The following is a 56648-nucleotide window of genomic DNA, read 5'->3' as shown; positions in this document are numbered from 1 at the left end:
TCGCCCTATGAATTACCTTCCTCCCGCGTTGGGGGCCCCGCCTCGCGTCCGTGGGGCCGCCGCGTCCGCGACGAAGTCGCCAGCGGCGGTCGCTCGGACGCGAGCCATGAGGGGGCCGCGAACACGCCGCGACGAAGTCGCGGCAAAATGATCCAGTGCGCATCTTCTTGGCCGGTGCGACCGGCGTTATCGGAGTCCGCTTGATCCCGCTGCTGATCGAGGCGGGGCACGAGGTCGCGGGGATGACCCGGTCGCCGGGCAAGGCCGATCCGTTGCGGGCGCTGGGGGCCGAGCCGGTGGTGTGCGATGTGTACGACGCCGACGCGCTGAGCGCCGCCGTGGTCGGGTTCGGGCCCGATCTGGTGATGCACCAGCTCACCGACCTGCCCGACGATGCGGCGCTGCTGCCGGAGCGGGCCGAGGCGAACGCGCGCATTCGTACCGAGGGCACCCGCAACTTGATCGCCGCCGCGCGGACGGCCGGCGCGAAACGGTTTCTCGCGCAGAGCATCGCGTGGGAGCCGCCGGCGGGCCGGGGAGCGGTGATCCAGGAGCACGAGGCGGCCGTCCTGGACTACGACGGCGTGGTGGTGAAGTACGGCCAGTTCTACGGGCCGGGCACCTACTACGAGACCGAACTGCCCGCGCACCCGCGCGTGCACGTCGACGACGCAGCGGAGCGGACCATTCCGTTGCTGGACGCCTCGAGCGGCGTGGTGATCGTCGCCGACGCGTCCTGACGCCGGTCAGGAGGCGCAGGGCCCGGTGTCGACCGGGCGGTCGGAGCGCCAGCCGTGGTCGAGCCGGTCGATGATCTCCGGCAGGCTCGTGGCGAACCCGACGTTGCTGTTGTTCTCGTCGACGCCGAACACGATGCCGAGCACGCGGCCGTCGCGGTCGACCAGCGGCCCGCCGGAATTGCCGTGCTGGATCGAGCCGTCCAAGGTGTAGATCTCGCGTTCGGACACACCGGTGCGGTAGATGTCGCGCACCTGGCGGTCGGCCCGGCCGCGCACGCGCGTGGCGGACGCGCTGTAGGACCCGCCCCTGGGGTAGCCGAGCGCGATCGCGTCGTCGCCGGGATCGGCGGGTTCGGGCGCCACGGTGAGGGCGGGCGCGGTGAGACCGGGGACGGCGAGCACCGCGATGTCCATGGTCGGATCGAACTGCACGACGGTCGCGGTGAGCGATCCCGTGGCGGCGTCGACGGAGACTTTGCTGGAACCGGCGACGACGTGCGCGTTGGTCAGCACCCGTTCCGGCGCGATGACGAAGCCCGAGCCGGACTGGCGTACGCCGCAGGTCGGCGCGAGGTCCTGCACCCGAAGCACGCTCTGCCGCAGTGCCGCGGGTACCGGGCCCTCGGTGATGCCCGGATCGGGTGGCGCGAGCGGGCGGCCGAGTCCGGCGTCCACGATCGGTCCGGTGAGCACCTCCGACAGGCCGGACAGCCAGAACGGCGCGACGTCGTCGACGGTCCGCACGGTCGTCGAATCACGCACCAGCGCGGCGGCTTCCAGCGGTGCGGCGAACAGCCACACCACGAGCGGAACCGCGAGCGCGTGGGTGAGGCATCCGAACGCGGCGTCGATGCGCTGGGTGAGAGGATCGGACACCGACGCACGCGCGGCTCGCCCGGCCCGGTGCCCGGCGACCGCGCCGAAGGCGACCAGCCCGAGGACCACCGTCAGCGCGAGCAGGAGCCGCACCGCGCCGGGGGCGAGCCGACCCAGCGCCGTGGCCGAAAGCGCCGCGCCGAGAATCGCCCCCGCGAGCGCGCCCGCGAAACCGGGCAGTCCCACGATCGCGCCGCGGCGCCAACCGAGCACCGCGGCCACCGCGGCGGTGCCGAGCACGGCGAGATCCAGCCAGTTCGGCAAGGTCAACGCCACACTCCCGTCGCTGCTGATGGACAACGGCGACGGATTCGTCGTCGGCCGCCCCGTCGCCGTCCGGCTGTGTCACGGCCGACGAGTCGGCAACGGTCGAGCCGCTAATCTAATCAGCGATTCGAGCTGCGGCAACCATGTCACGCTAGGCCGTGGGCTGGGTGGCCAGCGCCCGCCGGGCATACGCGCGCACGTCGGCGTCGGTGTCGTCGATCGCGGCGCGCAGCGCGTCGTGCGCCGCGGGCAGGTCCGGCCACGCCGACAACGACAGCACCGCCGCCTTGCGGACGTCGAGATGTGGATCGCCCAGTGCCGCGGCCAGGATCGGCACCGCGAGGTCGGGGTCGGCGCCCGCGAGCCCGCGCGCCGCGCCGACCCGGATCTGCCAGGCCGAGTGGCGCAGGGCGGTTGCCAGCGCGGTGATGTCGGTGGGCTCGGCGCCCAGTTGTGCGAACGCGGTCAGCGCCGCGGCGCGGACCAGCGGGTCCTGGTCGTCGGCGAGGCGACGGATCACCTCGGCTCCGCCGTCGCCGATGGCGGCCAGGCCTTGGGCGACCGCGATCCGCACTTCCCGGTTGCCGTCGGCGGCCAGCGTGGCGACGCCGTCGCGATCGTTCAGCGAGACCAGCGCGCGGACCGCCTCGATGCGCACGCGATGGTCCTCGTCCGCCAGCGCGGCGCGGTAGTGCGCGGGCTCGCCCGCACGCAGGGCGCGCAACAGGTCGATCACCGTGGACCGCACGACGGGATCGGAGGAACCGAGCCGGTCGGAAAGCCCCGCCGCCGAGGGCAGGACCTCGACGAGCTCGCGCAGGCTGGCGGCGGCGGCGCGCCGCACCGATGCCGCCGCGTCGTCGAGCGCGTCACCCAAGGCGGTCGCGAAGCCTTCCGGCGTGTGCTCGGTCAGCACCGAGATCGCCGCGGCCCGCACGCCCGCGTCGGGATCCGTCAGATAGGTGGACAGTTGCGCCACGGTGGGTTCGTCGAGTGCGAGCAGCGCGACGATGCGGGGTGACGGGGGAGAGGCAGGCTGCGACGGCGTACCGGAAGCGGTGCGATCGCGATCAGCGTCGCCGCCGGTGTGCGGCGCACGGCCGACGACTTGGTGCGGCTGGTGCACCGGTACGGCCTCGGCATCGGCCGAGGGCAGGTCGTCGAGTCCTGGCACCGGAACCAGGTACGGCGCCACCGGCCGCTTCAGGAACGCCATGGTTCCGTCGGGGTTCTTGCGCAGGTTGAGGTGGTATCGCCATCCGACATCGTCGCGTTCGGGTAGGTCGGCGCGCTCGTGGTAGAGGCCCCAACGGGATTCGGTCCTGGTCAGTGAGCTGCGGGCGGCCATCTCGGCGCAGTCGCGGATGAACGACACCTCCACCGCGCGCATCAGCTCGTGCGGGGTGCGCGCGCCGATGCCGTCGACCTCCGCGCGCATCCGGTCGAAGGTCTCCACCGCGATGGCCAGCTTGGTCGCCGTCTTGGGCGGCGCGACATAGTCGTTGACGAAGCGCCGCAGCTTGTATTCGACCTGCGGTTGCGGCGGCCCGTCCGGCTGGCGCAGCGGCCGGTAGATCAGCTCGTGGGCGGCGGCCAGCTGGTCCTCGGGCAGTTCGGCGGGCGCGGCGACCTGGTCCAGGGTGGACGCGGCGTGCGCGCCGGCCAGATCGCCGAAGACGAATGCGCCGATCATGTAGTTGTGCGGCACGCACGCCAGATCGCCCGCCGCGTACAAGCCGGGCACCGTGGTGCGCGCGTGCTCGTCGACCCACACGCCGGAGGCGGAATGCCCACTGCACAACCCGATTTCGGAGATGTGCATCTCGATGTCGTGGGTGCGGTAGTCGTGGCCGCGGTTGGCGTGGAAGGTGCCGCGGGTGGGGCGCTCGGTGGTGTGCAGGATGCCTTCGAGCGTGCTCAGCGTCTCGTCGGGCAGGTGCGACACCTTGAGGTAGATGGGGCCGCGCGCGGACTCGATCTCCCGCTTGACCTCCGCCATCATCTGGCCCGACCAGTAGTCGGAGTCGACGAAGCGTTCTCCTTCGGCGTTGACCTGGTAGCCGCCGAACGGATTGGCGACGTAGGCGCAGGCCGGACCGTTGTAATCCTTGATCAGCGGGTTGATCTGGAAGCATTCGATGCCGCTGAGTTCGGCTCCGGCGTGGTAGGCCATCGAGTAGCCGTCGCCCGCGTTCGTCGGGTTCTCGTAGGTGCCGTACAGGTATCCGCTGGCGGGCAACCCGAGCCTGCCGCACGGCCCGGTGGCCAGGATGACGGCCTTAGCGGCGACGGCCACGAATTCGCCGGTGCGGGTGTGCAGGGCGGCGGCGCCGACGGCGCGTCCGTTGTCGGTGAGCACGCGCACCGGCATGAGCCGGTTTTCGATGCGGATCTTCTCGCGCATCTTGCGCTGGCGCAGCACCCGGTACAGCGCCTTCTTGACGTCCTTGCCCTCCGGCATCGGCAGCACGTACGAGCCCGACCGGTGCACCCGGCGCACCGCGTACTCGCCGTACTCGTCCTTCTCGAACTTCACGCCGTAGCGTTCCAGCCGCTGCACCATGGCGAAGCCGCGCGTGGCGGTCTGGTAGACGGTGCGCTGATTCACGATCCCGTCGTTGGCGCGGGTGATCTCGGCGACGTAGTCTTCCGGTTCGGCCTTGCCCGGGATGACGGCGTTGTTCACGCCGTCCATACCCATGGCAAGCGCACCGGAGTGGCGCACGTGCGCCTTCTCCAGCAGCAGCACGTTCGCGCCCTGCTCGGCGGCGGTGAGCGCGGCCATCGTGCCCGCCGTGCCGCCGCCGATGACGAGCACGTCGCAGTCCAGCCGAATCCGTTCCGACAGCGGCGGTATGTTCACAGTTTCTCCAGGATCTCGGCCTTCGTCGCGGCCCGGTCGATCGCTTCGCGCGGACTCGGCACCGGCACCAGCGCCCGCAACGTGCCGCCGCCGAGCACGGTGATGCGGTCGCCGAGCAGCAGGGCCTCGTCGAGGTCGTGGGTGACGAAGACGATGGTGGTCGGATGGGCGCGCCAGGTCTGGATCAGCAGGCGCTGCATGGTTTCTCTGGTCTGGGTGTCCAGGGCGCCGAACGGCTCGTCCATCAGCACGGCGCGCGGCGCGGCGGCCAGGCTGCGCGCGAGCTGGACGCGCTGGCGCATGCCGCCCGACAGGTCGCGCGGCAGATAGTCGGCGTAGCCGGTGAGCCCGACCTCGTCCACCCAGTGCAGTGCGGTGGAGCGCCGCTGGGCCCGGGGTGTGCCGCGCAGGCGCAGCGCGAGTTCGATGTTCTGCCGCACGGTGCGCCACGGCAGCAGCGCGTCGTCCTGGAACACCAGGGCGCGGTCGGCCGCCGGTCCGGTGACGTGGTCGCCGTCGGCCAGGATCACTCCGCCCTCGGGGGCGCGCAGTCCGGCGATCGCTCGCAGCAACGTGGACTTGCCGCATCCTGATTTACCCACTACGACGAGGATTTCGCCCGGCGCGATCGCCAGGTCCAATCCGTCGAGCACGGGTTCGCCGCTATAGGCGATGCGAACACCGCTGAGGCTCAACGCCATTCCGGTCGACGCCGGCGCGTCGATCACTGTGGTCATGCTTCGACCTCCCTGGGCAGCCAGCGGGTGATGCGGCGGCCGGCCAGTTCGACCAGCCCCGATGTCGCGAAACCGAGGACGCCGATGGTGATCATGCCGACGAACACCGCCGGGTAGTCCACGATGGTGTAGGCCTGCCAGGTGCGGTAGCCGACACCGAGACGTCCGGAGATCATCTCCGCGGAGATGAGGCAGATCCACGCCACGCCGACGCCGACGGACAGGCCGCTGAAGACGCCCGGCAGGATGCCGGGGAACACGACGCGGGTGAGCACGTCCAGCCGGGACGCGCCCAGCGTGCGGATCGCGTCCTCCCAGATCGTCGGCAGCGCCCGCACCGCGTGCCTGGTGCTGACCAGCACCGGGAACAGCGACGCGGTGAAGGTGATGAACACGATGCCCGATTCGTCGCTGGGGAACAGCAGGATCGCGACCGGCACCAAGGCGATGGCCGGGATCGGGCGAACCAGTTCGGCCAGCGGGCCGAAGGTGTCGGCGAGCAGCCGCGACCGGCCCAGTCCGATACCCGCGATCACGCCGATGACCGCGGCCAGCCCGAAGCCGGTGACGATCCGGATCAGCGACTGCGCGATGTCCAGGTAGTACTGGTCGGAGCGCAACTGCGTGCCGAATTCGGCGACGATCTCGGTGACCGTCGGCAGGGTGTCGAACCGCAGGCCCGCCGCCCGCACGTTGTTGACCGTGAGCAGCTGCCACAGTCCGACCGCGGCGGCGACCGAGCCCACCCGCAGCAGGCGCGAGCGCCAGGCCGACCGCGACGCGGGGGCGGCGTCCGATCCGGCCGCGGCGGGTTCGGCCGCGGCCCGCACCGCCGGTGCGGCGAGTTCGCTGGTCATCCGCGTACTTCCGTGACGGCCTGGTCGTAGCCGACCGGCGTGGCGGACGGGTGCGCCTGCCGGTAGCGCTGCGCGGCTGCGGCGGTGGTGAAGGGCAGGTAGGCAGCGCCGTCGCGCAGCCAGATCGACTTGTCGGCGAACCAGCGGGTGCCGAGTTCGGTATCGGGGACGTACGCGGCGCGGATCGTCCGGCCCTGCGCTTTCGCGGCCTGGACCGCGCGCAGCAGGCAGGTCGGGTCGGCGGCAGGTTGCGGCGTCGCCGCGCCGTCCACCCACAGTTCGCCGGCCGACGCGGGGTTTTCCGCCGCTTTGCCGCAGACCGGATCGGTGCCGGTCACCCGGGTCGGGTTGGCGGTGGCGGCCAGGTCGCGGTCGTAGTCGCCGCGTCCGGTCTGCGCGTACGCCTTGCGCAGCGGCCCGTCGTCGACGAACCGATCGATGTCGAGGTCGGCGAAGTCGCCGATCGACTTCAGGTAGGCCACATCGCCTTTGAGCGCGTCGATCAGGCTCGGCTTCAGCGTGGTGTCGAAACTCGTTCCGCCGGGACCGTTGTAGAGATACACCACTTCCTGCGGCAGCCCGGACCCGTCGGCGACGATCTTCGCGGCCTCGAACGGCTTCTGCTGCAAAAACTGTGTGGCATCCAGTTGCGCGGCCAGGAACGCCTGCAGGACCTCGGGGTGATCGGCGGCGTACGCGCGCCGCGCCACCACGCCGTGGAAGGTCGGCACGCCGAGTTCGGCGCCGTCGTAGAGCAGCTTGGCCTTGTTCTGGAAGACCACCAGACCGGGCCACGCGACGAACTGCGACAGCGCGCCCACCTGGCGGGATTCCAGCGCGGTCGCCCCGACCTGCGGTTGCTGGTTGAGCACCTCCACCCCCTTGGCCGGATCGATGCCCGCCCGCGACAGCGCCTGCACCAGGGTGCCGTGCCCGGCCGAGCCGACGCTGGCCGAGATCTTCTGCCCGGCCAGGTCGGCGATGCCGGTGGCGGCAGAGTCGTTCGGCACGACGACCATGTTCAGCGCGCCCTTGGGGTTGTATCCGGTGACCGACACTAGTTCGGTGCGCGCGCGCTCGTTGACCTGGGTGCGGGAGCCGTTGATCAGCAGCGGGTAGTCACCCATGGAGCCGATGTCGATCTTCTCGGCCACCATCTGCGCGGTGATCGGCGCGCCGGTGTCGTAGTCCTGCCACTCGACCTGGTACTTCGCCCCGCCGCTGTCGGTGATCTTCTGTAGCCGCTGCTCCAGGTAGCCCTGCGCGCGCAGCAAGGTGCCCGCGGTGACGGTGTTGATGGTCTTGGACTGGTAGCCGACGACCACCTTGACGGTGCCCGCGGGCGTGTCGCCGGACTGCTCCAGCGAGCACCCGGTCAGCGCGAGCGCGGCGGCGAGCAGGACGGGGGCGAGTTTCACTTTCATCGGTCTTCCAGATCAGCGGAGCAGGTAGGGCATGTTGACGGTGACGGCGCCGGTGGGGCAGCGGGCCGCGCAGGGACCGCAGTACCAGCACTCGTCCACGTGCATGAAGGCCTTGCCGTTCTCGGGGTTGATGGCCAGCGAGTCGAGGGGGCAGATCTCGACGCACAGCGTGCATCCCTGGATGCACAGCGACTCGTCGATGGTGACGGGGATGTCGGCGCGCTGGTTGACGAGTGCCATCTAGAGGACCTTCCATTCGGGGGTGCTGCGGGTCAGGCTGCCGCGCATGGTGATGCGGTCGCCGCGCATGCGGATGTACTCCAGGTCGACCGGGCGGCCGTCGTCGAGCCGGGTCAGTCGTTCCAGCATCAGCAGCGGCGCGCCGCCGGGGACGTCGAGGGTGGATGCGGTGTGCGGGTCGGCGGGCACCGCCTCCAGGGCCAGGTCGGCCGAGCCGAGCGAGTGGCCGCTGATGCGTTCCAGCAGCACGAAGACGTCGGTGTGCTCGAGGTCGTGGCCGAGGATTTCGGTGCCGATGTCCGGCACGAGGTAGGTGAGGTCGAGACTCAGCGGCAGGTCCGCCAGGTAGCGCAGGCGCTCCAGGTAGACCACGCGCTCGCCCGGCGCGAGACCGAGCCTGCGGGCGACGGCGGGCGGTGCGGCGACGTGCATCGCCGCGCGCACCTCGTTGCGCACGGTGCCGTGGCCCTTGAAGGTCTCCTGCAACCCGAGCAGCGCGTCGAGCCCGTGGTCGTACTTGCGGGTGGCCACCCGGGTGCCCACTTTGGGCGCCCGGTCGATCAGGCCCTCGTCCTTCAACAGCGCCAGCGCGTCGCGGACGGTGTTGCGGGAGGCGCCGTACTCGGCGGCGAGTTCCTGTTCGCTCGGCAGGGTGTTCTCGAACGCGCCAGCGTGCAACTGGTGACGCAAGATGTCGGCCACCCGCCGCGCCTGATCGGCGCGCAACTGCCGCACCGGCGTGGGTTCCGCTGCCACCGCCTCCGCCTTTCTGTCGCTGACCTGCACGAATAGCGACGATAGTGCGGTCGGGGCCGCGCGAGTTCCCGCGTCATCGCCAGGAGAAATCAAGGGATGTTATTGCGCCGGGTGCCCCGCGTCCCGACCTGGCGATATGTCCGGCGCTCCGGCCATTACGCCACGTCGGGTGCCATCGGCCGAATTCCGATCACAGCGATTCGAAAGTGGGGTCGCGCGGGCTGGGACGCGCGTATCTACGGTCGTGGGCCGTACGTATTGAGGAACAGCACCGGTCCGGCCCCGAACACGCCCGCGTGTTCGAGAGCTCGCAACGCGGCGAGCGCTTTGGCGGTGTAGACCGTCTCCAGGCGCAGTCCGGCCTGTTCGGCGCGCTGGGCGGCATCCAGCGCGGCGGGCGTGGGGTGGCCGTAGCCGGGGCCGAGCCACTCGGTGGTCATCGTGACGTTCTCCGGGCGCAGTCCGGTCGGCGCGAAGCGTGCTCCGCGGGCGCGGAGAAGGCGCTCGGTCCGCCCGGCGAGCCGGACTATGTGCTTCGCGTCGAGGGGCAGCGTGTCGTTGACGACGACTCCGACGACGCGCGTGCGCAGTCCGGCCAACCGAAGACCGAGGGCGAGGCCCGCGGCGGTGCCGCCTGATCCGACGGCGGTGACGACGTGGCCCGGCTCGGGCAGCTCACCCGCGGCGATCTGGGCCGCGAGTTCGCATGCCGTCTCGACGTAGCCCAAGGCGCCGATCGGCGACGACCCGCCCGCGGGCAGGAAGTACGGACGCCCGCCGCTCCGCATCCGGCGCAGATACAACCACGGCGCCGCGAGGATTGTGCGGGCTTTGCTGTGGGTGAAATGCAGAGTGGCGCCGGATTTCTCCAGCCGCCGCAGTTGCGCGCGCACATGGTCGTCGACCGGCTGGTCCACCAAGGCGAGTTCGGTGTCGATGCCCTGGGCGCGGCCGTACAGGGCGGTGGCGAGCCCCCAATTGGTTCCGGTGCCGCCTACCGTCAGGATGGTGCGCGCCCCGCGCCGCCGTGCCTCCGGCAGCAGCCATTCCAGCTTGCGGACCTTGTTGCCACCCCAGCCGCCGTCGCCGTAGCCGCTTTCGTCCTTGCACCACAGCTGGGCCGCGGTGCCGAGGTCGCAGCGGCGGACGGGCGTCGGAGCGGTGCCGAGGCGCACGAACGGCAAGGTGTCGGCCAGCTGCGGGAAACGCTCGTGCAGCAGCGGCCCGCTCATGGCGTGATCGCGTCGGGGATGCCCAACAGCGCCGCCTGCACCTCGTGCAGCCGGTCGACGTCGCCGCGAATGCCCGCGACGTTGTCGTTGTACAGGAACGCCTCGCCGAGCCGGACCAGCGCGTAGGCCAGCAGCGCCGGTTCCAGCGGCGGATCGTATCCGTCCTCTTCGGCGGCGCGCGCGATCAGCTCCCGGACGGTGCCGACGACCAGCGGCTGGACCGGCCCGTCGCTCGCGGTGAGGATGCGCAGGCCCGACAGCGGCTCGTTCTCGAAGTAGCGCCGGAACGGTTCGTTGTCGGTCATCCAGCGGTTGACCCGGTACAGCACGTCCAGGATGCGCCGGGCTCCGGTGGAGCGTCGGCGGGCGTCGGCGCGGGTGAGCAGTGCTTCGAACTCCCCGGCCAGCACGGCACCGAGCACTCCGTCGCGGGAGCCGAACCAGCGGTAGACCGAGGCGCGGCTGAGTCCGAGCTGTCCGGCGATCGCCTGGATGTCCACGCGTTCTCCGGCCAGAAACGCCCGGCGGGCGTGCTCGATGACCTGTTCCCTGGTCGCGGAGGCCGGGCGGCCGGGAGGTCGGGTGGTCCGCTGACTGGAATCGATCACCGCGGAATGGTACATCTTCTAGAACATGTATCGAAACGCGGCGTCGTCAGAACCAGGCGTCGCGCATCTGCAAGGTGGTGGTGTCCAGGCTGGCGAGCAGATCCAACGCCGGTGCGGTCTTGGGCAATTCGAAACGATAGAAGAACCGGGCCGCGTGCCGCTTGCCATCATAGAAATCACCGGGCCGATCCGCGGCGGCGAGGAACTGTTCCAGCCAGATCCAGGCCAGCACGGTGTGCCCGAACGCTTCCAGATACACCGAGCTGTTGGCCAGCGCTGCTTCGATGTCGCCGGAGGCGAACAGCCCCGCGGTCACCTCGATCAGCCGCCGCCACACCGGGTCCAGCCGAGTGGCGAGTTCGGCCGCCTCGCCGCCCGCGGCGCGCGCGGCCGCGATGGTCGCGTCCACCCGGGATCCGAGGGCGAGCAGGCTGGCGCCGCCCTGCTGGGTCACCTTGCGTCCCAGCAGGTCCAGGCCCTGGATGCCGTGCGTGCCCTCGTGGATCGGGTTGAGCCGGTTGTCCCGGTAGTGCTGCTCGACGTTGTACTCGCGGGTGTATCCGTAGCCGCCGAGCACCTGGATGGCGAGGCTGTTGGCCTCCAGGCACCACTGCGAGGGCCAGCTCTTGGCGATCGGGGTCAGGATGTCCAGCAGCAGGGTGATCGCGCGGCGGTCGTCGTCGGATTCCGCGGTGCGCTGCTCGTCGACCAGCCGCGCGCAGTAGAGCACCAGCGCCAGCGCGCCTTCGGCGTAGGACTTCTGGGCCAGCAGCATCCGTTTGACGTCGGCGTGCTCGATGATCGGGCGCTGCGGCGCGGACGGGTCGGCGGGGAGCTTGGCCCGGCCCTGGGTGCGCGTGCGGGCGTAGTCGAGCGACTCCAGATATCCGGTGTAGCCGAGGGCGGTGGCGACCAAGCCGACGCCGATGCGCGCCTCGTTCATCATGTGGAACATATAGGTCAGTCCGCGATGCGGCTCGCCGACCAGGTAGCCGACCGCGCCGGGCGCGCCGCCCGGCGTCCAGCGGCCCTCGCCGAAATTCAGCACGGTGTTGACCGTGCCGCGGAAACCCATCTTGTGGTTGAGCCCGGCCAGCGCGACGTCGTTGCGCTCCCCGATCGCGCCGTCGTCGCCGACCAGGAACCGGGGCACCACGAACAGCGAGATGCCCTTGGTGCCCGCGGGGCCGCCCGGGATCTTGGCCAGCACCAGATGCACGATGTTCTCGCCGAGTTCGTGATCGCCGCCGGAGATCCACATTTTGGTGCCGAACAGGCGATACGTGCCGTCGTCCTGCGGCTCGGCCCGGGTGACGATGTCGGCGAGCGAGGAACCGGCCTGCGGCTCCGACAGGCACATGGTGCCGAAGAAGCGGCCCGCGAGCATGGGCTTGACGAACTTCTCGACGTGTTCGGGGCCGTGGGCGATGAGGAGATTGGCGTTGGCCACGGTGAGGAACGGGTAGCCCGCGGTGCCCGGGTTGGCCGCCTGGAACCAGGCGTAGCTCGCCTGCGCCACGGTCGCGGGCAGCTGGGCGCCGCCGAGTTCGTAATCCATCGCGGCCGAGGGCAATCCGGCCTTGGCGAAGGCGGCGAGCGCCTGGCCGACTTCCGGGATGATGGTCACGCGCTCGCCGTCGAAGGTGGGTTCGTTGGCGTCGTTGAGCTTGTTGTGCGGCGCGAAGTACTTGGTGGCCAGCTGCTCGCTCAGCTCGAGCACGGCGTCGAAGGTCTCCCGCGAGTGCTCGGCGTACCGCTCGCGTTTGGTGAGCGCCTCCACGTCCAGCCACTCGTAGAGCAGGAACTCGAGATCGCGCCGGGACAGCAAGGTCGACCGCATCAGCCAGTCCTTTCGAGACATGTTCGACGTACTGTATCTTACGGGCCGGTCGCCGGGCACGGGACCGGTAGTCCGCGCCGAATGCGTATCCGTGCCCAACGCTGTACCGGCTGGCGGCGACGTGCTCCCGGGCACGCCCGCCGGGTCGTTCGGCCCCGCTTCCACTTCGCCCGTCGCCCGTCGCCTGTCGCCTGTCGCCCGTCGCCCGTCGCCTGTCGCTGCCGGTCGCCGTCGCCGCTCGCTGCCGGTCGCCGACGGTCGCGGGTCGCCCGCCGCTCGCTGTCCGCCGCCCAGCCCGCTCCGCCGCTCGCCATGCGCGGCTTGCCGCCCACCGCTCGCCCACCGCTCGCCGTGCGCACCCGGCCGCCCGTCCCCCGGCTGGCTTACCGCCCAACTCCCGCCGCCCGGCTGCTTACCGCCCAAGGTCCGTCGTCCGCTGTCCGACGCTCGGCCGTCCGCCATGCGCAGCCCGCCATGCGCCGCTTGCCGCCTGACGTCCGCTGTCCGACGCTCGGCCGTCCGCCATGCGCAGCCCGCCATGCGCCGCTTGCCGCCTAACGTTCGCTGTCCGACGCTCGGCCGTCCGCCATGCGCAGCCCGCCATGCGCCGCTTGCCGCCTAACGTCCGCTGTCCGAAGCCCGGCCGCTCGCCCTCCCCGCTCGCCGCCCGCTCATCGCCAACCGCCGCTCGCCGTCCGCTCATCGCCAACCGCCGCTCGCCGTCCGCTCATTGCCAACCGCCGCTCGCCGTCCGGCCGCGCTCGCCGCTCAGTGGCGTCGGCTCATGCGCGGAGGCAGGCAGTTGCCGCAGAGGAGGTGCCTCCGCGATCGCTTCAGGCGGGCCCACACAGTTCGCCGGGGATCGCGGTGGTCGTCATTCGGAGACGAGCAATCCGCGTTCTCGCGCGATCGCGGCCGCCTCGGTTCTGCTGGACGCCCCGAGCTTGGTGAGGATCCGCGAGACGTGCACACCCGCGGTGTTGGCGCTGATGAACAACTCGGCCGCGATCTGCCGGTTGCTCGCGCCCGTGGCCACCAGGCGTAGGACGTCGAGTTCACGCGGGGTCAGGCCCGAGGTACTCGCCGACCGGGCCGGGGCGGACGGGTTCCCGGCTTCGGCGAGGTCGATCCCGGCGCGGTCGGCCAGCTGTCTGGCTTGCTCGGCGAGGGGCGCCGCCGCCAACTCGTCCGCCAGCCCGAGGGCCGACCGCAGTGCGCCGCGTGCCGCCGCGCGATCACCCACGGCCAATTCCGCGCGGCCGGATTCGAGCAGGCCGCGCGCCAGCTCGTACGGCCGACTCAGGGCTCGCCAGGAGGAAGCCGCCGCGGCCCAGTCGGCGGGACGGCCGCTGCGCACCGCGTGGCAGGAAGCCCGGTACGCGGCGTCTACCGCGGTGGTCACCGGCAGCCTCGCGACAGCGGAGACGAGAACCATTGGCGCGCAACGTGTTCGGGCGATGGCCTCGGCCAGTGCCCACGCCTCGTGCGGGTGCGCGACCAGATCGTCCGCGGTCAGCGTCGCGGCGCCGATCTCGGCGGCGCGCTGCGGATTGCCCGCCGCGTGCGCTATCTCGGTCTGCACGGTGTGCAGCTGGATCTGATACTGCCTGGCCCAGCGCCGATTCCCGAGCAAGGGTTGCGCGGTCGCCGCGCTCGCCGCCGCGGCCTGGTCGTCCCCACGCGCGAGCATGATCCGCGCGTGACACAGCAGCAGCGCGGCGGTGCTCAACGGGGGCAACTGCTCGGTGAGCGATTCGTCGATCAGATCCAGCGCCTCGTTCCAGCGCCCCAGCGCTGTGAGCGCCTGCGCCCACTTGACCAGCAGGATCGGCGCGGCCTCGGCGAATCGGTAACTCTCGTGCGCGGCGCGCAACCCCTGCTGGATCGCCGTGATGGCCGCCTCGTCGGCGCCTGCCGAGACCAGCAGCGCCGTCTCCCACAGCACGACGGTCAGTAAGGTGCCCGGATCTCCCGCGGCCTCAGCGGCGGCATGCGCCCGCTCGAAATGGGTCATGGCGACGTCGGGACGGTTCGCGGTGGCCAGCCCGAGATAGGCGTGGGCACGCGCGGCAAGCGCGGCGGCGCTCCGGTCCTCGCGAAGGTCGTTCGTATGCCGCCGGTGCCTCGTCGCGGACGCGGCGTCGGCACCGGCCGTGTCTTCTGCTGCGACGCCCCCGGCCGGGTGCGTTGCGACCGCGCCCGGCGTGCGGAGCGCGATTGCCGACACCGACGAGGTGCCGCCGGCGGTCGGGCCACCACGTAACCGTTCGGCCACTTCGACAGCGGCCCGCGCAGCGTTCTCGGCCACGGCGGCGCCGCTGAACACCCGCACCGCGGCGAGTTCGGCGAGGATTTCACCGCGCAGCAGGGTCGGCTGGTCCGAAGGAAGATATGCCAGCGCCGCGAGCAGATCGTCTTCGCCGCCGCCGCTGCTCTGATTGCGCAGTCCGGCGCGGTAGTAGTGCAGGCACGCGGCACGCTCCGGGTCGGCCCCCGCATCGATGGTGGCCAGCGCCTCGTCGGCCGCTGCGATGCCGCGCTCGATGACGCCGCCGCGATGACACGCGGCCACGACCGCTGCCAAGACGTCGAGCCGATCGGCGTCCACCCGTCGCGCCGCTTCCGGTACGCGATCCCACAAATCGAGCACCCGGTCCAGGTGGCGCACCTGATCGCGGTGCGCGCTCACCCTTTCCGCCTCCGCCGCGGCGTCCCACGCGGCTTCGAATGCCAGCAGCAGGTCTCCGGCGGCATACGCGTGGTAGGCCAGTTCGGCGGCCGGGCATCGGTCCGCGCCCGGCTTCCTTCGCCGGGTAGCCAGGGCTTGGGAAAGTCTGCTGTGCAGTGCTTTTCGCTCCGCCGGTAGGAGGTCTCCGTAGACGGCGTCGCGGATGAGAACGTGCCGGAACTGGTAGCCCGTGTCGGTGGAAACCAGGAGCCGCTGGTCGACCAGCTGACGCAGTGCTGTGGCGAGCGCGCCCTCAGGGAGGTCGGAGGCGGCCGTCAGCAGGGTGTGCCGGACCGGCGACCCGGCCACCGCCGCGAGCCGCAGCACCGACGCGGTCTGATCGGGCAGGTCGGACAGGTGATCGAGCAACAGCTCCGACAGCTCGGCGGGCGTGTCCTCCGGTGCGGGATCGAGTGCCTCGACGTACAGCGGGATTCCCCTGCTGCGCTCGAAGATCCGCCCGATGGTCCCTGGCTCGGGCTCCCTGCCGCGCAGCGCGGCCAATTGCCTGCCGACCTCGTGCCTGGTCAGCGGTGCTGGATGCAGCAAGCGGACACTCGGGTCTCGGCGCAGGCTCGCGATCAGCTTGCGCAACGGCTCGGAATCGGCAGGCCGGTGGGTGCCGACCAAGAACAGATCGCCTTCGGCGATGTTGGCCACCAGGAAGGCGAGCAATTCCAGGCTGGCATCGTCGGCCCAGTGCAGATCTTCCAGCACCACCACCAGCGGCTTGGTCATCGAGAACTGTTCCAGCACGGTCAGGATCTCACCGAACAACCGGATCCTGTCGGTGTCGGCCTCCGCCGCGCCCGACCGCGCCGCCAGTTCCGGAAGCCAGCGCGCCAGCGCCGGTCGCATCGGAAGCAGCGTCGCGAGCGCCTCCACGCCCTGGTCACGCAGCAGTGTGCGGATGACCGCGACGAACGGCGTGAACGGCACCCCTTTCGCGCCGAATTCCGGGCACCTTCCGTATGCCACTACCGTACGAGCCCCGAGCCGCGTCCGGAACTCCGCGACCAACCGCGACTTGCCGATACCCGCCTCACCCCCGACCAGAACGGTATGCACCGCCGGGTCCCGATAGGCATCCTGCAACGCCGCGAGCTCAGCGGCCCGCCCCACAAACGCGCCGCACACCGGAAGGCTGACCACGGCGCGATCATGCCCGCACCGCGCGCTCGACGCCAGTTCGCGAGTGGCACACCATCGAGAGGTCTTCTCGGCCGATGCCGCAGTGGTGTGCCACTCGCGAACTCGGGACCGGGGGCGGCCTCGGCGCGACCAGCGCGCCGCCGGGTTCGTGGCCGATAGTGGTACGGCCCGGGTTCGGCGTTACTCGTCGGTGGGCTGGGCGAGTGCGGAAATAGTGACTTCTCGTGATTCGGCGGCCACCTCGTTACGCGAAGTATCAATGGCATGACGAACACCGAGATCCGCCCCTTCCGCATCGACATTCCGCAGGCCGACCTGGACGAGCTTCGGCTGCGGCTGGCGCGTACCCGCTGGATCGACGAACTGCCCGACGCCGGCTGGGAGCGCGGTGTGCCGACGGGGTACCTGAAGGAGCTGGCCGGGTACTGGGCCGAGAAATTCGACTGGCGTGCGGCCGAGGCGGAGCTGAACGCCTACCCGCAGTTCACCACCACCATCGACGGCCAGAACGTGCACTTCCTGCACGTGCGTTCACCCCGGGAGGACGCCACCCCGTTGTTGTTGCTGCACGGCTGGCCCAGTTCGGTGGCCGACTTCCGCGACGTGATCGGTCCGCTCACCGACCCGGACTCGGACGCGCCCGCATTCCACTTGGTCATCCCGTCGCTGCCCGGTCACGGCTTCTCCGGCCCGCTCACCGAGCGAGGCTGGAACGACGGCCGGATCGCGGCGGCGCTCGCCGAACTCATGGCTCGCCTCGGCTACGACCGCTACGGCGTGCAGGGCGGCGACCACGGCGCGTTCATCGCTCCGGCCCTGGCGCGGATCGACACCGACCACCTCCTCGGCGTACACGTCAACGCGCTGGTCACCTTCCCGACCGGCGACCCCGCCGACATGGCCGCCCTCACCGACGCGGAAAAGGCGCGACTCGCCGCGATGAAGAAATTCCAGGACGACGGCTCGGCCTACATGAACCTGCAAGGTTCTCGCCCAGACACCATCGCCCAGTTGCTCGCCGACTCCCCGGCCGGGCTGCTCGGCTGGATCGCGGAGAAATACCGCGAGTGGACCGACAGCGCCCACGACCTGCCCGAACAAGCCGTCGGTATCGACCGCCTGCTCACCACCGTGAGCATCTACTGGTTGACCGACACCGCCCGCAGCGTCGCCAACCTGTACTACGAACGCTTCCACGACGCCACCATGTTCGCCCCGAAACCGAAGGGCACCGTGCCCACCGGCGTCGCGGTCTTCAAGGACGGCGACTACGCCATCCGCCGCTTCGCGGAACGCACGCACAACATCACCCACTGGTCGGAGTTCTACTCCGGCGGGCATTTCCCGGCACTCGAGGTGCCGGAGCTGCTGATCGGCGACATCCGCGAGTTCTTCCGGTCGCTCGGCTGACCCGGCAAGCCGAGGGGTAGGCGGCGGTCGTCGCCTGCCATTCGATTCCACGGCCGCTACTTATCCTTGCAGTTCGTCGGACGCAGTTCGCGCGAACGGGCCAGTCAGATGCGGAACGTGGTGGCCTCAACGCAAATACGTCAGCCGCGATCGATCCCGCACCAAGCGGCGAAACCTCGGACACTCTCATTGCTGCGTGCGTCGTCGCGTGCGAGGACGCGGATGGTCTCGTGCACCATGGGGTGGTAGCGGGTCTGCGTCGGCGCGATCTCCTTGGCTTTGCGCAAGGACGTAAGGGCTTTCGTCCGATCGCCGTGGAGCAGGAATCCGCGGGCCAGGTCGATGTAATGGTGGCCCGCGCGCTCCCGGGGCGTCGTGGCCGGGAGACGCACGTGCTCGGCGCGTTTCACCGCCTCGGTGCCATCCATCATCTCGACGGCCAGCCCGACCGACCAGATGCCGACATTCGTGACGCCGAAGCAGAGCCGGTAGTCGTCTCGGTCGCCACCGAGGCGGCGGGCAGTCTCCCGCGCTTCGGCGAGGTGTTCGTCGGCTACATCGCGCCGCCCCGCGCGAGCTGCGGCGAGACCGGATTTCAGGTGCAGATTGCCCCACATGCTGAGGACAGCCGGATCGTTGCCGCTGATCTCGGATTCGAGGGTTGCGCGGCTGGATTCGAGAAAGCGCAGCGCGGTAGACCATTCGGCCGTGCAGATCAGCTCGCCCGCGCGCTGATAATCGCCCGCGAGGACGGCCAGTTGATCACCGGATTGCGCGGCTGCCCATTCGTACCGCTCGACGCACAGCGAGGAAAGGTCGATGTAGCCGAGTTTGTACACGAGTTGCCCGGTCGCGGCGAACACTTCGGCGAGGAGCCCGAAGAGGCGCTCGCGCTTCGCTCCGCTCGCGTTGTGCCATGCGACGCGGAGGTCCGCGAGCAGGCCGGGTAGGAGCGTGCCGAGATCGCCGAGGTTGACGGAGTGACGCATCGCGGACGCCCTCGCGACGTCAGCGGCGAGTTCGCGTTCGGGCCGTGCGTTCATCGCGCCGTCCGGCTCGATCTTGTAAGCGGCCAGTTCACGGCGGATCTCGGGTACCCCGGCATGCACTTGCTGTTCGTCGCGGGTCTGGCGTGGGTAGGGCTGCTCTAGGAGGTCGGCGAGGTTCACCCGCAGCGCGCGGGCGCAGGCCGCGACGAAAGCCGGAGACGCGGGCGCGCGGCCGCGTTCGACCTTGCGGACCAGGCTCGCCGAGAAGTTCGCTTCCCGCGCGAGTCTCTCCTGGCTCCATCCCGCTAGCTTCCTTGCGACACGTACTTTGTCGCCGACACCGGACTCCTGGGTCATCGTCATCACGGATTCCATTCCACAGACTTCCTTATCCCCAGGGTGACAAATCTTTTGCCGATTCGCTGTCTTGTTCGTCGGTCACAGTTTGTTCCGGCCTCGGCGCCGGGTGAGCACATCCCTTGTCTCAGCTCTGATCGCGTTCCCAGGGGCCAAGCGATCCCCGGCGCCGGGTGCCACACCACATCGACGGATAAGGGGTGGACATGGTGGAAATCGCGCTGGGCTATATCCGGCTGGATCAGTCCGGCAAGGACCACGTCGAGGAGGAGCGCGCGATTCGGGCGCTAGCCGAACGAAAGGGCTATCCCGAGCCGGAAGTGCTGGTCGTGGATCGCGATGCGCTGATGCCGACGCTGCTGCTTGTACAGGAGATCCGCCGGGTGGGCGCTTCGGCCGTCATCGCTCCGACTCGGGAGCACATCTGGACTGCCAGGCGTGCGCTCACGGAGGAGGTGGCACTGATTGTCGTTGTGCCCGAGCAGATGTGGGAGCGCGGGCACCGGTGGCCGCCCTTCGGATCGTCGGAGAGCGGGGTGGGCGTTTGATGTCCGGCTGGTCCGAGTTCGGCACAGCGCTGATGGTGGGGGCGGTCGCGGTCGCAGTACTGCTGACGGTCTTCTTCGCGGCGAGCCGATGGTGGCGGAAGCCGTTGCGTGGTCCGAGCGTCTATCACATCGCCGAACGCGTGGGCCATGAGCAACTGTGCCTGCTGGGCTGGCCGCCATTGGGTTGGCCTGCGGTAGAGCCGAGAGACGGCCCGGAATTCGCTCCCGGCGATGCGCACGCGCTCATGCAGGTGCATTTGGAATGCGATGCGAACGAATGCTCGTGGAAATGCGCGGCGGTCGAGGCTCTGCGGCTCACGGGCCGGATGCGCCCTTCCAAGTATCCGCGCCGTCCGGACCGCCATTGACCCACCGGTCGGCAACCGTCACGTGCTCCGCGAACCGCCGCCTCGTCGTCACGACGGGCCGTAAATTGCCTCGGCATCGCGGAGCAACAGCATCACCGGCCCCGTACTCGGAGGGTCAGACGCTCGCGACAGCGGTGATATCGCGTGGAAGCACCGTAATCAGGACTCGCTCGCGGACCGGAGGCCGTCGAGCGGCGTCTGGAGCGATGGTGTGATCGACGTATTTCCTTCGGAGGCGTTGAGTCCACAGACCGTTCTTGTGAGCCCACTGATCAGTCGACGTGGTGCGTCGAGGCTGCCCGCGCTGCTGGTTTCGGGTTCGGTCGTCCGGTCCGGAAACTAGCTGCCGGAGACGATGGCGGCGAGGTTGGCGAGCTCGTTCTCCCGTCCCTGGGTGAGGCGCTGAGTCCAGACGTCGTCGTGCATGGCGTCGACGGTCATGACCACGCGGACGCCCGCGTCGGTCGGCTCGAGCTCGACGGTGGTGAGGAATTCGTACGGCTCGACGCCGGGGATGAAGTCGGCCAGGGAGGTGTAGGCGAGCCGGTCGGGGCCGTCGATGTCGGTGAACGTCTTGCGGGACTCGGTCGACAGTGGCATGCCCGCGGATCGCATGAATTCGATCTGCTCGGGGGCGGTCGCGGTCATCGTGTAGACCAGTTCGCCGCCAGGGCGCAGGTCGAGCTGGTCGACGCGGACGGTGAAACCGGCGGGCGCCCACCACTTCTCGATGCCCGCCGGGGTGGTCCACAGTTCCCAGATCGCCTGGGCGGTGGCGGGGTAGTCGCGTTCGATGCGGATCTGCTCGGACATGTCGTGCTCCTGGTTCAGAAATATTCCTTGAAAGGAATATATCTGAGGAGGCATGCTTGGTCAATGGACCCCGCACTATTCGCCGCTCTGGCCGAACCGAACCGCATGCGGATCGTGGAGTTGCTGAACGCCGCGCCGCGTCCGGTCGGCGAGATCGCTACCGCACTCGGCCTGAGACAACCGCAGACGACCAAACATCTGCAGGCGCTCCAGCGCGCGGGCCTGGTGGTAATGGAACCGCTCGGGCAGCGCCGCATCTACGCCCTGCGCCGGGGTCCGCTGCGCGAGCTGCGACAGTGGCTGGCGGGATTCGAGGCCGACCATCCCTCGGAGTCGGTGCTCGCGGAATACCGGGTGGCAATCGCCGCCGAGCCGTTGTCGGCCCACGAATTCCATCGGACGCTGTCGGCGCCGCCGGCGACCGTGTGGGAGTGGTGGACCTCGCCCGGCCTGGCGCGCCGGTGGTGGCACCCAGCGCATTTCGAGGTCGCCGACTGCGTCTTGCGGCCGGTCGTCGGGGGCGCCCTGTCGATCGTGCTCCGCGAGGGGGACGGTGCGCTGTATTCCAGCGCCGGGCGCTACCTCGAAGTCGTTCCGCCCGAACGGCTCCGGTTCGAGTTGTCACCGCTGGACGGCAACGGGACCCCGTTGTTCCGGGCCGACCATCTCCTCGAGTTGACCAGCGTCACCGGCGGCACCCGCGTCGACCTACAGATCGACGTGTCCGACCCGGCCCCGGGCTCGGAACCGGCCATGGCCGGCATCCGCTTCGGCTGGAATCAGCTGCTGGACAACCTCTCTCACGTCATCAACTCGACCACAAGCTGATTCGGCTACCGAGTGATGCTGTCGAGCTCATCGAGGTCGCCGCGTCTCGCCCGGGCTCCTTTCCGCTCGAGCGCGGCGGCCGATGCATCCGAACGGGCGAGCCCGGTGACCTCGTGACCAGCGTCCAGCAACTGGTCGACGACGGCCGAACCGATCCATCCGGTCGCTGCGGTGACAAAGATTTCCATGCTGATACTCCTTCGTGTAGGTCCGCGACTACTTCGCTGATTCGATCCGGCGGCGAGCGGAGCGGCAACCAGCGGTCTGTGATGTAGGCGGACGCCCGTAACCCGTGCAGAGGTATCCGCTGGTCGGCTGCCGGTGCCGACACGGCGCAGCGCACTGGGCAAAGCGCCGAATCGGCCGGCATATTGAGCTGATGGCGGCTATTGGGGGAAAGCTGTTCGATGGTTGTCGGACTACCGCACCCGATATGTCGATATCGTCCGCTGATCAACCGGCGGCGGGCCCCCTCCGCCGGGACAGCGCAGACTGCAGCACCACCAGACCGCCGAGGACGAGTACGGTCACGCCGATCGCGCGGAGTCCGGCGTCCGCGCCCGAGACGAACGCCGTTATCACTTCGGTGGCGCGATCGGGGGCGGTCGAGGCGAGGGCTTCGGCCACGGTGTGCGGGGAACGGCCGGCGCGGATGTCCGGCGGCAGGGCGGCGGCGAACCGTGCGGTGAGCACCGTGCCGATGACGGCGACGCCCAAGGCGCTGCCGAATTCCCTGGTGGTGGCTTGCAGTCCCGCTCCGACTCCGGCCTGCTCCCGCGGCAGCGCACCGGCGATGGCGCCGGAGAGCGTCGGAAGCGCCAGTGCCACACCGATTCCGGTGACCACGAGCCACGCCGCGTAGGCGACATAGGACGTCTGCGTGCCGCTGGTGGACAGTCCGAGCAGTCCGCAGCCGACGAACGCGAAGGCCAGCGCGATGGTCGCGTCGAGGCCGATGCGTCCCGAGACGCGTCCGGCGTGTCGTGCGCCGAGGATGATCGGGAGGGTCAGCGGCACGATGCCCAGCCCGGTGCGCAGCACGCCGAACCCCTTGCCGTACTGCAAGAACGACGCGTTGACATAGAACAGCGCGAACATGCCGAAGAAGACCGCCGTCATACCGAGGCAGGCACTGCGCAGGCCGGGTACTCGGAACAACCGGGGATCCAGCAGCGGGTGCTCGACCTTCAGTTCCACCACCGTCCACACGGCGAACAGCACAGCGGCGCAGACGAACCCGGACACGACCATCACACTGTCCCACCCCGCCTCCGGCCCTTGGACGATGCCGAGCAGCAGCGCGACCGACGCACCGACGAGCAACACCGTGCCGAGCGGGTCGAGGCGGCGATCATGCCGCGGCGACACCGGCGCGACGCGTCCCACCAGCGCGGCGAGAACCAGGCAGATCGGCACGACGGCGGCGAACATCCACCGCCACGATCCGCCCGACAGGATCGACCCGCCGCCGACGTTGCCGACGACTCCGCCGATGCCCGTCATCGAGGCCCAGGTGGCGATGGTCGCCCCCTTGCGTTCGGCGGGGACGGCGTGCAGCAGGACCGAAAGGGTGTTGGGCAGCACGGCGGCGGCGCCGACTCCGGTGATCGCACGGCCCGCCAGCAGCAGCGCCACGTTCGGTGCGAGCGCGCAGAGCAGTGCGCCCGCCGCGAACAGCACCAGCCCGATGAGCAGCACTCCCTTGCGCCCGAAACGATCTCCGGCGGCACCGCCTGGGATCACCAGGCACGCGAAGACGATCACGTAGGTGTCGACGATCCAGATCAGCGCCGAGGCGGACGGGTGAAGCGCGCTCGCGGAGAGCATCGGGACGGCGAGATTGATGGCGGCGACCATCCCGACGACGAGCACCACGCAGGCGCACATCACCGCGAGCAGGCCACGCCGGGTGACGGGAGGGGACATCGGGTCCGGTGACGGCGCACGATCCCGGGTCAAGACATTGAACGGCATGTCGACGACGGTATGGACCTCGCGTGTCTGCATGCCACGCAACTTTGGCAATTATCTCTTGCGTACCATGCAACTATGGCGGAGCAGCTCGATCTGAACCTGCTGCGCGTGTTCGACGCGCTGATCCAAGAAGGCAGCGTCACGGCGGCTTCCGAGCGCCTGCATCTGTCCATCCCGGCGACCAGCCGGGCACTGGGCCGCTTGCGCCGGGCGATGAACGACCCGATCTTGGTACGGGCCGGTCGCGGAATGGCTCCCACACCGTTCGCGCTGCGCACCGCTCCGCGAGTGCGGTCGCTGCTCGACGAGGCATCCGCACTGATCAGCGCCGACCGCGAGGTCTCGATCGGCGAGCTGAAGCGCACCTTCACGATCCGCATCAACGACGGCGTCGCGGCGACACTGGCGACGGCTGCGGTCGAAGCCACGGCCGCCGCCGCTCCCGGCGTGGTGCTGCGCTTCGTCACCGAAGGCAGCGAAAGCGCCGAGGCCCTCCGCGACGGCTCGGTCGATCTCGATATCGGCGTCGGCGACGTCGCGGCTCCCGACATCCGGACAGCCGTGCTGTATCGGGAACGAATGGTCGGCATCGTCCGAGCCGACAGCCCGCTGGGCATGCGCCGCCGCCCGACCTTGCGCCAACTGTGCCGCCATCCGCACGTCTCGGCCTCCCGCCGCGGCCGGGCGCGCGGACCGCTCGACGACGCACTCGACGCCGTCGGGCTGCAACGCCACGTCGCGGCCGTCGTCCCGTCCTTCGCGGTCGCGGCGCTACTGGTCGCCACGAGCCGCTACGTCGGCCTCGTCCCGCAGCGCCTCGCCGAACAGTACGGCCCGGCTCTCGGCATCCGCTGGTTCCCCCTGCCCGACACCTTGCCGGAAGTCGATGTGCGCCTGCTCTGGCACGCCCGCCTCGACGCCGACCCGGCCCAGCGCTGGCTGCGCGACACGCTCCGCGCCGCGCTGTGCGGCGAGAACACCGGAGTCGATTCACTCGGCTGAATGACACCATGTCGCGCCGGATCGGGTCGGGCCGCGCAATGACAACCGCGAATGCTACGCCACGGCAGCCCGATTCGGACTGATGCTGTTCGGTCGCGGTGATGGTACTTTGAACGCCGAACCGCCGGGCACGGGGCTTGGAACGGCATCGGTCGATCAGGCGCGGCGCTCGGCATCGTATTCGTACCGTTCGACACACCGGTTGCCGAAGGTCGGGCGGTGGGGTGGGCTGCGGAGTGTGACGTCTGATGATTCCCGTGTGGCGCGGGCGCGTGAGACGCTCGCCCGGCGATCCGGCGGCGATCGCCGGAAGTGGGCCGGACGCGGAATCGCGTTTCGTCCCGAACCCCGCGATGGTGCGTGAGGTCGAACATCGCACCCGGCTGCTGCTTCAGCGCATGCAGGTGCGTGAACTGCTGACCATGCGCCAGCTGATCGAGCGCTACTGCGAGTTCACCGGCGCCACGGTGCTGCTGCAGGAAAAGCTGCTGCCGGTCGATTGCTTCTTCGCGATCACGCTGAAGCTCTCGGCGCCGCCCGACACGTATGTCATCGCGTACCAGAAGGCGACACCCGCCTGGCATCAGGATCACGGCATCGGGCACGAGTTCGGTCACATCATCGCCGGGCACTACGAGACCGGAAGCGTGCACCGCCATTCGGCGATGTCCCCGGAACGGGAATGGGAAGCGGAGTACACCGCGAACCTGCTGGCGCGGTGGGCATATCAGGTGAGCCGGGTGCTCGACCGGCAGCGCGCCCTGCGTCCGATGCAGCGAGAAGAAGACCCGTCCCTGCCGCTGCAGGAGAGAATGGGCTGGCTGTGATCTACATACCGCACGGGTGGCTCATCGCGGCATTCACCGTGGCCATGATCTGGAAGGCGAGTCAGTACCGCCGGAACAAGGACGTCGCTCTGCTCGCGGTGGTCGGGGCGTTCTTCTTCCTGGCGTCGGGATATTCCTTCGGAGAGTATGTCCAGGATCGGTCGGATCCGTGGTTGCTGACCGCGATGGAATACGAATTCATCGGCACCGTGCTGCTGGTGGGCGGCAAGGTCTGCATCGTCGCGTTCTTCGTGCTGGCCGCGCGGCACACCGCGCAGACGAAGAAGATCCTGATCGCCGTCGCCGTCCCGCTGGTCGCCTCCATCGCGGCCTTGGCGGTGTTCGCCGTCGCCGCCGGGCCGGACGCGAAGCCCTATGGGTTCACCGACCCTGCCGTGGTCGGTTTCTCGCTCGGCGAGAAGGTGATCACCGTGCCGATCGGGGTGCTGATCGTCTACTACTGCGTCGCATACCTGCGGTTGCTGTCGGGGACGCCTGCGCACGGCATCATGCTGGCGGTGATCGGTGCGGTGTTGATGCTCGCGGCGACCGTGGCGTTCACCGTTCAGCTCGGTTATCACGCCGCATCGGCGAAGCCGCCGCGAGCGCTCGTCGTGCTCGGTCGATGGGAGGTCTATCTGGGGCAGTTCATCTTCCTGCTGGGCGTGTCCTGGTATGGCTTGGTGATGCGGATCCGAGCCTTGGTCGCCGGCCTCGGGGCACTGCGTGACGTTTTGCTGCTCTGGCGGCTGTGGCGTTTCGCGGTCGGCGTGATCACCCGGTTCCTTCCGGAACGGCCGAATCCCGCTTTCCGACTCCGGCAACCGCTGGCCGCCATCATGGAGCGGCGTCAAGCGATGATGGTCGACATTCGCGATGCCCTGATGTTGCTCAGTCCCCAAGTCGACCCGACGTCGACCGCCACGCTTTCCGGATACGCGCGCGAACTCCAGCGCGTCGCCACGGCCAATCGCGAGCGGCCGGTGCTGTACGGTGAGCCGCACCGCGCGGCCGTGGACAAGGCTGATACGTTCGACGCCGACCGTAAACTGCTCGTGGCCTTGGCGGCCAGCCTGGGGGAGGACATGATTCGGGTGCGTCGTCGATGGTTCCGCCCAGCGGTGAAGGTGTGACCTGATGTTTCGAGCCGAAGTCATCGGTTGCGGTATCGGAGGGGCATGTGCGGCACTCGCGATGGCGAAAGTCGGTGTCCGCGTTCAAGTCTACGAGCACGCGACGCGCGCGGCCGATGTGGGCGGCTGGGTCACGCTCGGTCCGGCGGCATCGACCGCGCTCGACCAGATCGGATTGGGGGAAAGGGTCAGGGCTGCCGGATTCCCGGTGGTCGGCGTCAGCACCGTCGACACGGTCACCGGACGGGCGAGTTCCTTCCCCCGGACCGAGCCCGGTCATCGCTGGTCGAGTACCCATGTGTGGCGCAGGGATCTGCTGGCCGTGTTGCGCGAAGGACTGGACCGAGCGGATATCTCTTGCGACTACGGAACTCGGGCCGACCCCGGTGGACGCACGGGCGATCTGCTGGTCGGCGCGGACGGCGCTCGTTCGGCTACCCGGCGCATGCTCGGCGATCGCCGTGAGCCCACCTACACCGGCCAGTCGATCCGGTACGGGCACTTCCCGGAACCGGTGCGCGGGCTGCCGACGAACGTGCTGCACTTCTGGTCGCATCCGGACGGAGTGGTGGGGTATGTGGGGGACGATCGCGATGGATCGTTCTGGTTCAGCAGACGGAACGTCGCTTCCGCGGCCACGGTGACCGATCCCGACGTGTTCCTCGACGCCCTGCGGGTCACGCCGGTGGCGGAAGTGCTGGAGCGCTCCGAGGTGAGCGCGCCGATCGCGCTGTACGAACTGGAACCCGAGGGAAGGTGGCACAACGCGGACACGGTGCTGATCGGCGATGCGGCGCATGCCGTTTCACCGGCGGCGGGGCGGGGTGCGACTTCTGCCATCGAGGACGCGATCGTCTTGGCGAAGGCGTTGCGCAGTGCGAACTCTATTGCCGCCGCGTTGGATTCGTACACGGAAGTTCGCCGCCCGATAGCGCAAGCGACCTTCCGGCCCGGTGCCGCGCCGCGAATCCCGGCGGCCGACCTGCGGCTCTGATACGGGGCGACAGCCGTCGCTCAGCCAGTGGTCTCCTCGTCTTCCTCGGTGGCGGCCGGTCGGCGATAGAGTTCGTGCTGCTGGAGGTCGCGGAGGATATTGCCGACTATGGCTCCGAACGTCGACCTGCCCAACTCGTTCAGTGTGCTGAGTTCGGACAGGCGGAAGCCGATCGCCTCGACGCCCGCCTCGGAAAGCTGTGCGGCCAGCCGCGAGTCGACGTCGGCTTGCTGTGCGGCGGCGCCGTCGAGGAATTCGCGCACGTCCACGCCCAGCGCCACGGAAATCCCTTCGATGGTGCGGAAACTCGGGTTGCGGACACGTCCGAGCCGGATGTGCGACACCTGCGCCGGGCTGAGCGGATAGCCGAGCGCGGTCGAGCGCTCGGCGATGTCCTTGTTGGAGTAGCTACGCGCATCCCGCTGCTGGGCGGCGGCGATCACCCGATTGAGGTGCCGCGCGATAGGACCGGCGTCCTCCGCCTGCAGCTCGGTGAAGTCCTCTCCATCCGCAGACACGACCTGTGCCACCAACCTCCCGATTCGGCCCGTCCCCGTGGAACCATGGTATCGGCATGTAAAGGATCAGAGCGCACCGGCTAGAAATCTAGCGCTTTACAATCGGATCCTAGCGCCCTACGCTCGTATCCGAACCGATTACGGGGATGTCGCCGAAGCCGGCTTCGTGTATCGACTGTGGAGGGGATAGCCGATCCACGAAGCCGGCTCCGGCGGTCAGCTACGGACCGTCGATCGGCACGGCGGCCGCCGCACCGAGGCCGGATCAATCCATCCGGCTCAACCGCGCGAGGATCGTCGCCGCCATCGCCGCCGGATCCCCGTGGTCGGGCCGCAGCACGATCTCGGCTTCGGTCGGCGCTTCGTAGGGGTCGTCGATGCCGGTGAATCCGCGGATCTCGCCCGCTCGGGCCTTGGCGTACATGCCCTTCGGGTCGCGGGCCTCGCAGACCGCCAGTGGCGTGTCGACGAAAACCTCGAGGAACGGGATGCCCGCCGCTTCGTGGGCGGCGCGGGCGCGGTCGCGGTCGGCGCGGTAGGGGCTGATCAGCGAAACGACCGCCACCACACCGGCTTCGGCGAACAGTTTCGCCACTTCGCCCACGCGCCGCACGTTCTCTTCCCGGTCGGCCGCGCTGAATCCGAGATCGGAGTTCAAGCCGTGGCGCAGGTTGTCGCCGTCGAGGAGGAACGCCGGGCGGCCCGCCGCCACGAGTCTGCGCTCCAACTCCACCGCGACGGTGGACTTCCCCGAGCCCGACAAGCCGGTGAGCCAGACCGTCAGGCCGCGGGTGGCGCGCTCGTCACGCTCGACGGCGGTGGAGTGCCAGACCACCCGGGACGAAGGCAGGCTCGGGCCGGTGATCATGCCCGCGGCGACGGTGTTGTTCGTGGTGTCGTCGACGAGGATGAAACTGCCGGTGGCGCGGTTGCGCCGGTAGGGGTCGAACAGCAAGGGCTGGCGGGTGCGCAGCTGGACGCGGCCGATCTCGTTGAGCGACAATGCCTCCGCGTGCTCGTCGCGGTGCAGGGTATTGACGTCCAGCCGGTAGTCGAGCGAGCGCACCTCGGCGGTGGCCGCCCGGGTGGTGTGCCGGATGGTGTAGGTCGCGCCGGGGGTGAGCTGGGTGTCCTCGGCGAACCAGCACACCATCGCGTCCAGGTCGCGTCCCGTGTTCGGCCGGTTGTTCGGGCGGCAGATCAGGTCGCCGCGGGAGATGTCCAGCTCGTCGGCGAGCTGGATGGTGACCGCCTGCGGCGGGAACGCTTCCGCGACGGGTGCGCCGCCCGGCCCCCAGATCGCCTCCACCGTGGTGGTGAAGCCCGACGGCAGCACCGCCACTTCATCGCCCGGTTTGAATACCCCGCCCGCCACCGTGCCCGCGTAGCCGCGGAAGTCATGGGCGTGACTGCGGGTGACGTACTGGACCGGAAAGCGGGAGTCGATCAGGTTGCGGTCGGAGGCGATGTGCACCTCTTCGAGGTGGTGCAGCAGGGGAGTGCCCTCGTACCACGGCATGCTCGCGCCCCGGTGCACGATGTTGTCGCCGTGCAGCGCCGACACGGGAACGAAGGTCAGATCGGAGACGTCGAGTTTGGAGGCGAAGCGCGCGAACTCCTCGCGGATCTCCTCGAACCGGTCCTGCGACCAGTCCACCAGGTCCATCTTGTTCACGCACAACACCAGGTGCGGGATGCCGAGCAAGCTGGCCAGGAACGCGTGCCTCCGGGTCTGCTCGACCACGCCTTTGCGGGCGTCCACCAGGATCAGCGCCAGGTCGGCGGTGGACGCGCCGGTCACCATGTTGCGGGTGTACTGGACGTGCCCCGGGGTGTCGGCGATGATGAATTTCCTTCTGGGCGTGGCGAAATAGCGATGGGCCACGTCGATGGTGATGCCTTGCTCGCGTTCGGCGCGCAGGCCGTCGGTGAGCAGCGCGAGGTTCGGGTAGTCGTCGCCGCGGTCGCGGCTGGTGCGCTCCACGGCGGCGAGCTGATCGGTGAACAGCGTCTTGGAGTCGAACAGCAGCCTGCCGATCAGCGTCGATTTGCCGTCGTCGACGCTGCCCGCGGTGGCCAGGCGCAACAGTGTGGTCGTCATCAGAAGTAGCCTTCGCGTTTGCGGTCTTCCATCCCCGCCTCGGAGATGCGGTCGTCGGCGCGGGTGGCGCCGCGCTCGGTGACCCGCGCGGCGGCGACCTCGGCGACCACCTCCGCGGGCGTGGCCGCGTTCGACTCGACGCAGCCGGTGCAGGTCGCGTCGCCGACGGTGCGGAACCGTACGGTGGCCTCGTACGGCTCCTCGCCGTCGAGCAGCTGGAGAAAACGGGTGTGCGCCAACAGCATTCCGTCGCGTTGCACCACCGGCCTGCGGTGCGCGTAGTACAGCGCGGGCAGCTCGATGCCTTCGGCGGCGATGTAGCTCCAGATGTCCAGTTCGGTCCAGTTCGACAGCGGGAACACGCGGATGTGCTCGCCGGCCCGGTGCCTGCCGTTGTAGAGGTTCCACAGTTCGGGGCGCTGCCTGCGCGGATCCCACTGGCCGTACTCGTCGCGGAAGCTGAACACCCGCTCCTTGGCGCGCGCCTTCTCCTCGTCGCGGCGCGCGCCGCCGAAGACCGCGTCGAACGAGCCCTCCTGGATCGAGCGCAGCAGCGCCGTCGTCTGCAACCGGTTGCGCGACGCGCGCGGCCCGGTCTCCTCGACCACCCGTCCCGCATCGATGTCGTCCTGTACCCGCCCGACCACCAGGCGCAGCCCCAGGCGCGCCACCGTCTCGTCGCGGTAGGCGATCACCTCGTCGAAATTGTGCCCGGTGTCGATGTGCAGCACCGGGAACGGCAGCGGCGCCGGCCAGAAGGCCTTGGCCGCCAGGTGCAGCATCACCACCGAATCCTTGCCGCCGGAGAACAGCAACACCGGGCGCTCGAATGTCGCTGCCACTTCACGGAATATGTGCGCCGACTCGGCCTCGAGCGCGTCCAGATGGGGCAGCTCGTAGGTGCTCGCCGTCGACTTCGCGTACTGGCTCACACCGCAAAACTAGAACACGTTTCGGTCTTCGGTCAATGGTCTGCGTCCGCCCGAGTTCGCCGTCACCGCGTCGGCGGCGGCCACCAGCGCCGCGCCGCGGCGGGTGATCTCCGCTCCGGTGATCGAGCGGCCGACGTACATCGTGAGCACCATGTTCTGCCTGCCGTCGCCATCGAAGGTCGGTGCGGCGAGCAGGCTCACCGCGTGCTCCTTGCGCGGCCGCAGGTCCGCGCCCAGGTACACCCGTTCACCGAGGCTGCTCACCAGTTCGCCGACCAGTTCCCGCAGCTCGGGAGGCAGATCGCGATCGGCGACTCCGGCCAGCAGCGAGTACAGCCGTCGTCCCGCGGTGGTCATGCTCTCGACCAGGAATCCGCGCTCGCGGCATTCGGCGACGACCTGGCGCAGGCGCGCCTCGTCCTGCCGTAGCGGCACCGCGGGCGGCTTGGCCAGCCAGGCGTCGAACGCCGCGTCGGTGTCCCAGAGCACGTACATCAGGCCGACCGGCGGCGCGAAATGGTAGGCCGCGCCCACCTTGACCAGGCCGGGACCGGTGCTCTCCAGCACCATGATCTGCTCGCCGACCACCGCCGACGCGGTGCAGGTGGTGTGGTAGCGCGCGGAGAGTTTCTCCAGCTCGACGCGGGCCAGCGCGGAGATGGCGAAGCTGTCCTGCGCCACCCGCCCCGCCGCGATCAGCGCCGGTCCGAGCCCGTAGGTCCTGGTGTCGGCGTCGCGCACCAGATAGCCGCCCGCCGTCAGCTCGGTGAGGATGCCGAGGCAGGTGGGTTTCGCCAGGTCGAGTTCGCGGGCCAGTTCGGACAGCCCGAAGCGCTTGCCGCGCTGTTCGACGAAGAAATCCAGCACCTGCACCACCCGTGCGGTGGGCGCGGACCGACGGCTGACCATTGACCACTCCTAGAACACGTTCTAATCTTTCTCCTATCGAAATGTACCAGAGCGGTACATATTTGGAACACCGGAGAGAGCCTCTTGCTGACACAGCCGTTCGCGGACGCAGTCGCCGCCGCCGAGCAGATCATCACCGGAGCCGCGCACATCCGCACCGAACAGGACCTCGTCGAGGGTTACGACTATCTGGCGGGCAGCATCCGCGCGTCGTTGCAGATGGCCTGGGCCTACGAGCTGGACTTCCCGTTCTTCGTCATGTCCACCGGCCCGTACACCAAGATGGGGCTGGACAACCCCGACACCCTCTACTACCACTCCTACCTGCGCCCGGACGCCGAATACGTGGTGACCGGCACCCGCGGCACCACCCGCGACCTGAGCTTCCAGGTGCTCAACGGCAACTATTCGCCCGTCGACGTGCCCGACAGCCTCACCGCCTTCGACGATCGGGAACTCGATATCCGTCCGGACGGGAGCTACGAGATCCGCTTCGGTCCGGGCGAGGCGCGCCCCGGCTACGTCCACCTCGGCACCGACGCGGCGATGCTCGTAGTCCGCGAGGTGCACAGCGATTGGGCGACCGAGAAGGCGGGCACCATCCGCATCCAGCGCGCCGACCGGATCGGCGAAGCGCCGCCGCCGCCGACCAAGGACCTGCTGGCCAAGCGGTACGGCGTGGCGGGCAAGATGCTGGTGTCGCGGTTGAAGACCTTCCTGGCCTTCCCGGAGTGGTTCTATCTGAACCTGCCGGTGAACACGCTGACCGAGCCGAGGCCCACCCCCGGCGGGCTGAGCACCCAGTTCTCCTCGGTGGGTCACTACGACCTGGACGACGACCAGGCCATGATCATCACGGTGCCCAAATCCGACGCGCCCTACCAGGGCTTCCAGCTCGGCAGCATGTGGTACCTGTCGCTGGACTACATCAACCACCAGACCAGCCTCACCGCCGACCAGGCGCACGTGGACCCGGACGGGAAGATCCGGCTGGTGGTCAGCGAGCGCGACCCCGGCCTGGCCAACTGGATCGAGCGCACCGGGCACTCGCGGGGCTACCTCCAGTTCCGCTGGCAGCGGCTGTCGCGGGAGATGAAACCCGACGACGGGCCCACCGTGGAGGTCGTCTCCGTCGCGGACCTGCCGAACCGCCTGCCGTTCCACGAGCAGGCGCGGGTCACCCCGCAGCAGTGGCGCGACCGGATCGCGGCGCGTCAGGTCGCCGTCGCGGAGAGGATGCTGGGCTGATGTTGTTGCAGGACAAAGTGGTCGTCGTCTCCGGCGTCGGGCCGGGACTCGGGCGCGCGATCGCCGTGCAGAGCGCGAAGGCCGGCGCGGACGTGGTGCTCGCCTCCCGCACCGAATCGCGGCTGACCGAGGTGGCGAAGGAGATCACCGAACTGGGCAGGCGCGCGGTGGTCGTGCCGACCGACATCAACGACGAGGCGGCGGCGGCCAACCTGGTCGAGGCCGCCCACAGCGCGTTCGGCAAGGTGGACACGCTGGTGAACAACGCCTTCGCGATCCCGCCCATCGTGGACCTCGCCGATGTCGATCTGGACCAGGTGCGCGCGGGCTTCGAGACCAACGTGCTGGCCGCGTTGCGGCTGACCAGGCTGTTCGTGCCCGCCCTCGCCGAGACCAAGGGCTCGGTGGTGATGATCAACTCGGCGGTGCTGCACCACTCGCGGCGCACCTTCGGGCCGTACAAGATGGCCAAGGCCAGCCTGCTCGCGCTGGCGCAGAGCCTGGCCACCGAACTCGGGCCGAAGGGCATCCGGGTCAATTCCGTCGCGCCCGGCTATATCTGGGCCGACAACCTGAAGTGGTACTTCAACTATCTGGCGCAGCAGCGGGGGATCACCCCCGATGAGGTCTACGCCGAGACCGCGAAGACCACCGACCTGCGCAAACTGCCCGAGCCCGACGAGATCGCCGACGCGGTCGTGTTCTTCGCGTCCGCCATGGCGCGCGCGATCACCGGCGCGTGCCTGGACGTCAACGCAGGCGAATTCCACCACTAGGAGATGACCGTGATCGGTAGGGACGACGTCGGGACCATCGACGATCTGCACGCCTCGGCGACCAAGGTCGTCGGGCTGGACGACTTCGGCGCCGACGACTACCGCGATGGCCTCGAGGTGCTGCTCGAGTCCTATGCGAAGGACGCCGAACTCACGCCGTTCGGCAACAAGGTCAACCGCGCCTTCCTGCGCGGCGCGCTGATCGCCCGCCTGCTCAGCGAGGCGGCCTGGCGGCAGCATCCCGAACACGCGGAGGTGGCGATCGAGCGCCCGATCTTCGTGACCGGCCTGCCGCGCTCGGGCACGACGGCGGTGCACCGCCTGCTCAACGCCGACCCGGCGCACCAGGGGCTGGAGATGTGGCTGACCGAGATGCCACAGCCGCGCCCGCCGCGCGAGACCTGGGCGAGCAACCCGGTCTACCAGCGTCTGGCCGCCGCCTACGACAAGCACCACGTCGAGCACCCGGAATTCATGGGTGTGCACCACATCTCGGCCGATCAGGTCGAGGAGTGCTGGCAGTTGCTGCGGCAGTCGGCCATGTCGGTGTCCTACGAGTGCCTGGCCTACCTGCCCACCTATTCCGAGTGGCTGCGCGACCGGGATTGGACGCCCGCCTACCGCAGGCACCGGCGCAACCTCCAGTTGATCGGGCTGCCGGACGCGGGCAAGCGATGGGTGCTCAAGAACCCCAGCCACCTGTTCGCGCTGGACGCGATCTTCGAGGTGTATCCGGACGCGCTGGTCATCCAGATGCACCGCGATCCGCGCACCATCATCGCGTCGGTGTGCAGCTTGAACGAGCAGGCGTCGGCGGGCTGGTCGGAGAAGTTCCGCGGCCCGGTGGTCGGCGCGACCCAATTGGATCTGTGGGCGCGCGGCGCGGAGCGGTTTCTCGCCGACCGCGAACGCCACGACGCGGCGCAGTTCTGCGATGTCGACTACGACGAGTTCGTCGCCGACCCGATCGGCACGGTCACGTCGATCTACCGGCACTTCGGGCTGCCGCTGACCGACGAGGCGGAGGCGGCGATGACCGCGCTGCACGCGGAGAGCACCTCGGGCGCCGCGCGTCCGGCGCACCGCTACACCCTCGGCGATTTCGGATTGAGCGCCGAGCAGGTGGACGCCCGGTTCGGCGCGTACCGGGAAGCGCACTTCCCGGGGCGGTGATCGGTCGGCGCTCGCCGGTGGGACTTCCGACCGGCCAGCGCCGCAGCGTCCGGCCGCGAACGCATCGCGCGCGAGTGTGCATCGAGTGCGGGTACGGGGCTGCCGGGTCGCGCTCGACTCGCCTACCTGGGCTCTTCCGGCAGACACGATTACCCTGCTATGCAGCGCGTTTCGTGCAAACTGGCACCGTACGCCATTCGCGACGGCATTCTGCGTCGCAAGCGATCGATGGCCTGCGACCCGATGGCCCGGCGCCTGACGATTCCCGTCGTCGCCGTGCTTGCACGGACTCCGTCGGACCGCCGCGGTCACCAGGACGAGCGACAGCGCGACCCCCGCGGCGGGCCGAAGCGGCAGGGGTGAGCGGCGGAGAGCGTGTACCCAACTAATCGGTAGCCGGAATGCCCCGCGCCGGAAGCCAACGCCGCTCAGCGTGGCGCGGGGCGTCCCCAAGACGCCCCCGCGAACCGGTCAGCCCTCGACGTGCTGGAACGTGTGTCAGGGCTGTCCGGGCTTGAGCACGATGAACAAGCCGTTCGCCTCCGCGCACAGCCGGTCGCCGTCGTGCAGGGTGGCCCGCACGTAGACTTTGCGGCCCTCCTGGCGTTCGGCCCACGCGCGCACCTTCAGCTCGGTGTTCAGCGGCGTGATGGAGCGGTAGTCGACGGTGAGCGACGCCGTCCTGGTCACCGAGCCGGAGCGCACCGCCGCCGCCATGCCGAGCAGGTCGTCGAAGGCGATGGCGATCTGGCCGCCGTGGGCGGCGCTGTTGCCGCCGAGGTGGAAGGTGCGGAAGGTCAGACGCGCGTCGACGCCGTCCTGCGGGTCGACATGGTCGATGAGGAACGGCGGCAGGGTGATGTTGCCGCGGGCGGGCAGATCGAAGCGGGTCCAATTGGGGGTCGACCACTCGTCCACCTTGGCGGCGTCGAGCTTGTCGTTCAGCTCCTTGAGCACGCCGATCGCCTCCACCGCCAGCTCGTCGGAGGGCGAGGCAAGCCGGACCCGGTCCATCAGGCCGCGCACCTGCTCGATGAACTGGCCGTAGTGCGGCCCGCCGCGGGAGATGTCGTCCTTGGCGGCCTCGTGCGCGGCGATCAACTCGGTCATCGGCCGGAACCCGCCCTCGTGGTGCTCCTTGCTCGGCAGCGAGTCGCCGGCCTGCGGTTCGTTCATAAGAACAAGTTATCGGTTGCCCGGCGAATGCTCGCCGCGCGGGTGCTGTGTCCGTCGTCACGGGCCGTGACCGCCTAGGCTGGTGCGCGACCGGATATCACCCTTTCCCGGGTGGTATCGGCCCCGGTTCCCGCGGCCGCAGATGCGTCCCGGCTCGCTGGATCGGTGACCGCTTCGGCTGGCGAAAGGCTCTGTGCGCATGGGTATCACCGCGGTGGTGTTCGACATGGACGGCGTCCTGATCGACTCCGAGCCGGTCTGGGAACTGGTGCGGCGTGGCTACGTCGCCGAGAAAGGCGGGCGGTGGCTGCCCGACACCCAGCAGCGGCTGATGGGGATGAGCACCGGGGAGTGGTCGGCCTACCTGAGCGGCGAACTCGGGGTCGGCGAGCCGCCGGAGACCGTCGCGCGGGAGGTGATCGAGCGGATGTCCGAGCGCTACGCCGACGGGGTGCCGCTGCTGCCGGGCGCGGTCGAGGCCGTGCAGCGGATGTGTGAGCACTGGCCGCTCGGGCTGGCCAGTTCGTCGCCGCGCGCGCTCATCGACACGGTGCTGGGCCGGACGGGTCTGATCGAGTATTTCTCCGTCACCTTCTCCACCGAGGAGGTCGATCGCGGCAAACCGGCGCCGGACGTCTACCTGACGGTCGCGACGTTCCTGCGGCAGCGGCCGGGCGACTGTGTCGCCGTCGAGGACTCGAGCAACGGCCTGCGCTCGGCCCACGCGGCCGGGATGCGGGTGATCGCGGCGCCGCGCCCGGAGTACCCGCCTGCTTCCGATGCGCTCGGCTTGGCCGCCAAGGTGATCTCGGGCCTCGACGAACTCACTCCGGCGTTGATCGCCGGTTGAGGTTCTTGCAGCGGATCAGGGGCGGTAGGAGGTCAGCAGGGTCCGGGCGGCGGCGGTGAGGTCTTCCTCCAGCCACCTGGGCAGTTCCGGGGCGTAGGCGTGGCGGCGCAGCGCCGCATAGGGCAGATCGACGATCGCGCGGCTGACGGCATCGATCTCACGTTCGCCGTCCCGGCCCAGCAAGGCGCGCGCGATGCGGTGCAAGTGCTCGATCAGCGGCGCGTTCATGCCGGACAGGGTCGCGCGGAACTCGGCGTCCGGTTCGCCGTCGAGCAGATCGCGGGGACGCAGCTCGAGCAGGAGCTTGGCGTCCTCGGGCAGCTCGCGGCCGAACCGGAGGGCGGCGCGCACCATCCCGACGCCCGCTTCCACCGGATCCGGCTGGTCGGCGGCGGCGAGGGTGCGGTCCTGGAAACGGCGCAGCGCGCGCAGCCAGGCCGCGGTCAGCACGCCGTTGCGGTTGCCGAAGCGGTGATAGAGGGTGCCGACCGGAGCGCCACTGGCCTCGGCGATGGCCGACACGCTGGCCGCACGCGGCCCTTCGGCGAGGACGAGCGCGCGTGCTGCGTCGAGGATCACGTCGGTGTCGTGCTTGCGGGGCGGCGCCATGTACTAGTACGTTCCTTCTATATGGAGCGATTGTCCTATATAGATGAGCATGCCAGATCGGTCGCCGCGAATCGGGATCGGGCGTGGAAAGCGGTGCTGAACGTCGTCTGTCCCGACCCGCACGAGCCGTCGCCGCCGGCGGGATTCGTCATCGATTCCGTGACGCGACCGCACCGATTGGCTCTGCGCGGACAGCACTGGTTCTCGAAATACGCGCTGATCTTCGAATTGGACGAGGAGGGCCCGAGCCGGACCCGTGTCCGCGCGCGCAGTTACGGCGACTTTCCCGGTCTGCACGGCCGAATCTATCGCGCGCTGGTCGTGGGGAGCGGCGGTCACCGCTTGGTGGTTCGTCACATGCTGCGCCGGATCGCGGCGGCGGCATGATCCCCGGGACGGTGTGGGGCGCCACCGAGGCCGAACGCGAGGCGCCCCTGCCGTGCGACGACCGGCAGCCCGGCGGCCTGCAGGCCGATCGCGCGATCGGCATCGACGCGCCGCCCGCTCTGGTCTACGCCTGGCTGTGCCAGTTGCGCGTCGCGCCCTACAGCTACGACTTGCTGGACCACTTCGGCAGGCGCAGCCCGCGCCGGCGCGATCCGATGCTCACCGAACTCGCGGTGGGGCAACGGTTCATGTCCCGATTCGAGTTGGTCTCCTTCGTCCTGGGCAGGCACATCACCCTGGTCTCGGGCAAGGTGTGCGTCACCTACGCGGTGCGTCCAGAACGCGCGGGAACGCGGCTTGTGGTCCGGATACCGAGCACCGCGCCGGTTCGGCGTCCTCCACGGTCGCACCGGAACAGTGAGCCGGGGTCGGAGCGCCGCCCGAGCAAGCCGCGGCGCGCACCAGGTGATGAGCCGGTTCGTCATCCGCGCTGTCCGACTGCGCCGCTGACCGGCGACAGGCGCGTCATCGGCATGCGTGCCTGGAGTCCGCCACCGCTGTCGATCGCCCACTGGCGCAGAGCCCGGTCATCGGGGTGGCATTCACGAAAGACTTTCCACCAGGTCGAACTTCCGTTGTTCGTATCCCTTGGGCACGGTATCGCGGACCGAGATCAGGGCGTGTGCCCACGAGCCGAGGACGGTGTGGTCGCCCACCGTGCGGCCGGGGGCGGGTACGGGTTCCGCGGTGAGCAAGGGCAGCGGGTGGATGCGGTGACGGGCCTCGTTCTCCAGTACGGTCGCTTTGTCCACGAAGACCCGCAGGTCGTGATTGAGGAGATAGCGGCCGGCCGCGCCGTGTTCCGGCGGTACCAGCGCGGCGACCCAACCCACTGTGCGATAGAGGTTTTCGCCCTGCTCCGGCGTCGGCGCGTCCCGTCCGGCCCAGGTGACCCGAGTGGGCTCGGTGAGCAGTCGTTCGATCCCTTGAACGAGGTGGTGGCCGATTCTGGCGTGTTCCATGAGCCTCGGGCCGACGTCCACATAGCCGAGTACACGATGGTCGTCGGTGCGGAGTACTGCTCGGTAGAGCTGCCACACGTAGCCGTATTCCCTTCGGTGGTAGTCGATTTCGCTGCATACTCACACGCGATTGCGGTGTGGCGATTACAGCGGCGTTACCACCGTGGTGCGCCTGGTGCGGGATTTCGGTGCGCTGGGCGCGCAGGTCGCCGCGCCCGGCGTAGCACGGGGGGCGATGGCCTTCGCGCCGACGAGCGCGTCCACCGGCATCGGTCCCACCGCCGTGCGCCTTGCGACCGCGCGCTTCGGCTCCGCGACGACCTCGGTGAATGCGGTGATCGGAGGCGGCCCGTTCGAGCTGCACTCGGTCCGGCTTCAGGGCGAGCCGGGATTATCGCGGCCAGGCTGAGGGTTTGCGGGCTGCCCGCGCGGTCCAGCGGCCGTCGTCGTGGCGGACTTCGACCGGGTGTGCGAAGGCGGCGGTGACGTTCTCGGTGGTGATCGTCTCCGCTGCGGGACCCGCCGCGACGGCATGGCCGCCTGCGATCAGCAACGCGTGCGTCGTCGTGCTGGGCAGTTCCTCCAGGTGGTGGGTGACCAGGATGGAGGCGACCTCGGGGTGGGTCCGGTCCAGGGTGTCGAGGGTGTCCAGCAACTGTTCGCGGGCAGCGACGTCCAGTCCGGTGGACGGTTCGTCGAACAGCAGCAGCCGGGGCTCGGCGATCAGCGCTCGGGCGATGAGCGCGCGGCCGCGCTCGCCTTGGCTGAGCGTGGGCCAGATCTCGCTCGCCTTCCCGGTCAGGCCGACGGTGTCGATCATCGCGTCGGCTCGGTCGAGTTGGTCGGGGGTCGGGGTCCAGCGCATGGGCGTGTCGATGGTCGCGGTCAGTCCGGTCAGCACGAGCTCGCGGATGGTCAGCGGCGAGCGCAGCGGGTGCCGCGGGTTCACCTGGCCGATGCCACGGCGCAGCCGCTGCAATTCGACGCGGCCGAGTTCCGCCCCGAGCACCCGGACCGAGCCGGAGGTGGGGAAGGTGACGGCGCCGCAGAAGCCGAGCAGCGTGCTCTTGCCCGCGCCGTTGGGGCCGAGCAGCGCCCAGCGCTCACCGGCCCGCACGGTCAGGGAGATCCCGTCGATGATCTTCTTGCCCTCCCGGCGGAAGGTCACGTCGGTCAGCTCGAGCACCGGATCGGTCACGTGAAGGCCTCTTTCAAAGTGGTCAGGTGGGCGCGGCTGTATTCCGCCGCGGCGGTGGGATCGCGGTCGGCGATGGCGTCGGCCAGGCGCTGGTGGGCGGCATGATCGGCGGGCTCCGAGGGCACCGGGCGGATCTTCAGCATGTCGATCATCGCCAGGCGCAGTCGCGGCAGGAAGCTGTCGAACAACTGGGTCAGCACGTCGTTGTGCGCGGCCACGATCACCGCCCGGTGGAACGCCATATCGGCGTCGACGTGCTCGGCCACCGGCCCGCCGTGCGGTTCCCGCGCGGCCAGCGTCCGGCGGATCATCCGCAGGTCGGCGGGGGTGCGCCGCTGAGCGGCCAGCGCGGCGGCCTCGGCCTCGATGGCGATGCGCGCTTCGATCACCGAGGCGATCGTGGCGCGGCGCAGCACCGCGTCCCACTCCTCGCTCACGTCGAGCGCGGTCACGAAGACGCCCGCGCCTTGCCTGCTGTCCAGCACGCCTTTTCCGGCCAGCTCGCGGATCGCCTCCCGCAGCGTGGAGCGTCCGACGCCGAGCTGTGCGGCCAGGGTGGTCTCGCCGGGCAGGCGGTGGCCCAGCGGCCATTCGCCCGCCTGGATCCTGGCGAGCAGCACCTCGGCCGCCTGCGCGGCCAGCGGATGGCGCCGTACCTGCGAGATCATCGCTACCTCTCTACTTGTCTGAGGAGTCGTGTACAGTCTAGCCATCATGCGCACCATGCTTCTGCTCAGCCGCCACGGCGGGGCCTGAACGACCGGCCGCCCGCCGTGGGGCTTCGTCGTGGCCGGTCACCTTTGTCGTGACGGCCGCAACGGCCAGAAAGCAGACCCATGACCACCGCTTTCCCCACCATTCACACCCCTGCGGGCGACATGCCGGAACAGGCTCCGGCGTGGAATCGCCAACGACGCTCGCACATGCCGTCGCACCGCTACCGGGACATCTATCAACGCGTGGAAGTGCCGCTCACGCAACGGGACTGGCCTCAGGCCAGGATCACGCAGGCGCCGCTGTGGGTGCCGGTCGACCTGCGCGACGGCAATCAGGCACTCGCCGAACCGATGGACCCGGCGCGCAAACGGCGCTTCTTCGAGCTCCTGGTCGCCATGGGCTACAAGGAAATCGAGGTGGGTTACCCGTCGGCGTCGCAGACCGACTTCGACTTCGTACGGCTCATCGCCGAGGAGGATCTCGCGCCGGAGGACGTGACGATCGCCGTGTTCACCCCGGCGCGGCGCGATCTCATCGAGCGCACGGTCGCCTCGATCCGCGGTATCCGCAACGACGTCGTCATCCACATGTACACCGCGACGGCTCCCGCGTGGCGGGACGTCGTGCTCGGCAAGGACCGCGCGGCGCTGGCCGAACTGATCCTCGACGGCGGACGTGCCGTGCTGGACTGCGCCGGGGACCTGCCGAACGTGCGGTTCGAGTTCTCACCCGAGGTGTTCAACCTGACCGAGCCCGACTACGTGCTCGAGATCTGCGACCGGATGACCACTTTGTGGGACGCCACCGCGCGGCGGCCGGTCGTCCTCAACCTGCCCGCCACCGTCGAGGTCGCCACCCCGAACGTCTACGCCGACCAGATCGAATACATGCATCGCAATCTGGCCCGCCGCGACAGCGTCATCCTGTCGGTGCACCCGCACAATGATCGCGGCACCGGCATCGCGTGTGCCGAGCTCGCGGTGCTCGCGGGCGCGCAGCGCGTCGAGGGCTGCGTCTTCGGCAACGGCGAGCGCACCGGCAACGTCGACATCGCCACGCTGGCGCTGAACCTGCACGCGCAGGGCGTCGATCCGATGATCGACTTCTCCGACATCGACGAGATCCGGCGCACCGTCGAGTACTGCACGCGCATGCCGATCCACGAACGTCACCCGTACGTGGGCGATCTGGTGCACACGGCGTTCTCCGGCACCCATCAGGACGCGATCAAGAAGGGCATGGCCGAGCATCGAGCCCGCGCCGCCGCGACGGGCATCCCGGAGCGTGAACTCGATTGGCGCGTCCCCTATCTGCCCATCGACCCCGCCGACATCGGCCGCAGCTACGACGCGGTGATCCGGGTCAATTCCCAATCCGGCAAGGGCGGCGTCGCCTACCTGCTGCACACCGAATACGGCATGGAACTGCCACGGCGCCTGCAGATCGATTTTGCCCGGCACGTGCAAGCGCTCGCCGACGACACCGGCGCCGAGATCACCGCCGCCGAACTGCGTGACCTGTTCGAGGCGGTCTATTGCGACGAACTCTCGGGGCCGGCCTTGAAAGAGTGGCGCACCAGCGACGACGGGGACACCGAGATCACGCTGATCATCGACGGCGTCACCCACCGGACCCGCCGTCGCGGCGGCCCCGTCGCGGCGCTCACCGAGGCACTGGCCGAGGCCGGGTATCGCATCGAGGTGCTCGGCCTGACCCAGCACACGATCGACAGCGACGACAACGCCATCGCTTATCTGGAGTACCGCGGCGCCGACCACACCGGGTGGACCTGCGGACGAGCCGATTCCGCCCAGGCGGCGGCGCTTGCCGCGGTCGTGCGCGCCGCCGCACGCGCGGCGCAGTGATGAGGAGCCGACGCGCGGTGCCGCGGCGGTCGGCGCTCGACGCGGCGGAACGGGCCGGCCGGGACGGATGACCGCTGACGATCGGATCGATGCGGACGTACCGGTGCCGGTCGGTTCCCGATGAACCGACCGGCACCGGTCAGAACATGCCGTGCGGGATCTGCCCTGGGTCGGGCACCGGTTGCACCACGTCCCAGTGCTCCACGATCTTTCCGTCGGCCACCCGCCAGATGTCCACCACCGCCAGGTCGGGCTCTTCGCCGCCGGGCGGGACCATGCGGTAATGCATGACCACGTAGTCGTCGTCGGCGATCACCCGTGCCAGCTCCAGCTTCGACCTGGTCACCGCCGCCTGTGCGATGAATTCGAGGAAGGCCTCCTTGCCCGAGGGATTCCCGGGACTGTGCTCGAGGAAATCGTCGTGCAGCAGCGTGCGCAGGACGTCCAGGTTGCCCGCGGCGAATTCCGCGAAGCCGCTGGAGAGCAGTTCCTTGTTGCGCAGTGCCGTGTTGTCTTTCGTCATGCCGCCGACACTGGCAGCGGGCGAACCGGGGTGTCGATTACCTGCCATGTAATGGCGGGCGCGAACGGGGCGCCGTGATACTTGGCCGATGAACGGTGATCGACCGGTGGGCGAACTGCTGCGGGAGTGGCGGCACCGGCGGAAGCTGAGCCAGCTGGACCTGGCCATCCAGGCCGACGTGTCCGCCCGGCACGTCAGTTTCGTCGAGACCGGCCGCACGACGCCCAGCCGCGCCATGGTGCTGCACTTGGCCGAGCAACTCGACATCCCGCTTCGCGAACGCAATCGCGTGCTGGTCGCCGCCGGACACGCTCCCGAGTTCCGGCGCAGCGACTGGAATGATCCCGCGCTGCGGCGCGCCCGCGAGGCGGTGCAGCGGGTCCTGCGGCTGCACGAACCGTATCCGGCGCTGGCGGTGGACCGGCGCTGGAACCTGGTGCAGGCCAATGCCTGTGTCGGCGTGTTCTTCGACGGCGTGGCTCCGGAACTGCTCGAACCACCGATCAACATGATGCGACTCGGACTGCATCCCGCGGGCTTCGCCTCCCGGCTGGACAATCTCGACCAGGTCCGCGCTTTCCTGCTGCCTCGCCTGGCCCGCCAGGTCATGGCGACCGGAGATCCCGCCCTGGCGGCCCTGTACGAGGAATTGCGCTCCTACGGCTCGCCGGGCGGTGCGGACGGTGACTCCGCCGAGATACTGCTGCCGATCCGGCTGCGCCACCGCGACGCGCCGCTCGGGTTCTTCAGCACCATCACGACCTTCGGCGCGGCCTTCGACATCACGCTCGACGAGATCGCGGTCGAAGCGTACTTCCCCGCCGACGATGAAACGGCCGCCTACCTGCGCGAGCTTGCCGAAGCCCGCCGGTGAGCGGGCACCCGGATCATTCGCGTCTGGTGAATCGCTGCGCGGGCTCGCCGCTGAGGTGGCCGGCGGGCAACTTGCGCCCGCAGAGGACGAGCAGCAGGTCTTGGGCGCGACCGGACAGCACCGTGCCGGATCCGTAGCTGAAGTCCAGGTCGTCGGCGCGCAGTTCGATGCCGCTGAGTTCGGCGCCGAACAGTTTGACGGTCCTGGGATCGATCGTGTCCAGAACCAAGCGCATCCGCTCCTCGGGCACCACGCGGTCCAGGCCGAGCGCCACGGTGATGTCCAATCCGTGGATCACATCGTGGCTCAAGGCGTTGGACAGTCCGCCGCCCGGCGGCCGCCAGGGATGATCGACGTTGTCCCACAGCGTTTTCAGCAGATCCGAGGTGCTGAGCGTGGCGGCGTCCATCCGGGCGGTGCGGTCGGCCATGCGGTTGAAGTTCCCGAACGCCGCGACCATCCCCAGCGCGAAGCGTCCGCTCGACAGGCGGTACGGCATGGTGATGTGCGCGACCACTTCGCGTACCCGCCAGCCCGCGCACAGCGTCGGAGCGTCCCAGCCCTCGGCGTCCAGTCCGGCCAGGAGTTCGGCGAGTTCGGTCCGTTCCGCCGTCACCGCCCTCCGCACCAGGGTATCGGTCATTCGTCCACCTCTTTTCGACGAGGGTGATCCAACCCCTCTGTCCGTCGAGGCGCCAGCCGGCGACACAAATCGGCCAACCGGAACGCGGGATGGGGTATATCCCGATCCCCGCGCGCACGGCCGGGGGATCGCGATGACGAGCGCGGTCAGCCGTAGAGCGCCTGGCGAGCACTGCGATACTCGGCCCGGATCTCCCGTCCGGACGCGGTATCGGCCGGTGGCGCAACCTCCGCGACCGGGCATGCGGACCAGGTCGGCGGCCGGCACGCGCCGCTGAGCGCCCACGCCGCCTGGCGGGCAGCGCCGAGCGCGACGTATTCGGCCGGTTCCGGCACCGTCACCGTGACGCCGAAGACCTGCGCGGCGATCGCCGCCACCAGCCGGGAGCGCGCCGCGCCGCCGATGAGCAGCACGCGCCGCGGCGTCACCCCGGCGATCTCGATGAGGCGGTCGAGCGCGTCGGCGAGATGGCACAGCAGCCCCTCGAAGGCGGCGCGGGCCACCGTGCCGGGGCGCATCGCCTCCGGCCGCAACCCGTGCAGACTGCCCGCGGCATGCGGCAGGTTGGGTGTGCGTTCACCGGCGAGATAGGGCAGCAGGACGACGCCGTCCGCGCCGGGCGGCTCCTGTGCGGCGAGCGATTCCAGCGTGGGCAGATCCACGCCGAGCAGAGCGGCGGTCGAGGTCAGGATGCGGGCGGCGTTGAGCGTGCAGACCAGCGGCAGGAACGCGCCGGTGGCGTCCGCGAACCCGGAGACCGCGCCGGTGGCGTCGGCGGCGGGATGCCCGGTGCGGGCGTAGGCCGTCCCGCTGGTGCCGAGGGAGACCACCACGTCGCCGTCCGTGATGCCCAAGCCCAGCGCGGCACCGGCGTTGTCCCCCGTTCCGGCGGCGACCAGTGCGCCCGACGGCGTGTGCCCCGCGGATTCGTTCGGGCCGAGAACCTGCGGCAGCGCCGGGCGGCGTCCGCGAAAAGCCATGGAGAGCAGGTCTTCGCGATAGCCGCCGCCGGCTGGCGACCAATAGCCGGTGCCGGAGGCATCGCCCCGGTCGGTGGTCGGCTCGAGCACGCGTCCCGGTCCGCCGCCCCGTAGTCGCCAGGTCAGGTAGTCGTGCGGCAGCACGACGTGAGCGGTGCGGTCGGCGAGTTCCGGTTCGTGGTCGGCCAGCCAGCGCAATTTGGCGACGGTCGAGCCTGCCACCGGCACACTGCCGACGGCATCGGCCCAGGCCCCCGGTCCGCCGAGGTCGGCGATCAGGTCCTTCGCCGCATCAGCGGAGCGGACGTCGTTCCACAACAGCGCGTCCCGCACCGGGACGCCCGCCGCGTCCAGCGAGACCAAGCCCTGCTGCTGCCCCGCGACGGCGATCGCGTCCACGTCGTCGAGCAATCCCGCGCTCGCCGTCCGCAGCGCCTCCCACCACGCGGCCGGTGCGACTTCGGTTCCCTCCGGGTGCGTGGCCCGCCCCTGGGCGAGGATCTCACCGCTGTCGGCGTCGCAGACGACGACCTTGCACGCCTGGGTGGAGCTGTCGACTCCCGCCACCGTCGTCATCGGGCCTGCCCCGGTCGAAGCTCGCTCGTGACGCGTATACGGCACCCGCCGCGCGGCGGACGGGGGCGGATCGAACGCGGTCGCATTCGCAGGACGAGCCCGCCGCGCGATCCGGCGAACCGTCCGATCGTCTCGAGCACACCCATACGATCACCTTGCACCTCGCCGCCCCGCACCGGAGCGTTTCGGGTATTCCGCCGCCGTATCGGGCAGACTGGCGCGATGAGCATCGACCCCACCGACGTGCGCATCCGCACGGGAGACGGGACGCGGCTGCCGGAACTGACCGAAGACGCGCTCGGCGAGCTGCTCGGTGAACCGGCCGGGCCGGAACACGCCGTGCTGGAACTCAGCCGTGCCGATCTGCACGAGATACGGGCCGGATTGCTGCCCGACGGCGTCTACGAGCTGGAGCACCGTGCCGGTTCGGCGACCGAGTCCTTCCAGATGTACACCTCCGACCCGGTGCTGGTGCGCGACGTGCTGTGGGCTTGGCTGTCCGGCGATCCGTGGTGGCGCGACGCGGTGGCGTGGTTCCGGGTGGACCCGGCGATCGCCGAACTGCGCGCCGTGCAGGACGAACTCGCCGGGCTGCTGGACGGCCTGACCGGGTTGGACGATCTCACCGCAGGCATGGACGCGGCGCTGGCACGCGCCGACGAACTGCTGGCGCTCCCACCGGATGGCGAAGGCCCCGATCAGCCCTGATACCACCAGGCGGTGGTCGCCACATCGGCGTCCTCCAGCGGAAGATAGGTCTCCGCGTCCTGCCATCCGAGGGCCTGCACGGTGACGCGCAACTCGCGCTCGAAGCAAATCGGATCGCGCACATGCCATCGGTACATGCCGAAGCGCTGATCCGCTCGATAGATCTGCTCCGGCGGCAGCACCTGATGCAGCCCCAGATAAGGCGTGGAGTATGTCCGGTACGTCCCGTCGAGGTCGAAATTCCAGGCGCCGCCGAAATAGTCCTCGGTGCCCGTTCCACAAATGGTGGGATGGTCGGTATCCCCGTCCAGGAAGAACTTGACCTCACCCTCGCCCCACCATCCCGGCGCACCAGGGCGGATGGCGAGATAGGTGCCGACGTAGCGGCCCGGCCCCGGCACCGTGTCGAGAACGGTGTGGACGGCGGGATTTCCCAAGCTCGTCGTCCGCGTCCACCGAGTGTGCAGATACCCGGCGTCGTCCGGCACGTCCTCTTCGGTATAGGTCGCCTGGTAATACACCGGAACCTCACGGCCGCAATGGTTTTCGAGGGTGATACGCGCTCGGTGCCGAAACGGCATGGGCCAGTAGCTGTTCAATCCGCCCGCGGGCGCGACCACCACCATCTCCGAACTCAGCAGGGCCGTCTCGCCCCATCCGTTGCAGAAGAAGTCGCCCAGCGGCGACTCGATCGCGGGTCGCGTCGCGTCGTCCCAGGTCATCCGCAGCGTCAGCCCGCGCAGCACGGAACGCTCCGTGGTCAGCCAGAAATGCCGGAACACCCCGGGACCGGACACGTCGGCCAGCGTGGCGGTTCCACCGTGCGCGAGGGCGATCGAGGGGGAGATCTTCCATCCCGGTCCGAGCAGCCGCGCCGCGTGCGCTCCGGTGCCGTCGGTCGCCCGCGCGCCCGCGCCGGGCGCCCCCGTCGGATTCTCGGCGCTGACCGACCGCGTTCGCGTGCCGTCCAGCCGCCACAGTTCACCGCCCGGCGCGGTCACAGTCCCGGCCACCCGTATCGGGGAGCGGTCGGCGCGAGCCCGGCCCGGTGCGCCGTGACGGCACCGGTCGCGGCCGGCTGCCGGGCGTCGGCCTGCTGGGCGAGTTCCCGGCGGACCTGATCCATGTCCAGCCAGAGGATCTGCTGCACCAGGTCCTCCAGCGCGTCCGACGCCATGGCGCCCGCCGCGGAATAGACCAGCAGGCCGTCCCGGAACGCCATCACGGTCGGATACTGCGTCACCTGCGCGGCGGCGGTTAGCGCGACCTCGGCTTCGACGTCGACCTTGCCGTGCACGATCTGCGGATGCCGCTGCGCGGAAGCCTCGTACACCGGAGCGAAAGACCGGCACGGCCCGCACCACCCGGCCCACCAATCCACCAGCACGATCGGATGCGACGTGACGACGGAGTCGAAATTGTCCTGGGTCAGGGTGATCGTGGGCATGAAGTCCTCGTATCGTTCCGCGGCGCGACTGTCCACCGTCGCACGGATATTCGCGCTCAGGAAGCCGCCCCGGCACGATGCTGTTCGGCCGCGAGGAAGTGCGCGATATTCGTGGTTCGATCGTACAGATCGCGGTAGTGCCGGTAGTACTGCTCGTATTTCGCGACGTGCTGGGGGTGCGGGCGAACGGTGTCGACGATCGGATTCCACGCCGAGGTCTCGATCCCGGCGGCCTCGGCGGCGAGCAGGGCGTCACCGAGGCTCGCGCCGACGGTCTCGGCGGGCAACTGCTGGGGCAGGCCGGTGACATCCGAGACGATCCGGGTCCACAACCCGCCCCTGGTGCCACCGCCCACCGCGACCAGACGCCTCGCCCGTCCGCCCGCTTCGGTCATGGCCTCGAGGTTGTGCCGCACCCCGTAGCCGATGCCCTCGAGCACCGCCCGATAGAGCTCGGGCCGTCCGTGCCCGAGGGTCAATCCGGCGACGATGCCGCGTGCGTCGGGATCGAACAGGGGAGTGCGCTCCCCGGCGAAATAGGGCAGCACGAGCAGGCCCCTGCTGCCCGCGGGCACCTCCGCGGCCGCGGCGACCAGGTCGGTGAACTCGCCGCCGACGAGTTTGCGCAGCCAGTCGGTGACGGCGCCGGAAGTGGCCATGCCCGCGGCGAGGGTATACGTGTCCGGCCAGGCGCCGCAGGTACCCCAGAGACCGGGATGCGGCCGCGGGTCGGTGAGCACCTGCACCAGGAACATGGTCGTGCCGTACATGATCATCGCGTCGCCCGGGGCGCGGACGCCGACGCTGGCCGCCTCGGCCCAGGCATCGATGGTCCCGGTGGTGACGGGCAGCCCCGTCGGGAGCCCGGTGGCGGCCGCCGCGTCCGCGCTCACCCGGCCCACGATCTCGGTGGGCCAAGCCAGCTCCGGCAGCCTCCAGCCCGGCACTACCCGCTCGGCCCAGTCGGTCGCCCACGCGCGTTCACGCAGGTCGTAGAGGGGCACGCACTGGCTGGCCGATTGATGGTCGAGAACGTAGCGGCCGGTGAGCCGGTGCACCAGGAAGGAACTCGCCATCAGCAGCATCGCGGTGCGCGCGGCGACGTCCGGCTCGTGCCGGGCCAGCCACCGGGCCTTCGGGCCGACGGCCTGGCTGGTCAGCGGCGACCCGGCGCGGTCGAGCACGGCCCGCGCGCCGAATTCGTCGTTCAGCTCCGCGATCTCGGCGCTCGCCCTGGTGTCGACGCCGTAGAGGATGGCAGGGCGCAGCGGCCTTCCCTCCGCGTCGGCGGGCAGCAGGCACGGTCCGATGCCGGACACCCCGAGGCCCGCGAGCGTGGCGCCGTCGGCCGCCGCCACCAGCTCACGGGCGAGTGCGCGGAAATCCGCCCACCACACCGTCTCCGCGTCGTGCTCGACCCAGCCGGGGCGCGGCATGGACACCTCGTGGGCGCGCTCGGCCCTGGCGACGATCGTGCCGCGCGCGTCGGTGAGCACGCCTTTGGAACTCGAGGTCCCGATGTCGATGCCGAGGAACATCGTCACCGCGTGAACTCGTCCACCGTGATGTCGAGCAAGCCGCACGTCGCACGCAGGGCTTCCCGATGGTCGCCGGGCACCGCGTGAATGTGGTTGGCCCCGAACCGGTTCAGGAAGTCCTCGGCGCGCGCGTCCAGCCGGGCGAAGGCGTGCGGCCACTCCCGGGTCGACTGCTTCATCAGCGCATCGTTGGTCTGCTCGTCGTAGTGCTCGAAATCGCCGAGCATCAGCTGCATGCGGTAGTCGCCGTCGAGCCGGGTGAGCCGGGCGAGGGTCATCCGGCCCGGCGCGGCCAGATGATGCACCGATGCGCCGCCCGCGGGGAAGAAGAACACCTCCGGATACAAATGCACCTTCGCGAGGTTCTCGGCCGGATCGTCGCTGCGCGCGGCGAACCAGGTGGCGTGCTGACCGGAATTGCACAGATCCCAGATGTCCCGATCGGCGTGATAGTGGCGGACGTCGGCGAACAGCACCGGGGTGTCCGCGACGGCTTTGAGCAGCTGCATGGTCAGCGCGCCGTCCATGTCCGCCTCGGTCGCGCAGACGTGCGGTTCCTTCGGGCCGTTCCAGTCGTAGGGATCGTTGAGGAACGCCTCGGTGATGTCCATGGTGGCGAAATACTGGGTGAGCTCCGGTTGTCCCTTGATCCCCGAGAAGTCCAGGCGCCATTCGGCGATCAGCTCGCGCACCGCGAGATACGAGCGGATCTGGCGTTCCAGCAACTGCGGGGTGAGCTTCGCGCCGTCGTAGTGCACGCCTGCGGCGTGCCGCTCCAGCCATTCGCGCGCGGCCTTCGCCTCGCCCGCGTCGGCCAGTTCGGCGCGCCGCACGATCTCCCACTGATCGATTTCCTCGACGTCGATGCCGAATCGGCGCTGCCACTGATCGGTGTTGGCGACCGCGGTGTTCATGCCCATCGGCCGCCCGCCGAAGCGCCCGAATGTCGAACCGCGCAAGCTCGCCACGGCGGCCGCGGCCCGCGCGCGAACGCCGATGGCCTCGATCAGTCCGGGATCGGACGGATCACCCCACAGCCTGCTGTGTTTGCGCCCGATCTGGTCCAGCGCGCCTCCGGCGGCCAGCATGCCGACCATGCCGGGCTGGACCGGGTCGATATTCGACAGCAACAGCAGCGGACCGGGAATCGCGCCCGCCGCGAGCATCGTGAAGTGCGGAAACGCCCAGACCGCGTAGTGCAGCACGGTGAGATCGACGCCCGCCGCGGCGACCGTGCGCGCTACCGTGCCTGCCAGCGCGTTGTCGCTGATCGGCGCCGCGCCGCGAACCACGTCGTGCCCCGCCGCCGTCAGCGCGGTCACGAGCCGGTCCTCGGTGGAGGCGATGAAATCGGCGATGCCCGCATGCACATAGTTGCGGCCATCGGAGATGCTGATGATGCCGATACGGGCCATGCCGGTCCCTCCCGTAGGTGGGGTGATCGGAGAGTTCGACTCGCTCAACAGATACCAGCCGAGACCGCGCCCATAGACGGGTTTCGCCGAAATGGCGCTCGGCTCGGTGTTTCGGACCGCTTAGCGCGGAACCGTTTTGACGACCCGCCCCCGCGGGAAGCCGAGCGGCGCCAGATGCACCCCGCCTTGGCCCCAGCCCGCGCTGGTGATCCACCAGCGGCCGTCCGCTTCGACCACCTCGGCGGCGTGCGCCGCGATATGGCCGACCTTGTCGCCGATGCGGAAGCGGAACGGGTTGTCGCTGCGGAAGACGTCGGTGCCGACGTAATGCGGGCGCGGACCGATGAACAGGTACCACCATCCGCCGTGCCGGAGGACATAGGGCGACTCGGTGTTGCCCGCCTCGGTGCCTTTTGCCGGGTCCGTGTACGCGATGTGCCGCTCGCCCCAGTGCACGAGGTCGGTGCTGGTGCGGTAGGCGACGACGTGGTGACCACCGTCCGGGGCACTGGTCGCGCAGTAGTACATCACCCATTGGTCGCCCACCCGCGCCACCATCGGGTCGCGCGCGTCGTAGCCGTCGCGGAACAGCGGCCCCGCCGCGGACCTGGTCCAGTGGAACAGGTCGGGCGAGGTCGCCAGGTTCATCGCCGCGGCGGTGCGGTCGGCGCCGCCCGCCGCGTAGAACATGTGGTACCGGCCCAGGGCCGCGAGCACGTAAGGCGCCCACAGATGCGTCTCGCCGTAGTTCCGGTCCACCCGCAACGCGGAGGCATGCTTGGTCCACGGGCCGGCCAACCGGTCGGCGGTGGCGTGGGCGAACTCGATTTCATCGAACGGGTCCGCCGGTTCGGGATGCGTGATGCCGAAAAGGTGCCACCGCCCGTAGTCGTCGCGAACAATCGTGTGGTCGTTGATGTACCAGGCTTCCGGCTCCCCGGCGCTCGGGTCGTAGATCCGCGCGAAACTTCCCGCTCGGACCACCTCCCGCGTCGCCATAGGTTCATGATGCCGCGATCAGGTCCACGGTGGCGGGATCATCGGGCAACCACACTGCGCCGCAAGTACTCCGCGGTCAGCGACCGGCCGTCGGTCAGCAAGTCCGCAGGCGTGCCGGCGAAAACGAGTTCGCCGCCGTGCTTTCCGCCGTCGGGTCCGAGGTCGATCACCCAGTCGGCCCGAGCGACGAGATCGAGGTCGTGCTCGATGACGATCACCGTGTTGCCCGCGTCGACCAGCCGGTCCAGCAGCCCGACCAGGGTGTCCACGTCGGCCATGTGCAGTCCGGTGGTCGGTTCGTCCAGCACGTAGACGGTGGCTTCGGCGCGCCGCTGGAGGTGATCGGCCAGCTTCACGCGCTGGCGTTCGCCGCCGGACAGCGAGGACAGCGACCGGCCGAGGGTGAGATACCCGAGACCGACATCGAGCAGCGACCGCAACGGCGTGCTGATCCGCCGGTCCTGTGCTTCGGCCCAGAAGTTCAGCGCCTGCTCCGCGGGCATCTCCAGCACGTCGGCGATCGACGCCCCGCGAATCTCGTAGGCGAGCGCCTCCGGACGGTACCTGCGTCCGTGGCAGGCATGGCAGACCGTGGTGACCGGATCCATGTACGCCAAGTCGGTGAAGATCACGCCCGCGCCGTCGCATTCGCGGCAGGCTCCGTCGGAATTGAAACTGAACAAGCCCGGTCGCACACCGTGCCGCTTGGCGAAAAGCTGACGTAACGGGTCCATGATGCCGAGATAGGTCGCCGGGCTGGAGCGCCGGGACGCGGCAATCGCGGATTGGTCCACCGCGACGACCTCCGGATACGTCGCGACGAACGCGCCGGACACCAGCGTGCTCTTCCCGGAGCCCGCCACACCCGTCACCGCCGTGAGCACACCCGTGGGAAAGCGCACGGTGAGATTCTTCAGGTTGTAGGCATCGGCATCGGCCACGGTGAGCCATCCCGCAGGCTCACGGACGTCCTCCTTCACCCGGCGGACCCGGCGCAAGCCCGCACCGGTCGGCGTCTCCGCGAGCCGCAGCTGATCGACCGTGCCCTGGAACACCACCTGCCCGCCATGGGAACCCGCGCCCGGCCCCATGTCGACCACGTGGTCGGCGACGGCGATGACGTCCGGGGAGTGCTCCACCACCAACACGGTGTTGCCCTTGTCGCGCAGCCGGCGCAGCAGCGTGTTCAGCCGTCCCACGTCCCGGGGATGCATGCCGACGCTGGGCTCGTCGAAGATATAGGTCATGCCGGTGAGGCTGGAGCCCAGATGCCGGACCACCTTCAGGCGCTGCGCCTCGCCGCCCGACAGGGTCGCGGTCTCCCGATCGAGCGAAAGGTAGCCGAGCCCGACTTCCTCGATCCGCCGCAGCCTGGCGACGGCTGCCTGGGCGATCGGCCGCGCCACCGGATCGTCCAAGCGGTCGAGCACGTCTATGAGATCGGTGATCTCCATCCTGCCGTAGTCGGCGATGCCGAGCCCGTCGATCCGGCTCGCCAGCGCGGCGGCGTTGAGCCGCGCGCCCCCGCATTCCGGGCAGACCTTCTCGGTGACCACCGCGCGGGCGGCCGCGCGATTCTTGTCCGACAGCGCGGCGAGATCACGTTTGATGTAGAGGCGGTCGAACCGCTCCAGCAGTCCTTCGTAGGCGTTGTTCCCCGCCGATCCGTTCCGATTCTTGCGCGGCACCCGAAATCCTTTGCCGTGCAGGAACAGCTGCCATTCCTCGGCGGTGAAGTCCCGCAGCGGCTTGTCCGGATCGAAAAGTCCCGACTCGGCGTAGAGCTGCCACTGGAATGTTCCGACCGCGAACGGGCCGAACGTGATCGCACCCTCGTTGAGCGACTTGTCCGCATCGATCAGCTTGTCCGGATCGGGCCGCACCACGTGGCCCAGACCACCGCACGCCGGACACATGCCCAGCGGGTCGTTGAACGAATAGCGGGTGGCCTCGCCCGCGCTCGGCACGCTGTGCCGGGAGAACAGCACGCGGATGACCGAGTGGATGTCGGTCATGGTCCCGACCGTGGACCGGGAATTGCCGCCGATCGGCTTCTGATCGACGACGACGGCGGGCGCGAGGTCGTCGATGGCCTCCACCTCGGGACGCTCGTACTTGGGCAGCCGATTGCGGATGAACCAGGTGAAGGTCTCGTTGAGCTGCCGCTGCGATTCCACCGCGACCGTCCCGAAGACGATCGACGACTTGCCCGAGCCGGAGACGCCGGTGAAGACCACGATCTTGCCTTTGGGGATGGTCAGCGAGACGTCGCGCAGATTGTTCTCGCGAGCCCCGATGATCTTGATGGTGTCTCGATCTGCATGCACGGACCTCACGCTAGGAACGGATGAGGTCGGATTTCGTCCTCGTTCGCCGCCATACTCGAGGACGTGACCCAGACCGCCGCCCGACTGCTCCAGCTGCTGTCGCTGTTGCAGACCCGCCGCGAATGGAGCGGCCCCGAACTGGCCGCGCGGCTCGGGGTCACGGTGCGGACCGTCCGCCGGGACGTGGAACGCCTGCGCGAGCTGGAATACCCGGTGGTCGCGAGCCTCGGCGCGATCGGCGGCTACCGCCTGGAAGCGGGCGCGGCGCTGCCGCCGCTGCTACTCGACGACGAGGAAGCGGTCGCGATCACCCTCGGACTGCGCGGCGCGGCGCAGGGCGCGATCGCGGGCATCGAAGAATCGGCCGCTCGCGCGCTGGTGAAATTGCAGCAGGTCCTGCCGTCCCGGTTGCGACGCCGGGTCGACGCGATAGACACCACCACCGTGTCGCTCGGCGGCCCCGCTGCCGGGCCCCTGATCGATCCCGAAGTGCTGGTGACGCTCGCCGCCGCCGCGCGTGACGGCGAACGGATCCGGTTCCGCTACCGCGACAAGACCGGCACCGAGAGCGGCCGGCTCGCCGAACCGCACAGCCTGGTCTCCGCGGGCCGCCGCTGGTATCTGGTCGCCTGGGACGTCGACCGCGCCGATTGGCGCACCTTCCGCGTGGACCGCTTGACCGCGCCGCGACCGATCGGAATACGCTGCGCACCCCGCGCGCTGCCCACCGAGGATGCGGCGAGTTTCGTGACCAGCCAGCTGGCGCGCTCCAGGCCGGTCCGTCCTGTGGTCCTGCGGGTGCATGCCTCCGCCGCAACCCTGGCCGAAACGTTCCGCGTGCGCGCGGAGGAGATCGAGCCGCTGGACGAGCGGACCTGTCTACTGCGCACCTGCGCGGATTCGCTGGAGTGGACCGCCCTCCGCATCGCGCACCTGGACTTGGACTTCGAGGTCGTCGAACCCACCGAGATGAGGGACCTGCTTGCCGGGCTCGGGGCGAAATTGCTGCGTGCCGCGCGGGAACCGCGCTGAGTGCGGCTTGTCGGCAGATCGGGCGCGGCGCGATTGTCTTCCGAGGCGTTGGGAGTGATCTTGTGGTGGTCTGAATCACACTTGTGTCATTCGCGCTCGCTTACCGCCGTTCGCGTGTCTCTGACCTGCGAAAAAGCGCGTTGGACAGGCGATTTGACGAAGCGTTATCCGCCGCGTAACTTATTCCAGGTCAGAGCGACACGGACACCGACCCGGAGCCGAGAAGCGAGGCGGAGACGCCGAGCGGATGGACCGGGAAACGAGGTAGGACGAGGAGCGCCTGGCGATCACACTGGCTCGATCGGGAGCCCGATTTTGATCGGGTGAACGAATGAGCTAAGCTGGAAAAGTTGCTTCACAGAAAGTCCGGAGAAATTCGGATCGGATGTGTGTGCGTGTGTTCTTTGAGAACTCAATAGTGTGTCGATGAATGTCAGTGCCAATTATTTTTGGTTTCGGCTCTTCATACCCCCGTGTGGAGGGTCGGACATTTTTAGTCAGCTAATTTCCGGCTGGCGATTGTTTTGCTGGGTTTTCGGACT

The 56648-nt window shown here is 69.4% G+C and carries 51 protein-coding genes and 1 pseudogene; 19 read left to right on the top strand and 33 right to left on the bottom strand.

The genetic code is table 11. The features are described from left to right. Positions 1-155 precede the first annotated feature (155 nt). Positions 156-740 (top strand): NAD-dependent epimerase/dehydratase family protein, encoded by a 585-nt coding sequence (locus ACWDMM_RS30320; protein WP_195081724.1) that lies wholly within the window; start codon positions 156-158, stop codon positions 738-740. Positions 741-746: 6 nt separating this feature from the next. On the opposite strand, the gene ACWDMM_RS30315 is transcribed toward ACWDMM_RS30320, so the two are convergent. The 11 genes from ACWDMM_RS30315 to ACWDMM_RS30265 form a co-directional block, all read right to left on the bottom strand. Beyond that, positions 747-1886, bottom strand: coding sequence for a MarP family serine protease (locus tag ACWDMM_RS30315; RefSeq protein WP_195081725.1), 1140 nt, complete (start codon positions 1884-1886; stop codon positions 747-749). A gap of 148 nt (positions 1887-2034) precedes the next feature. Continuing rightward, complete coding sequence (locus ACWDMM_RS30310; RefSeq protein WP_195081726.1) at positions 2035-4746, bottom strand: fumarate reductase/succinate dehydrogenase flavoprotein subunit; 2712 nt, start codon at positions 4744-4746, stop codon at positions 2035-2037. Then, positions 4743-5483 carry an ABC transporter ATP-binding protein gene (locus ACWDMM_RS30305; protein WP_357206290.1) on the bottom strand — a complete coding sequence of 247 codons (741 nt, stop codon included), beginning with the start codon at positions 5481-5483 and terminating at the stop codon, positions 4743-4745. Before ACWDMM_RS30305 ends, ACWDMM_RS30310 begins: the two co-directional genes overlap by 4 nt. Then, positions 5480-6340, bottom strand: coding sequence for an ABC transporter permease (locus tag ACWDMM_RS30300; protein ID WP_195081728.1), 861 nt, complete (start codon positions 6338-6340; stop codon positions 5480-5482). Before ACWDMM_RS30300 ends, ACWDMM_RS30305 begins: the two co-directional genes overlap by 4 nt. Then, positions 6337-7764 (bottom strand): ABC transporter substrate-binding protein, encoded by a 1428-nt coding sequence (locus ACWDMM_RS30295; protein ID WP_449940719.1) that lies wholly within the window; start codon positions 7762-7764, stop codon positions 6337-6339. Before ACWDMM_RS30295 ends, ACWDMM_RS30300 begins: the two co-directional genes overlap by 4 nt. Before the next feature lie 12 nt (positions 7765-7776). After that, positions 7777-8004 carry a 4Fe-4S dicluster domain-containing protein gene (locus ACWDMM_RS30290; RefSeq protein ID WP_039797742.1) on the bottom strand — a complete coding sequence of 76 codons (228 nt, stop codon included), beginning with the start codon at positions 8002-8004 and terminating at the stop codon, positions 7777-7779. After that, complete coding sequence (locus tag ACWDMM_RS30285) at positions 8005-8760, bottom strand: GntR family transcriptional regulator (RefSeq protein ID WP_067806748.1); 756 nt, start codon at positions 8758-8760, stop codon at positions 8005-8007. A 236-nt stretch (positions 8761-8996) separates the two neighbouring features. Continuing rightward, positions 8997-9992 (bottom strand): 1-aminocyclopropane-1-carboxylate deaminase/D-cysteine desulfhydrase, encoded by a 996-nt coding sequence (locus ACWDMM_RS30280; RefSeq protein WP_449940715.1) that lies wholly within the window; start codon positions 9990-9992, stop codon positions 8997-8999. Further along, positions 9989-10600, bottom strand: a complete 612-nt coding sequence (locus ACWDMM_RS30275) for a QsdR family transcriptional regulator (RefSeq protein WP_323124323.1) — start codon at positions 10598-10600, stop codon at positions 9989-9991. Before ACWDMM_RS30275 ends, ACWDMM_RS30280 begins: the two co-directional genes overlap by 4 nt. Positions 10601-10646: 46 nt before the next feature. Next, positions 10647-12440 (bottom strand): acyl-CoA dehydrogenase, encoded by a 1794-nt coding sequence (locus ACWDMM_RS30270; protein ID WP_195081733.1) that lies wholly within the window; start codon positions 12438-12440, stop codon positions 10647-10649. A gap of 874 nt (positions 12441-13314) precedes the next feature. Then, positions 13315-16320 carry a helix-turn-helix transcriptional regulator gene (locus ACWDMM_RS30265; RefSeq protein WP_449940711.1) on the bottom strand — a complete coding sequence of 1002 codons (3006 nt, stop codon included), beginning with the start codon at positions 16318-16320 and terminating at the stop codon, positions 13315-13317. 264 nt (positions 16321-16584) lie between these two features. On the opposite strand from ACWDMM_RS30265, the gene ACWDMM_RS30260 reads away from it, so the two are divergent. Beyond that, positions 16585-17730, top strand: coding sequence for an epoxide hydrolase family protein (locus ACWDMM_RS30260; protein WP_449940709.1), 1146 nt, complete (start codon positions 16585-16587; stop codon positions 17728-17730). 140 nt (positions 17731-17870) lie between these two features. Here the strand turns inward: ACWDMM_RS30260 and ACWDMM_RS30255 are convergent, their stop codons facing one another. Next, entirely contained in the window at positions 17871-19094 is a 1224-nt protein-coding gene (locus ACWDMM_RS30255) for a helix-turn-helix domain-containing protein (protein ID WP_357112310.1), read from the bottom strand. 188 nt (positions 19095-19282) lie between these two features. On the opposite strand from ACWDMM_RS30255, the gene ACWDMM_RS30250 reads away from it, so the two are divergent. Together ACWDMM_RS30250 and ACWDMM_RS30245 are read left to right on the top strand one after the other, a co-directional pair. After that, the gene (locus ACWDMM_RS30250) at positions 19283-19624 is read left to right on the top strand and encodes a hypothetical protein (RefSeq protein WP_449940706.1); all 342 of its coding nucleotides are present in this window, start codon (positions 19283-19285) and stop codon (positions 19622-19624) included. Beyond that, positions 19621-19992 carry a hypothetical protein gene (locus ACWDMM_RS30245; protein WP_449940703.1) on the top strand — a complete coding sequence of 124 codons (372 nt, stop codon included), beginning with the start codon at positions 19621-19623 and terminating at the stop codon, positions 19990-19992. The genes ACWDMM_RS30250 and ACWDMM_RS30245 overlap by 4 nt, the downstream gene beginning before the upstream one ends. A gap of 339 nt (positions 19993-20331) precedes the next feature. Here the strand turns inward: ACWDMM_RS30245 and ACWDMM_RS30240 are convergent, their stop codons facing one another. After that, positions 20332-20805, bottom strand: coding sequence for an SRPBCC family protein (locus ACWDMM_RS30240; RefSeq protein ID WP_357112303.1), 474 nt, complete (start codon positions 20803-20805; stop codon positions 20332-20334). Between the two features lie 63 nt (positions 20806-20868). Here ACWDMM_RS30240 and ACWDMM_RS30235 point away from each other — a divergent pair, with 63 nt between their 5' ends. Further along, the gene (locus ACWDMM_RS30235; RefSeq protein WP_449940701.1) at positions 20869-21633 is read left to right on the top strand and encodes a metalloregulator ArsR/SmtB family transcription factor; all 765 of its coding nucleotides are present in this window, start codon (positions 20869-20871) and stop codon (positions 21631-21633) included. A gap of 14 nt (positions 21634-21647) precedes the next feature. Here the strand turns inward: ACWDMM_RS30235 and ACWDMM_RS30230 are convergent. After that, positions 21648-21821, bottom strand: a pseudogene (locus ACWDMM_RS30230) (NAD(P)H-binding protein); the annotation flags it as partial. Positions 21822-22086: 265 nt separating this feature from the next. Then, positions 22087-23607, bottom strand: coding sequence for an MFS transporter (locus ACWDMM_RS30225; protein WP_449940697.1), 1521 nt, complete (start codon positions 23605-23607; stop codon positions 22087-22089). 75 nt (positions 23608-23682) lie between these two features. Here ACWDMM_RS30225 and ACWDMM_RS30220 point away from each other — a divergent pair, with 75 nt between their 5' ends. The 4 genes from ACWDMM_RS30220 (at position 23683) to ACWDMM_RS30205 (ending at position 27563) form a co-directional block, all read left to right on the top strand. Next, positions 23683-24609 (top strand): LysR family transcriptional regulator, encoded by a 927-nt coding sequence (locus ACWDMM_RS30220; protein ID WP_357112294.1) that lies wholly within the window; start codon positions 23683-23685, stop codon positions 24607-24609. Between the two features lie 272 nt (positions 24610-24881). Next, complete coding sequence (locus ACWDMM_RS30215) at positions 24882-25436, top strand: hypothetical protein (protein WP_195081745.1); 555 nt, start codon at positions 24882-24884, stop codon at positions 25434-25436. Further along, on the top strand, positions 25433-26569 hold the full coding sequence (locus tag ACWDMM_RS30210) for a hypothetical protein (protein ID WP_195081746.1): 1137 nt from the start codon (positions 25433-25435) through the stop codon (positions 26567-26569). Before ACWDMM_RS30215 ends, ACWDMM_RS30210 begins: the two co-directional genes overlap by 4 nt. A gap of 4 nt (positions 26570-26573) precedes the next feature. Next, positions 26574-27563, top strand: a complete 990-nt coding sequence (locus tag ACWDMM_RS30205; protein ID WP_195081747.1) for an FAD-dependent oxidoreductase — start codon at positions 26574-26576, stop codon at positions 27561-27563. Positions 27564-27583: 20 nt separating this feature from the next. Here ACWDMM_RS30205 and ACWDMM_RS30200 read toward each other — a convergent pair whose 3' ends face one another. The 4 genes from ACWDMM_RS30200 to ACWDMM_RS30185 all read right to left on the bottom strand — a co-directional run bounded on the left by ACWDMM_RS30200 (position 27584) and on the right by ACWDMM_RS30185 (position 32023). Next, entirely contained in the window at positions 27584-28006 is a 423-nt protein-coding gene (locus ACWDMM_RS30200) for a helix-turn-helix domain-containing protein (RefSeq protein WP_195081748.1), read from the bottom strand. Between the two features lie 340 nt (positions 28007-28346). Then, a complete protein-coding gene (gene cysC, locus ACWDMM_RS30195) occupies positions 28347-30182 on the bottom strand; it encodes an adenylyl-sulfate kinase (RefSeq protein WP_357112282.1) in 1836 nt (611 codons plus the stop codon). Then, positions 30182-31114 (bottom strand): sulfate adenylyltransferase subunit CysD, encoded by a 933-nt coding sequence (cysD, locus tag ACWDMM_RS30190; protein ID WP_449940692.1) that lies wholly within the window; start codon positions 31112-31114, stop codon positions 30182-30184. Before cysD ends, cysC begins: the two co-directional genes overlap by 1 nt. Positions 31115-31123: 9 nt before the next feature. Beyond that, complete coding sequence (locus ACWDMM_RS30185; RefSeq protein WP_449940689.1) at positions 31124-32023, bottom strand: helix-turn-helix domain-containing protein; 900 nt, start codon at positions 32021-32023, stop codon at positions 31124-31126. Positions 32024-32107: 84 nt separating this feature from the next. On the opposite strand from ACWDMM_RS30185, the gene ACWDMM_RS30180 reads away from it, so the two are divergent. The 3 genes from ACWDMM_RS30180 to ACWDMM_RS30170 are packed head-to-tail and all read left to right on the top strand — an operon-like array spanning position 32108 to position 35220. Then, the gene (locus tag ACWDMM_RS30180; protein WP_357112276.1) at positions 32108-33271 is read left to right on the top strand and encodes a hypothetical protein; all 1164 of its coding nucleotides are present in this window, start codon (positions 32108-32110) and stop codon (positions 33269-33271) included. Continuing rightward, on the top strand, positions 33271-34047 hold the full coding sequence (locus tag ACWDMM_RS30175) for an SDR family oxidoreductase (protein ID WP_039797758.1): 777 nt from the start codon (positions 33271-33273) through the stop codon (positions 34045-34047). The genes ACWDMM_RS30180 and ACWDMM_RS30175 overlap by 1 nt, the downstream gene beginning before the upstream one ends. A 9-nt stretch (positions 34048-34056) precedes the next feature. Then, positions 34057-35220, top strand: coding sequence for a sulfotransferase family protein (locus ACWDMM_RS30170; protein WP_324722431.1), 1164 nt, complete (start codon positions 34057-34059; stop codon positions 35218-35220). Between the two features lie 498 nt (positions 35221-35718). Here ACWDMM_RS30170 and ACWDMM_RS30165 read toward each other — a convergent pair whose 3' ends face one another. After that, positions 35719-36396, bottom strand: a complete 678-nt coding sequence (locus ACWDMM_RS30165) for a PaaI family thioesterase (RefSeq protein ID WP_195081754.1) — start codon at positions 36394-36396, stop codon at positions 35719-35721. A gap of 199 nt (positions 36397-36595) precedes the next feature. On the opposite strand from ACWDMM_RS30165, the gene ACWDMM_RS30160 reads away from it, so the two are divergent. Further along, on the top strand, positions 36596-37246 hold the full coding sequence (locus ACWDMM_RS30160) for an HAD family hydrolase (protein ID WP_195081755.1): 651 nt from the start codon (positions 36596-36598) through the stop codon (positions 37244-37246). Between the two features lie 15 nt (positions 37247-37261). Here the strand turns inward: ACWDMM_RS30160 and ACWDMM_RS30155 are convergent, their stop codons facing one another. Further along, entirely contained in the window at positions 37262-37855 is a 594-nt protein-coding gene (locus tag ACWDMM_RS30155; protein ID WP_195081756.1) for a TetR/AcrR family transcriptional regulator, read from the bottom strand. Positions 37856-37876: 21 nt separating this feature from the next. Between ACWDMM_RS30155 and ACWDMM_RS30150 the strand changes: the two genes are divergently transcribed. Beyond that, entirely contained in the window at positions 37877-38242 is a 366-nt protein-coding gene (locus ACWDMM_RS30150; RefSeq protein ID WP_449940684.1) for a hypothetical protein, read from the top strand. A 602-nt stretch (positions 38243-38844) separates the two neighbouring features. Here ACWDMM_RS30150 and ACWDMM_RS30145 read toward each other — a convergent pair. After that, positions 38845-39342: a hypothetical protein gene (locus ACWDMM_RS30145; RefSeq protein ID WP_195081758.1), complete on the bottom strand. Its 498-nt coding sequence runs from the start codon at positions 39340-39342 to the stop codon at positions 38845-38847. Positions 39343-39427: 85 nt separating this feature from the next. Between ACWDMM_RS30145 and ACWDMM_RS30140 the strand changes: the two genes are divergently transcribed. After that, positions 39428-39673 (top strand): hypothetical protein, encoded by a 246-nt coding sequence (locus ACWDMM_RS30140; protein ID WP_449940680.1) that lies wholly within the window; start codon positions 39428-39430, stop codon positions 39671-39673. Here ACWDMM_RS30140 and ACWDMM_RS30135 read toward each other — a convergent pair. Together ACWDMM_RS30135 and ACWDMM_RS30130 are read right to left on the bottom strand one after the other, a co-directional pair. Beyond that, positions 39656-40462, bottom strand: coding sequence for an ABC transporter ATP-binding protein (locus ACWDMM_RS30135; protein ID WP_449940676.1), 807 nt, complete (start codon positions 40460-40462; stop codon positions 39656-39658). The genes ACWDMM_RS30140 and ACWDMM_RS30135 overlap by 18 nt on opposite strands. After that, a complete protein-coding gene (locus tag ACWDMM_RS30130; RefSeq protein ID WP_357112264.1) occupies positions 40459-41130 on the bottom strand; it encodes a FadR/GntR family transcriptional regulator in 672 nt (223 codons plus the stop codon). The genes ACWDMM_RS30135 and ACWDMM_RS30130 overlap by 4 nt, the downstream gene beginning before the upstream one ends. 255 nt (positions 41131-41385) lie before the next feature. On the opposite strand from ACWDMM_RS30130, the gene ACWDMM_RS30125 reads away from it, so the two are divergent. Beyond that, a complete protein-coding gene (locus ACWDMM_RS30125) occupies positions 41386-43044 on the top strand; it encodes a 2-isopropylmalate synthase (RefSeq protein ID WP_449940726.1) in 1659 nt (552 codons plus the stop codon). Positions 43045-43183: 139 nt separating this feature from the next. On the opposite strand, the gene ACWDMM_RS30120 is transcribed toward ACWDMM_RS30125, so the two are convergent. Further along, positions 43184-43567 (bottom strand): nuclear transport factor 2 family protein, encoded by a 384-nt coding sequence (locus ACWDMM_RS30120; protein ID WP_195081763.1) that lies wholly within the window; start codon positions 43565-43567, stop codon positions 43184-43186. Positions 43568-43655: 88 nt separating this feature from the next. On the opposite strand from ACWDMM_RS30120, the gene ACWDMM_RS30115 reads away from it, so the two are divergent. Further along, positions 43656-44441, top strand: a complete 786-nt coding sequence (locus tag ACWDMM_RS30115) for a helix-turn-helix domain-containing protein (protein ID WP_195081764.1) — start codon at positions 43656-43658, stop codon at positions 44439-44441. Positions 44442-44454: 13 nt separating this feature from the next. On the opposite strand, the gene ACWDMM_RS30110 is transcribed toward ACWDMM_RS30115, so the two are convergent. Next, positions 44455-45084, bottom strand: coding sequence for a maleylpyruvate isomerase family mycothiol-dependent enzyme (locus ACWDMM_RS30110; protein ID WP_449940671.1), 630 nt, complete (start codon positions 45082-45084; stop codon positions 44455-44457). Positions 45085-45230: 146 nt separating this feature from the next. Continuing rightward, positions 45231-46640: a xylulokinase gene (gene xylB / locus ACWDMM_RS30105; RefSeq protein WP_449940668.1), complete on the bottom strand. Its 1410-nt coding sequence runs from the start codon at positions 46638-46640 to the stop codon at positions 45231-45233. Positions 46641-46862: 222 nt separating this feature from the next. Between xylB and ACWDMM_RS30100 the strand changes: the two genes are divergently transcribed. Further along, positions 46863-47348: a hypothetical protein gene (locus ACWDMM_RS30100; protein ID WP_195081767.1), complete on the top strand. Its 486-nt coding sequence runs from the start codon at positions 46863-46865 to the stop codon at positions 47346-47348. Here ACWDMM_RS30100 and ACWDMM_RS30095 read toward each other — a convergent pair. The 6 genes from ACWDMM_RS30095 to ACWDMM_RS30070 form a co-directional block, all read right to left on the bottom strand. Then, on the bottom strand, positions 47339-48349 hold the full coding sequence (locus tag ACWDMM_RS30095) for a glycoside hydrolase family 172 protein (protein WP_449940665.1): 1011 nt from the start codon (positions 48347-48349) through the stop codon (positions 47339-47341). The genes ACWDMM_RS30100 and ACWDMM_RS30095 overlap by 10 nt on opposite strands. Continuing rightward, entirely contained in the window at positions 48346-48795 is a 450-nt protein-coding gene (locus ACWDMM_RS30090; protein WP_195081769.1) for a thioredoxin family protein, read from the bottom strand. Before ACWDMM_RS30090 ends, ACWDMM_RS30095 begins: the two co-directional genes overlap by 4 nt. A gap of 56 nt (positions 48796-48851) precedes the next feature. Continuing rightward, a complete protein-coding gene (locus ACWDMM_RS30085; protein ID WP_449940724.1) occupies positions 48852-50333 on the bottom strand; it encodes an FGGY-family carbohydrate kinase in 1482 nt (493 codons plus the stop codon). 2 nt (positions 50334-50335) lie between these two features. After that, positions 50336-51748 (bottom strand): L-fucose/L-arabinose isomerase family protein, encoded by a 1413-nt coding sequence (locus ACWDMM_RS30080; RefSeq protein WP_449940662.1) that lies wholly within the window; start codon positions 51746-51748, stop codon positions 50336-50338. 120 nt (positions 51749-51868) lie between these two features. Beyond that, positions 51869-52747: a glycosyl hydrolase family 32 gene (locus ACWDMM_RS30075; protein WP_357112246.1), complete on the bottom strand. Its 879-nt coding sequence runs from the start codon at positions 52745-52747 to the stop codon at positions 51869-51871. 38 nt (positions 52748-52785) lie between these two features. After that, on the bottom strand, positions 52786-55074 hold the full coding sequence (locus ACWDMM_RS30070; protein ID WP_357112243.1) for an excinuclease ABC subunit UvrA: 2289 nt from the start codon (positions 55072-55074) through the stop codon (positions 52786-52788). A gap of 63 nt (positions 55075-55137) precedes the next feature. Here ACWDMM_RS30070 and ACWDMM_RS30065 point away from each other — a divergent pair, with 63 nt between their 5' ends. Further along, the gene (locus ACWDMM_RS30065) at positions 55138-56106 is read left to right on the top strand and encodes a helix-turn-helix transcriptional regulator (RefSeq protein ID WP_195081773.1); all 969 of its coding nucleotides are present in this window, start codon (positions 55138-55140) and stop codon (positions 56104-56106) included. The last annotated feature ends 542 nt before the right edge of the window (positions 56107-56648 follow it).

The sequence above is a fragment of the Nocardia sp. NPDC003726 genome (genome assembly GCF_053586955.1).
The sequence above is the reverse complement of the archived record's forward strand: the minus strand, read 5'-3'. Positions and strand labels throughout refer to the sequence as shown.

Excerpts from the sequence above, each read along its gene's own strand:
- ACWDMM_RS30110 (WP_449940671.1), bottom strand. The coding sequence starts at position 45,084 with ATGACCGATACCCTGGTGCGGAGGGCGGTGACGGCGGAACGGACCGAA.
- ACWDMM_RS30205 (WP_195081747.1), top strand. The coding sequence starts at position 26,574 with ATGTTTCGAGCCGAAGTCATCGGTTGCGGTATCGGAGGGGCATGTGCG.
- ACWDMM_RS30150 (WP_449940684.1), top strand. The coding sequence starts at position 37,877 with ATGGAGCGATTGTCCTATATAGATGAGCATGCCAGATCGGTCGCCGCG.
- ACWDMM_RS30290 (WP_039797742.1), bottom strand. The coding sequence starts at position 8,004 with ATGGCACTCGTCAACCAGCGCGCCGACATCCCCGTCACCATCGACGAG.
- ACWDMM_RS30120 (WP_195081763.1), bottom strand. The coding sequence starts at position 43,567 with ATGACGAAAGACAACACGGCACTGCGCAACAAGGAACTGCTCTCCAGC.
- ACWDMM_RS30125 (WP_449940726.1), top strand. The coding sequence starts at position 41,386 with ATGCCGTCGCACCGCTACCGGGACATCTATCAACGCGTGGAAGTGCCG.
- ACWDMM_RS30250 (WP_449940706.1), top strand. The coding sequence starts at position 19,283 with ATGGTGGAAATCGCGCTGGGCTATATCCGGCTGGATCAGTCCGGCAAG.
- ACWDMM_RS30165 (WP_195081754.1), bottom strand. The coding sequence starts at position 36,396 with ATGAACGAACCGCAGGCCGGCGACTCGCTGCCGAGCAAGGAGCACCAC.
- ACWDMM_RS30185 (WP_449940689.1), bottom strand. The coding sequence starts at position 32,023 with ATGGTCAGCCGTCGGTCCGCGCCCACCGCACGGGTGGTGCAGGTGCTG.
- ACWDMM_RS30130 (WP_357112264.1), bottom strand. The coding sequence starts at position 41,130 with ATGATCTCGCAGGTACGGCGCCATCCGCTGGCCGCGCAGGCGGCCGAG.
- ACWDMM_RS30085 (WP_449940724.1), bottom strand. The coding sequence starts at position 50,333 with ATGTTCCTCGGCATCGACATCGGGACCTCGAGTTCCAAAGGCGTGCTC.
- ACWDMM_RS30270 (WP_195081733.1), bottom strand. The coding sequence starts at position 12,440 with ATGCGGTCGACCTTGCTGTCCCGGCGCGATCTCGAGTTCCTGCTCTAC.
- ACWDMM_RS30115 (WP_195081764.1), top strand. The coding sequence starts at position 43,656 with ATGAACGGTGATCGACCGGTGGGCGAACTGCTGCGGGAGTGGCGGCAC.
- ACWDMM_RS30160 (WP_195081755.1), top strand. The coding sequence starts at position 36,596 with ATGGGTATCACCGCGGTGGTGTTCGACATGGACGGCGTCCTGATCGAC.
- ACWDMM_RS30295 (WP_449940719.1), bottom strand. The coding sequence starts at position 7,764 with ATGAAAGTGAAACTCGCCCCCGTCCTGCTCGCCGCCGCGCTCGCGCTG.
- ACWDMM_RS30235 (WP_449940701.1), top strand. The coding sequence starts at position 20,869 with ATGGACCCCGCACTATTCGCCGCTCTGGCCGAACCGAACCGCATGCGG.
- cysC (WP_357112282.1), bottom strand. The coding sequence starts at position 30,182 with ATGACGACCACACTGTTGCGCCTGGCCACCGCGGGCAGCGTCGACGAC.
- ACWDMM_RS30155 (WP_195081756.1), bottom strand. The coding sequence starts at position 37,855 with ATGGCGCCGCCCCGCAAGCACGACACCGACGTGATCCTCGACGCAGCA.
- ACWDMM_RS30260 (WP_449940709.1), top strand. The coding sequence starts at position 16,585 with ATGACGAACACCGAGATCCGCCCCTTCCGCATCGACATTCCGCAGGCC.
- ACWDMM_RS30280 (WP_449940715.1), bottom strand. The coding sequence starts at position 9,992 with ATGAGCGGGCCGCTGCTGCACGAGCGTTTCCCGCAGCTGGCCGACACC.
- ACWDMM_RS30090 (WP_195081769.1), bottom strand. The coding sequence starts at position 48,795 with ATGCCCACGATCACCCTGACCCAGGACAATTTCGACTCCGTCGTCACG.
- ACWDMM_RS30100 (WP_195081767.1), top strand. The coding sequence starts at position 46,863 with ATGAGCATCGACCCCACCGACGTGCGCATCCGCACGGGAGACGGGACG.
- ACWDMM_RS30080 (WP_449940662.1), bottom strand. The coding sequence starts at position 51,748 with ATGGCCCGTATCGGCATCATCAGCATCTCCGATGGCCGCAACTATGTG.
- ACWDMM_RS30300 (WP_195081728.1), bottom strand. The coding sequence starts at position 6,340 with ATGACCAGCGAACTCGCCGCACCGGCGGTGCGGGCCGCGGCCGAACCC.
- ACWDMM_RS30305 (WP_357206290.1), bottom strand. The coding sequence starts at position 5,483 with ATGACCACAGTGATCGACGCGCCGGCGTCGACCGGAATGGCGTTGAGC.
- ACWDMM_RS30255 (WP_357112310.1), bottom strand. The coding sequence starts at position 19,094 with ATGGAATCCGTGATGACGATGACCCAGGAGTCCGGTGTCGGCGACAAA.
- ACWDMM_RS30220 (WP_357112294.1), top strand. The coding sequence starts at position 23,683 with ATGGCGGAGCAGCTCGATCTGAACCTGCTGCGCGTGTTCGACGCGCTG.
- ACWDMM_RS30075 (WP_357112246.1), bottom strand. The coding sequence starts at position 52,747 with ATGGCGACGCGGGAGGTGGTCCGAGCGGGAAGTTTCGCGCGGATCTAC.
- ACWDMM_RS30225 (WP_449940697.1), bottom strand. The coding sequence starts at position 23,607 with ATGCCGTTCAATGTCTTGACCCGGGATCGTGCGCCGTCACCGGACCCG.
- ACWDMM_RS30175 (WP_039797758.1), top strand. The coding sequence starts at position 33,271 with ATGTTGTTGCAGGACAAAGTGGTCGTCGTCTCCGGCGTCGGGCCGGGA.
- ACWDMM_RS30240 (WP_357112303.1), bottom strand. The coding sequence starts at position 20,805 with ATGTCCGAGCAGATCCGCATCGAACGCGACTACCCCGCCACCGCCCAG.
- xylB (WP_449940668.1), bottom strand. The coding sequence starts at position 46,640 with ATGACGACGGTGGCGGGAGTCGACAGCTCCACCCAGGCGTGCAAGGTC.